Source organism: Sneathiella sp. P13V-1, assembly GCF_015143595.1.
In the GTDB taxonomy this organism is placed as follows: Bacteria; Pseudomonadota; Alphaproteobacteria; order Sneathiellales; family Sneathiellaceae; genus Sneathiella.
Map to the genome: position 1 here is coordinate 112830 of NZ_WYEU01000004.1, position 57061 is coordinate 169890.

Here is a 57061-nt window from a genome sequence, read left to right on the forward strand (position 1 = left end):
AAGTCAGGAAAGGTAATACCCATAAAATCGCATATTCCAGCAGGTAGCCGCTGAAGAAGGCGGCGATAGGGGCCACAATATGGAATATGACAATTGTCCAGCGATCTTGATCAGCGGCTTTCTTTAATGCCGGTGAGGTGTCGTCCAGCGGTTTGCCTTGTTCGTTGGTTTCTGAGTTTGTCGCGGGTCTTCCGAAAAAATACGAAATGTTTTTAAGGGCGGTTGCACCGAATAAATCTTTAAAGAGCTTTTTGAGAATATAAGCGCGCCCCCTAGGGTATCCAGCACACAGAGGAATATCCGGATCTTGCCAGCCGTAAAGATGGTTATGATGAAGACGGTGAACAATTCTGTAGCTGCAAACTGAAATTCCAACGGGCGTTGCAACCGCGCGCCCAACCAGATCATTTAGCCAACGTGTTTTATAAAGTCGGTAATGCGCTGCATCATGCGCCAACACAAAGCAAGCCTGTTGTTGTGTGGCGATAAGGATCATAACAGGAATAATGACCCATGGTGACCAGTAATATACAGCAAGACCAATGGCGATCGCGATCACACCTAGCGTTTGAAGAATAGACAAAGTGGATTTTATCGGATTTATCCGTGTAAGTTCCTTCACCAATGCCGCAGGCAGTTTGGCTGCTTTTCGCGTGTCTTCCCTAAATTCTTCACCAGTGGTCGCAATGCTCATAATGAGTATGGTCCTTGTTATATTTTTCTTTTTACATATTGTTTCATAACTTCATTCAGCCGCGAACTTATTTTTTATTTTTGGCCGCGCAAACGAACAAAAAATGTTTGATGTAAAATTTTTCCAGTTAAGGCTTGCATGTCGTTTAGGGAATGATTATGTTCCGGTTCGCTGATGCCCATTCCATTCGCAGATAGTTATTTGCAGGGTATCAAAATGCAGCCGGGATCAAGCTCTCGGAATTAGCCAAATATATAATTATTCAAATGACAGGCCTCCTGCGGGAGCAGGTGTTGCTGCCGTTTAGTGCAGCCCAGCCGGTTTGAATAAATAGATCACATATTATTATGTGATCCTGATGTGAAAGGAAGATAGACATTATGCAGCTGGAGAACACACTCACCGGAAAGAAAATTGCGATTCTTGTAGCCAACGGCTTTGAGCAGTCTCATATGACAGACTTGCACAAATCTTTGGTGGATACAGGTGCAGAGGTGAAAATTGTATCTCCTGAAAAAGGCGTTGTGAACAGCTGGCATAATGGTAACTGGGGACACTTCTTCCCTGCAAACAATCATCTTCCAACAACAATGTCCCATCACTTTGATGCGATCATCATTCCAGGTGGTGAACGTCATGCCTCTCGACTTGCTTCCGACCCACAGACAACACGTTTGATGCGCGGTTTTATGGAAGACAACAAACCGGTTGCTCTGTTCGAGGAAGCTGTGAAGATTGTTGCTGTCGAGGACTTCCTTGAGCACCGCGAAGTTGTGGCATCCGAAGCAGACGCCAAACTGGTTTCCGAAAAAGGTGCAGAAATTGTAGAAGACAATCTGCATGTAGATGACATGCTGGTAACAGGCCGTGAAGATCTTATGGCAGTTGTCGTTAAATTTGTCGAAGCTGTTCAAAGCTACGAAGAGGAAGCCTGGGAAGCTGCATGAAAGTGACCTGGACATTCGATCTCTTAGAAAGCCCCTTTTTTGAGGGGCTTTTTTATTGCTGAATTGCAAGTGCTAGCTGGGAAGATAGTTAAAATGCGATGCAATTGCGTAAGAATTTGTTAACTTTTTGTTTACTTTCCCGTAATACGGTAAGAGCAGGTAAATCTGTAATCAGGATTTAAGATCATGGGCCTAAAGGAAATTCCGCTGTTTTCGGCATTGACCGATCGCATGAAATGGCTGAGCGCGCGCCAGAAGGTGCTTTCTCAGAATATCGCGAACTCGGATACCCCTGGCTATGAGGCTAAAGATCTTAAAGACCAGAGCTTCAAACAGATGGTTGCTAAATCAACTGGACCAACCATGAACATGAGCGCCACAAGCGATAAGCATATTGTCACACGCGAAAGCGGAGAATTTCGTCCAAAGGCAAATGTGGAATCATATGAAGTGACACCGCAAGGAAATGCGATTGTTCTGGAAGAGCAGGTCATGAAGCTCACTGAAACGCAGATTGAATATCAAATGACCACATCGCTTTATAAAAAGCAGATTGGTATGCTTAAAACTGCATTAGGACGCGGTAGATAGGAGTCCTTGGTATGGACCTGCTGAAATCTATGAAGATCTCTGCCTCGGGTATGAAAGCCCAAGGTGAGCGTATGCGCATTATTTCCGAAAACCTTGCCAACAAGGACAGTGTTGGAAGTACAGCGGAACAGGATCCTTATCGCCGTAAAGTGGTCACATTCTCAAACGTGCTGGATAAAGAAATAGATGCACGGAAAGTAGTGGTGGACAAGGTGACCGAGGACAAATCAGAATTTGGATCGCGTTTTGATCCAAACCACCCGGCTGCAAACGAAGAGGGGTATGTAAAGATCCCGAACGTAAATGCGCTGGTGGAAGTTATGGACATGAAAGAAACTCAACGTTCTTATCAGGCGAACCTTGGGGCGATTGATGCTTCTAAAAAGATGATCATGCAGACCTTAGAGATTCTGCGTTAAGTAAGGCTTGGAGCTCATAAAACATGGTTGAAAACAGCCCACTTACCGCTGTACAGGCATACACCAAAGCACTAGATCAGGCTGCTTCTGCGAAAGCGGGTGGCGGTGCAACTGTTGGTGTGGATGAAGTTAGAAATGGCCCAAGTTTTTCGGAGCTTTTGGAAAATGCAGGCCGAGAAGCGGTTCAGGAAGGCATGACTTCTGAGAAAGTGAGTCTGCAATCTCTAACTGGCGAAAGCAGTCTTGTGGACATTGTGACGGCTGTCAGTAGTGCAGAAGTGACACTGGAAACTGTGGTTTCTGTCCGTGATCGCGTAATTCAGGCTTATCAAGACATCATTAAAATGCCAATCTAGTCCTTATGGTTAATTTGGACGAGAGGTAGATCATGACCCCAACAGATGTGGTGGACGTAGCAAGAGAAGCCATTTGGGTGCTATTGGCGGTTGCCTCTCCTGTCATGCTTGTCGCTCTTGGGGTCGGGCTTGTTGTTGCTCTGGTTCAGGCTCTCACACAAGTACAGGAAATGACATTGGCCTTTGTGCCTAAAATCCTGGCGATCTTTTTGTCCTTAATTATTTTTCTCCCGTTTATGATCACGTCCATGATTGAACTAATGGAACAGATCGCTCAGCGGATATCCGCCCTGTAGGCCCGGGCGATGTTAGAAGAATATCTCACCACAAACATCTTTGCGTTTTTGCTGGTTTTTACCCGCATCGGCAGCATTTTTATGGTGGCACCTGGGTTTGGCGAAGGTTTTGTTTCTCCACGCGTGCGATTGTCTTTGGCACTGGCGGTGAGTTTCTTGATTACCCAATTTGTTGTGGATCAGCTACCCCCGGAACCAGCAAATGTGATTGAATTGCTTGTGCTTTTAAGCGGAGAAATTGTTGTTGGGTTGATAATAGGCGGGGCGCTGCGTTTGGCCGTAAGTGCCTTACACGTCGCCGGAACCATTATTGCGCAGCAGTCCGGGCTTGCAGCGGCCCAATTTTTTGATCCGGGACAAATGACACAAGGGGCTGTGACCAGTAGTTTCCTCACTTTAATGGGGATGACGATGATATTTGTGACAGATCTTCATCACTTGATGCTTCAGGGAACCTATGCCAGTTACACCTTGTTTAAGGTGGGGGCAATGCCACCCTTGGGGGATGTCGCGGAACTTATTGGTGGTTTTGTTGCAGGAAGTTTTAAACTCGGTTTCCAGATCTCTGCACCGTTTTTGATCTATGGTCTCACTTTTTACATTGGTGTAGGCTTGATCAACCGTTTGATGCCCCAAGTACAGATTTTCTTCGTCGCAATGCCCCTGCAAATCGTCTTGGCATTTGCTATCCTGGCTATCACGTCTGGGGCGAGCATTATGTGGTTTATTACCTATTATGAAGAGACCCTCATCAGGTTCTTGGGAGAATAGGAATGGCTGAAGATCAAGATGATGCTCAAAAGACCGAAGAGCCGACCCAGAAGAAGCTGGAGGATGCTCATAAGAAAGGTCAGGTGGCAAAGTCGCAAGAGGTCTCGCACTGGTTTATGACCATGGGGATTACATTGGTCGTGCTGATTTTTATTGCGGGGCTGGGACGAAATCTCTCTTTTGATTTATTCAAGTTTATTGAGCAACCCCATAACATTATTGTCGGACCAGGTCACTTGCGGGACGTGTTTGAAGATCTAGGATATGAGGTGGTCTCCGTTTTGGCTCCGGTGTTAGGGGTGCTGATGCTGGCAGGACTTATCGGCACAATCATACAGCACAGGCCTGTTTTGTCAGCGGAGAGAATTAAACCCAAGCTCAATAAGATTTCTTTGCTCGGTGGTGTGAAGCGGCAGTTTTCTTTGAAAGCGCTGACTGAGTTTTTGAAGGGTATTCTGAAACTTGTCCTGGTCGGGTCGATCGCATTTTTGTTTGTCGCGCCGGAAATGGATGAACTGCAACTGGTCATGACCTATGACATGATTGCCATCCTTGAACTTCTTCAAAAGCAGGTGCTTAGTTTGCTTGCTGGTGTCGTTGCCGTCATGGCTGTGATTGCAGGCCTCGACTTTGCTTACCAGAAATACAATCACTATAAAGAACTACGGATGACGAAGCAGGAGATCAAAGACGAGAATAAACAGTCTGAGGGTGATCCCATGATCAAATCCAGACTTCGCTCTTTGCGTATGCAGCGTTCCCGTCAGCGTATGATGCAAGCTGTTCCTGAGGCAGATGTGGTTGTTACTAACCCGACCCACTTTGCGGTTGCTTTAAGGTATAAGCAGGACGAAGATCAGGCGCCGATTGTTTTGGCAATGGGGCAGGATAATATCGCGCTAAAAATTCGTGAAATCGCTAACGAAAATGAAATACCTATCGTGGAAAATCCTCCGCTTGCACGGGCTCTTTACGCCTCATGTGAACTGGATCAGGAAATTCCGTTTGAACATTACAGGGCGGTCGCCGAAATTATTGGGTACGTGATGCGACTGAGGAAAATAAATTAGTAGGGGAAAAGCGGGCTGATGACGTCCAAGGAAAATGTGGGAAGTGGTAAGGACCGGAGTTTTTACCTCGGGGTTGATGCCCGGCAACTGGCGGTCGTGTATTTCTTGGTCGCAACGCTGATTGTTATCGCAGCGATTTTGGGGCGGGAGTTGAGCCCATTAAGTCTGATCATTTTAAGCGGAATGGTACTGGTGGCTACAGGCTTGGGGCTCTGGTATTTCATTTTCCATGGGCTAAGAAAGGCCTCTTCGGGAAAGATCGACCTGGTGGCTGAATTTGTCTCTGCAAGCCCCGAAGGCCGTTTGGTGACAACGCGAGAGGGCAAGTTTGTTTTCGCCAATGACGCCTATTTTGATGTCCTCAAAATTGATAAAAAGCAGGGCAACAAAACTCTTCTTGAGGTCATGGGTGATAATATCTCAGCGCGGGAGCAGTTAAAGTCGCTGCGAAACGCAGCTGCCAAAGGCGATGTTATCGATATGCGAGTCGAGATGAAGACCACTGATGGACGTTGGCTTGCCATTTTGGCCCACCAATTGAAAGAAGTATCAGAGTACATCATCTGGTATGTGGCAGAGACAACTTCACAACATAAAATCGAAGAGGTTGAGCGCAGCGAGCGTGAAAAACTGTCTGAGTATTTTAATAATGCACCTGTCGGTTTTTATTCATTGGATGAAAGGGGGCGCATTCAATTTGTGAACCGGATCTTTGCTGAATGGCTGGGGTATCACCAAAGAGAACTTTCTGAAGGCAATATTACTTTTGGCGACCTTGTGGTGGCAGGGGATGATCGTCAATTGAACTTGATGGATAACATCTCTGACAAAATTGCACGTTTTGAAGGTGAGTTGCAACTGACACGAAGAGATGGAACCATCCTTCCGGTCCAGGTGACGCAGACCCTTGTTAAAGACGAAGAGGGTGGTGTTGTCGGATCACGAAGTGTGGTGCGAGAACTTTTGCAGGAGCAGCTTTGGAAAGAGCGAGTTGAAAGTGCAGAGCAGTATTTCCGCCGTTTCTTTGAGGCCGCCCCAATTGGTATTGTTCTTCTTGATGAAGATGGCAACGTAATTGAGGGGAACCCAGCCTTCCGCGTCCTCACTGAAACTGTAGTTGATAGTGCTATCGGCCATCACGTTACAGAACTGGTTGCAGAAAGTGACCGCGAAGAACTTCGCGAAAAGCTCTCCATGGCATCCGCAAGTGATCTCGCATTGAAACCAGTCGAGATGAAATTGAATGACGGAGAACGTGTCGCCAACTTCTATATCAGTGCTGTTGGCGGCGTGGAAGGTAACACTGGCGGGATGCTCGTTCACATCATTGACACATCTGCCCAACGTCAGCTTGAGGTTCAGTTTGCACAAAGTCAGAAAATGCAAGCGGTTGGCCAGTTGGCCGGCGGTATCGCCCATGATTTTAATAATCTACTAACTGCGATGATCGGTTTTTGTGATCTGTTGCTTCTGCGTCATCAGGTGGGGGATCAGTCCTACTCTGACATCAGTCAGATCAAACAGAATGCAAACCGTGCAGCAGGTTTGGTTCGTCAATTGCTGGCCTTTTCCAGACAGCAAACTTTGCGTCCAAAAGTAACGGATTTAACTGAAGTCTTGGCAGAACTTTCCAATCTGTTGCGCCGCCTTATCGGTGAGACCATTGACCTGGAGATCAAGCACGCCCGTGATTTATGGTTGGTGAAAGTTGACCACAGCCAGTTTGAACAGGTTGTGATTAATCTAGCGGTGAATGCGCGAGATGCGATGTCAGGTGAAGGTCGCCTTACCTTCAAGACGGAGAACTATACCGTCCGGCAACGTGGTCAAGATGCCCACGAATTAGTGCCAGAGGGGGATTACATCAAGATCAGCGTGACAGATACCGGTACCGGTATCCCTGAGGATGTGATTGCGAAGATTTTTGACCCATTCTTTACTACTAAGAAAGTTGGTGAAGGCACAGGCCTTGGTCTCAGTACCGTTTACGGTATCATCAAGCAGACCGGCGGATTTATTTTCGCCCTAAATAACGATGATAAAGGAACTACTTTTGAGATTTTTCTGCCACGCTTCTATGAAGAGGTGAAAGCAAGTGGTGAAGAGGAAGATGAAACGCGAGCATTCCACAGAGATCTCTCCGGCATGGGGACAATCCTTTTGGTGGAAGATGAAGATCCTGTCAGATTGTTTGCCTCTCGCGCCTTGCAGAATAAAGGATATGAGGTTCTTCAAGCGGATTGCGGTGAAACTGCACTTGAGCTTTTGGAGGATTACGAAGGCGAAATTGACCTTCTGATTTCCGACGTTGTGATGCCAAACATGGATGGGCCGACCCTTGTCAAGAACATAAAGGGTCAACTTCCTGATTTGAAAGTTATTTTCATCTCCGGCTATGCGGAGGATGCCTTCAGGAAAGATCTCGATTTTGACGTCAGTGAAATCGATTTTCTGCCAAAACCGTTTTCGTTGAAAGAGATCGCAGAGAAAGTAAAAGAGGTTCTGGGTTAGGAGTTTTCTCCTAATCCAACTCCATAAGTATTTTGTAAAGTAGAATATTTACATAAAATATTAACTCTCTATACTGTTTGTGTCCAAATAACCTCTGGACCAGTTGTGCGTACAAAAAATATTTCAGGGCAAATAACGCCTTAAAAAAAGCACTAGGGGAGGAAACTCATGAAGAAGTTAACGCTCGCGGCCATTCTCGGCGCGCTTGCCTCATTCATTGCAACACCTGCGTTGGCGGATGGTCATTGCAAACACTCCAAATGGGGTAAGGATGACGAAATCGGGTCAGCCAACCTCGTTACACCTGATCAGGTTATGATGGCGGCAAAGCTCGTTAAGAAAGGTCAGACACATCCACTTGGTATTGTCATCGATCCGACAACACCGGCATTTCCGCCACGTGGTATGATGCTGCAAGTGGTTCAGCCCAATCAGCAGGGTGGTCAGAAACTAAACGCTTTTGGTTATCCGGGAACCTATAACGATGATATCGCCCAACTCTGGTTTGGTATCGGCCCGCAAATTGATGGCCTTGGTCATCTGGGTGAAGACGGCCTCTATTATAATTGTAACGACGAAAAAGATTTCGCCAAACTGACAGGTCTCACAAAACTGGGTGTTCATAACATTCCACCTTTGGTCGGCCGTGGTGTATTGATAGATATGGCGAAGCATTTCAAAAAAGATGTATTGGATGGCGGTGAAGCATTTACGGCTGCCGACATTCAGGACGCCGCAAAAGCCCAAGGCGTTGAAATCCGTAAAGGCGATGTAGTTCTCTTCCATACGGGATGGACAGATAACAAATTGACACAGGATCCAAAAGCATGGGTTTCAATGGAGCCCGGCCTGTCCAATGATGCGGCTGTATATCTTGCGGGTCTTGATGTTATGGCTGTTGGTGCAGATACCTGGGGTATTGAAGCTGTTCCGCCAATGAAGGGAGACAAGCTGTTTTATGGTCATGTGACCCTCTTGAAAGAGCATGGCATTTATATTCTGGAAACGATGAATACAGGCCGTCTCGCCAAAGAGAGTGTGAACGAGTTTATGTTTGTTCTTGGTCAGGCGCGTGTGCGTGGCACGGTCCAAATGATCATTAATCCGGTTGCCATGTGGTGATTTTGAACTGATCAAAATGAAAGCCCCGCTTAAACGCGGGGCTTTTTATGTGAGGTTCTTTTTCATCGCTACCCGCCCATATTTCCAAAGCGGCGTTTCTGTCTCCGCTTCAGCACGCTTTTGAATGTCGGGGTAAGGGGTTAGGTCTTCTAAACTACCAAATCCAAACCGGCGGTAGTAAGGGGCGTTGAAGGGCACGTCTTTGAAAGTGAGAAGAAAGGTACGTGGATAATTTAGTTCAGTAGCCCTTGCGATCGTCTGTTTCAAAAGGGTACTGCCTATTCCTTGCTTCGAATGATCCTTGTGAACGGAAAGTTCTTTGATATAGAGCCCATCAGGAGAATGTTCTGTGGCGCAATAGCCAACTATTTCTTTGGTCGTTGCTTCAGCAACCAAAACCCAACCGCCATTCTTCACAATCACTGGATATTCATCGGCAGGAGTTGAAGGCATTGCCGCAATGTCATCATAGCCAATTTCGGCAAAGACATCCCCCGCCGCATCTTCCACGGCGGGCAGATGTTTAAAGTCTTCATCTGTTGCTAATCTGATGATGTAATCACTTAAGGTCAAAGAGGATGCTGTCCCAATATCATTGTGCAATGGGATGATAATATACCACCTTCATTATGTACCAAGGCAATATCGTGTTTTTTAACCTGTCTCGCACCTTCATTGCCGCGAAGCTGTCTGACGGCTTCAACAATGCCGTGCATACCGCCAGAGGCGCCAGCTTGAGCATATGAAAGTAAACCACCATGGGTGTTGATGGGAATTGACCCTTCAATCGCTGTTTCACCAGAGGCGTAGAGCGCGCCGCCTTCACCGCGTTTGGCGAGACCCAATTCTTCGGCTTCAATAATGGGTACGATGCTGAAACAGTCATAAAGTTCTGCAAAATCAATATCTGAAGGAGAAAGACCGCTCATTTCGTAAGCCGCTTTACCAGAAATTTCCGTTCCAAATTCTGTTAATGAGGGAGCCATTGTCATATGCTCATGGGTGTGACTTTCGCCAATTCCATGAAGGTAAGCGGGTTTACCTTTAAGATCCTTTGCCCGATCTGCACTGGTTACCACTAATGCACCAGCAGCATCTGAAATCAGGCAGCAATCTAATATATTAAGAGGGGTTGAAATGGGTTTTGAGGATAGGACATCATCTATAGTCAAATGCTTGCTCTGAGGACTTGAAGGATGTCTTATCGCATGGTCCCGCGCACGGACTGCGACAGCGGCCATCTGTTCCCTTGTGGTGCCATATTCATGCATATATCGATTGGCGATCATGGCATAAAAGGAGGGGATGAGAGGGCCGTAAGGGTTTTCGAAATAGGGATGACCTACTTGTGTAAGGGCTTTGACGGCATCATCTCTGCTTTGGCCCGTTGCCCGGTTTTCACCCGCAGTGATCAAAACGGTTTTTGCTTGTCCTGATGCAATGGCCATCGCGGCGTGATGTAATGCCGCCCCGGGTGTTCCGCCGCCCACCGTCAAAGAGGCACAAAAAGTTGGCTTTATCCCTAAATACTCAGCGAGGACAGATCCCATCATGAAATACGGTTCTGTCATGGAATAGGCGGTCAGAAGGCCGTCGATATCCTTCATTTCAAGGCCTGCATCCTCAACAGCGCGTTTGGCCGCTTGTGCATTTAGACCGAGACCGCTGAGCTCCGGTACTTTGCCAATGTCAGATTCGCCGACACCCGCAATAACAACGTTGTTTTTTATCATGTGTCGGCCTCCGTCTTGCTTAAACGGAATTGCGGGACTTTGGTGTCGTTTTGCCTGTTTTCAAAGCACACTTCTACAGGGGCGCCAATTTGGCATTGATCAAGATTGTTACCGATCAGGTTTGTCATGATACGGGGACCTTCATCCAGATCCACCAACACAATCATGTAGGGGGTGTGGGCTCTAAATTCCGGAGTTGGACCTCGATGGACTTCGGTGAAACTATGAATGACACCCTTGCCGGACGGCTCTTTCCATTCGGCTTTGTCTGATCCGCATGATGGGCAGAGATGTGATGGGAAAAACCGCCACGAGTTACAATCAGTGCATTGTTGAATAACAAATCTGTTTTCTTTTGCCGCGTCCCAATAAGGGCCAGCATCCGGCCCCACATCAGGGGAGGGGAGTAAATGTTCCATTTACGCCTCCTCTAGTTCAGCTTCCTTTGCGGCACCGGATTTAATGAGCCCATCAATCCGGGCATCAGTGAAACCAGCTTCTTTTAGGACTTCACGACTGTGCTCACCAAGGCGTGGCTGCAGCAAGCGAATGGTGGAAGGTGTTTTGGAGAATTTGATAGGCGGCTCCGCCATGCGGATTGTGCCTTCACTCGGATGCTCGAACGTCCGCCAGAAGCCTGTTGCCAGAAGCTGTTCGTTTTCTAGCAGATCATCGATCTTGTTAGAGGTCTGAACAGGGATATTGGCATCAGATAGTACATCCAACCACTCTGCCGTGGAGCGAGTGGCAACGATTTCCCCCAAAATACCATAAACCTCATCAGAGTGCTTGGTGCGGCTTGCCAGGCTCTCAAAACGTGGATCGGTCTTTAGCTCAGGTCTGCCCGCAACATCAAAGAAGTCCTGCCAGTTTTTATCTGTATAAGGCAGAACAGCGAGATAGCCATCCGTTGTGGCATAGGGACGACGTTGGGAATTCAGTAGCCGTTTATATCCAAGGGTGTCGATGGCCGGTTCAAACACAGCGCCATTTAGATGTTCCACCATCACATAATCCACGAGGCATTCAAACATAGGAACTTCGATGGCTTGGCCAGTACCATGACGTTCACGATGGAATAGGGCGGCCAATACAGCATAGAGCACGTTGAAGGAGGAGGTTTTGTCGGCCACAATGGTTGGTACAAAACGTGGCTGATCAGATGTTACGGTCTGAAGGTCCGTGATACCAGCAGCGGCCTGAATAATATCGTCATATGCTGGGTTGTTTTCCAGCGGCCCACCTGAGCGGAAACCGTAAGTGGCACAGAAGACGATGTCTGGGTTGACCTTGCTGATGGTTTCATATTCAAGGCCAAGTTTCTTGGCAATGCGCGGGCGCATGTTATGGATGATGACGTCCACAGTTTTCACAAGATCGTAAAATGCTTCACGCCCATCTTCTTTGGTTAGATCCAGAACAACGCTTCGTTTGTTCCGGTTACATCCCATAAAGAAGGAGGCCATACCCTCAGTTTTGTATGGCCCGATTTTGCGGGTGGTATCCCCCGATGGCGTTTCTACTTTGATAACATCTGCACCTAAATCTCCCAGCATTTGACTGGCCCACGGGCCAAGCACAACTGTGGACAGATCAATGATGCGAATACCTTCGAGGGTTCCCGGCATGGATTTTCTCCCATTATTTTTATTATTTTATTTTGTCTGCAAGCTCCAATAGGTTTCGGGCCTGCTTGAGGTGAGGCATATCATACATCTTTCCGTCAATTCCGATAGTCCCAAGGCCCGGATTTTCTTCAAAGACCTGAACAATTTTCCGTGCGTGTGCGATTTCCTCATCACTGGGTGTAAAGGCCTCGTTGATGACATCCGGTTGTGCTGGGTGAATGGAAACTTTCCCAACATAGCCAGAACGAAGGTCACGCAGACATTCGTCCCGAAGCCCTTCGCTGTCTTTGTAGTCTACATACACAACACCAATCGGCTGTACATCAATAGCGCGTGCTGTCGCAAGACACATGGTACGCGCATATAGGAACGGATCGTCATAATCGCCCGTCCGCGGGTGTCTGTTGTTGCTGGCACCAAGGGCAGCTGCTAAGTCTTCGCCGCCCCATGTCATGCCCACAAGCCGATCTGTAATGCCATCAAGGTAGGTGTTGAACGTCAGCAGGGATTGCGCGGTTTCAGTGGCAACGCTGACAATTTTGGTTTTACCTGGCTCTATGCCTTCGCGAACCTCAAGCACGTCCAGGTAATCAGCCAGTTTGTTTACATCAGCCGCTGAATATACCTTCGGCAAAACGATGCCGTCTGGCCCCCCTTTTAATATGGCCGTGAGGTCAGGGAGGGACAGGGGATTATCCAGAGGATTAATCCGCACCCATAATTGTTGACGGGATCTGTCAGTGTTTTCTTGCAGGAAGTTGCACACCATGTCGCGGGCAATTTCCTGACGGTCATCAGCCACAGAATCTTCAAGATCAAGGATCAGGGCGTCAGCACTGTTCTGAAGCCCTTTCTCCATTTTGCGCTCACTGTCGCCCGGAACAAATAGCCAGGATCTGATCATGCCGCTGCTTTCATTTTCATTAGACCTGTGCGCTCAACATAAGCAATTTCCTCGTCGCGCTGATTGTAACCGATATGGACAAATTCGACGATCCCTTCACCGGGACGAGACTTACTCTGTCTTTTACCTTTAATTTTGGTGACAACACGGATGGTATCCCCGTGGAAAACCGGTTTTTTGAAGCGGATATTTGTCATGCCAAGATTGCCAAGGGTTGTTCCCAAGGTCGTGTCCGCTACAGTCACGCCAATGACAAGTCCAAGTGTGAACAGGCTATTGACGATGCGTTGCCCATAGAAGGTTGTTTTGGAATATTCTTCATCCAAATGCAGTGGCTGTGGGTTATGGGTCATCGCGCTGAACATAATGTTGTCCATTTCAGTTACCGTTCTGGTAAGCGCGTGATGAAACTCTTGTCCTTCTTCGAACTCTTCAAAATACAGGCCGGACATTCGGGTACCTCTCCTTCATTATTGTTTTTTTATTCGGATATACGAACTATTTTCGTATATTAAATACTGACAAACTGATCTGGTCAAGAGGGACTATGTCACCGTTTTAAAAAAAATAACAAATGTTAGATAGAATTACGCGCGATGCCCTAGAATTTTCGAAATCTCTGCAGCCTGAGACACAACGATATCAATAAACTTATCCCGTTCCCTTTGTGCGCGGGAGATAGGGACGCCGATTGTCAGCGCAGCAATGATCTGGCCGTCAGAATTATAAATAGGGGCGGCGAACCCACCGGAATCGAGTGAATAGTCTCCCATAGTGACAGAATAACCGTTTTCGCGAACTTTCTTGAGGCGATCTAGAACTTCTTCTTTTGTTTTGGCGGCCTTCTCTGTCAGCGGCGTAATATCGGCTTTCTTGAAATACTCCTCCAGCTGTGTTGGCGGGAGGGTGCTTAGAAAAAGTCTCCCGCTGGCGTTGGAGTGAAGGGCGCGCCTTGTCCCAATGGATAATGTGAACCGCACCGGTTTTGGAGATTCCGTGACATCAATATAAGTGGCGTGAAGCCCATCAGAATCTGGAACGGCAAGAAGAACAGTTTCCTCACTTTGTTGCATCGCCCTTTCCAAGTAAGGCTGTGCTATCTGCCTGATAGATCTACCCGCCAGAATAATGGAGGCGAGGGAAAAGGCTTCCGGACCCAGAAAATAGAGAGACCCATTTCGCGTCAGCATTTCCTGATCCGTTAAGGCTTTAAGCGTGCTGGAAAGAGAGCTTTTTGGAACATCAAGGCTGATAGACAATTGGGACAAGGTCATCCCGCCTGGGTTCTCCGCTAAATTTCGCAAAAGGGAAAACGCACGGGGCAGGACCATTGGCCCTTCTTTTCTCACTGCTGTAGATGTCATGACGCCTCAAGTAATTCCAAAATCCGAACTTCAGAAAAGATGTTCGTATATATGAAATTACTTGAGTGCTGTAAATTGGTCAATAGTGGCAATCTATTGATTGCAAGGTCTCATTAATTATTTAGGGAATAAGAGACTGGTATGGTTATGGCAGAGCATCAGTTCATTATTTCGATCTTCGGAATTAATCTTACCAGTCATAAAGATTGCAAACTCTGTAAGACGAGGGAAGTTACTGCCGTCATCCATCATATAATAGCGGTTACCAGTGTTTCCACGCTTGGCAGCTCTCGTTAAAACCCGAGCTGTTTTTTTACGAATTTCCTCAATGGCTTCATCGCCACTTGCATTCAGGATTTGTTTTAGTAGCTCGGGCTGAATTTTTTTCCAGGAATCTTGTCTGTTTATATCGAAGTTTGAGGACACTGTTCTGTCTGCGGTAATCAGCGGTTTTAGACTTTCGTCATCTGCGTTAATGGATTTTAGCCAGTTCTCTACAAGTCTCTTGTCACACATCGCAAAATCTGCAATTTCTTCAATATCTTCATCTGTGATTTTGCCATTCGTTAGCTCTTTTGGAATTTCTCCCCCAATTTTTTTAGAAGCCATTTCTCCATACATGCTATACAGCACTTCATAAAAGACGTTTTCTGGTTCTGGAACTTCTTCACCCGGATCGTTTAATGGGACTGTAGATTGATCAACGGCATAAATCATGCTCATTTTTCGAAGGGCTCCTAGCGTCAGACGATCCTCTTGTTTTTCGGGGTGTCGTCCTTGATAGGCTCTAATCGGTTCTTCAAGGTTAACATATTTAAAAAATTCACCAACCCGAATTTCTCGGAAAACTCTATCGCATATTTTCTCTGCTTCTTCGCGATTTTCTAACTGGGTAATCAGGCTTCCCGTTGACAGGGCTGCCAACATTTTGTCCGTATGAATGACAAGATTTATTTCTTCAAACTTTCGTCCAAAATGTGCAGCGTAGTACTCAACAGCCAACGCAATAGTATAGGATGTGGTTTTGACGGGTTTGTGTGCTCCTTCCCAAACAACTTTGGTTTGATCTACGATAAATGTGTAGTTCAGGAACGCTGTGTTCAGATCTTCATAGAAACCCGTGTTGTAAAATCCGTATGGAAGCCCGGTTTGTGCGTCAATCCAAATAATGGAGAGCATGAGATTGTCCGAAGGGCGTTCGGGAGTATAAGTGTATCCATCAGTTAGACGTCTCAAAACACTTTTACCATATCGCCCCCGTTTTCCATATTCGCGCAGATCCGTTTGCTGAAATAGAATACTACACATGAGTAGATAGAAATTTGGAGATCCAGCTTCACCGCCATCGTTATTAAAGGTGCGGCAGGCATCGGGCCAAAGCAAAACTTCACGTTTGCGATCACCATGGCGATCCTTGGTTGCTGGGTCGTTAGCAGCTTCAAAACGTTGAGCAGGGAAGTTTTCAGCTAAGAGGCCTCGTTTTTGGAACGGTGGAGAACTTACTTGATATTGGTCAATATTAGTTTCATTGCCAATGGTTTCGTTTCCAAGAATTACTGTCATTAATGTAATGAACTCACGACCAGACTTAGGAAGAGGGACCTCCACCCGTAAGGCACCACCATCTTCCAGGAAAGGATGGATGGGATGAATGTCAGGGTAGTCTGAGGGAACTTTCGAGAGGCAGGTAATAAATCGGGCATATGAAATGAGATCAAGTTCGTACTGGGATTTTGTTTCTTTATTCAAAATTCGTTGAGGAATGAATTTATCTAAAGATGCATTGATATAAGGATTTTCCTTATTGAGTTCTTTGTCGCCAAACATGATGTGTCCTTCAATGAGTAAGAGAGCAATTGAAGAACGGAGAAAAATCATATTTGTGAAATATACAAACAAACAGTCTTGACTGTTTTTAATAATTCCATTACGACTTCCTAAATTAAGGGAAAGGGAGGTTCAAATGGGAAACTTCAAATCTAGATCAAGAGTAAGTGTCGCGTCAGTTGGTGGTGCTGCGGTGATGATTGTTTTCGGGACGATGTCGTCAGCTTCGGCAATGGAAAAATGGAATTTGGCAAATGCTTACGGCGCCAAAACGCTTCATGTTGAAGGGAACCAGGTCTTTGCGGACGAATTGAAAGATGCCAGCATGGGCGTTATTGAAGTGACCGTTCATGCCGGGGGATCACTCGGGTATAAGTCGGTTGATCATTTTGATGCTGTCTCTGACGGCGCGGTGGAGATCGCGGATACTCCCGGCGGGTTTCTCGGGGGGATTGATCCGCTTATGACCTTATCTTCCTTGCCGTTTCTGGTGAAGACGGTGGAAGAGGCCAAAATATTAAAGGATATTGCTTTCCCAGAATATGAAAAAGTGTTTGAGAAGGCGGGGCAAAAACTCCTTTATGCGTCTCCTTGGCCGGCATCCGGGATCTGGGCGAAAATGCCGGTCACGTCATCGGAGAAGCTTAAGGGTTTGAAAATCAGAACTTATGATCCGGGTGGAACGAAGACGTTTCAGAAAATCGGGGCGGCGCCTATTCAACTTGCTTGGGGGGATGTTGCGCCTCAATTGGCAACTGGCGGTATTTCGGCCGTTTTGACTTCTGCTGAAGGAGGTGTGGCCCAAAAATTTGTTGAGCATACAGCCTATTTTACCGAGATAAATTACGCGCTTCCGCTCAATTTCGTTCATATGAACAAAGATGTGTATGACGGCCTGTCTGAAGGACTAAGAAAAGCCGTTGATATGGCCGCGGAAAAAGCGTCTCAGCGCAATTGGGCAGAGGTTGTCGGACGGACGAAACGCAATTACGACCTGGTCAAGAAGGATGGTGGCACCGTTGTCACGACTGAAGCGGCTGCAGTACTTGGCGACCTTTCCGAAGCCGGTACGGACGTGATGAACGAATGGCTTTCAAAGGTTGGCGATCGGGGGCAACAGATCATCAAGAAATTCAGGGAAACCAAAGGGTAAATGAAGAATGAGGGGGGCGCCTTCTTTTAAGCGAGTTTAGAAGGCGTCATTTTTGAGGGAGGTCATTTTGTTGTCCATAGTCGATAAAATCTCAAAACTGGCGGCTGTAATATCTGGGGGAATATTGGTTTCTATGGTGGGATTTATCCTGTTAGAAATTGTGCTTAGAAGCTTTTTCTCAGCCTCTACGTTTGTCTTGGATGAGTTTGTTGGCTACGGAATTGCGATAATGACCTTCCTTTCTTTTTCCATGGCGTTAAAAGAAGGGGCTTTTATCCGCGTAAATTTGCTTATTGCACACTTAAATGTGTTTTATCGGCGTATTTTCGAAGTGATATTCTGCTTTGGTGGAATAACTCTCTTTTCATATGTGGCTTTTTATCTCAGCCGAACTGTCTGGAGAAATTTTGACCGGGGGGTCACAAGTAACTCGATTGCCGAAGTACCTCTTTGGATACCGCAGTCTTTGATGTTACTTGGTGTTGTTATACTCGTTTTGCAGTTTGCAGCGCTTTTCATTTCCTATCTTCGCGGGGCTCCCATCTCCAACACATCCGAAGAGCTCTAGGAGGGGGTATGGAACTCTTTGCTGGTCTTTTCGTGCTGCTATTGATTTTTCTGTATCTGGGGCTCGGGGTTTGGGTATTTATCGGGCTGATTGCTGTCTCTATCTCGGTTCAGTTTTTCCTGCTGGATATGAATTTCGCCAAAATTGGTGCAATTGCTACTAACATTATGTTGCGAAGTGCAAGTTCGTGGGAGTTAGCTGCCATCCCCATGTTTATTTGGATGGGAGATATCATTTTTAGAACTGATATTTCGAAGCGGTTGTTTGATGGACTTGTGCCTTTAGTCAACAGAATTCCCGGAAGATTACTTCACGCCAATATTGTCGGATGTACTTTATTTGCAGCGGTAAGCGGATCCAGTACTGCGACAGCTGTGACGGTCGGAAAAATTTCTCTGGAAGAGCTATCAAAGCGAGGATACGCGAAGGGTATTTCAGTGGGCTCTTTGGCAGGAGCGGGAAGTTTAGGCCTGTTGATACCCCCATCCATTGTTATGATTGTTTACGGCATTCTGGCAGAAGTTTCTATTATCAGCTTGTTTGCAGCCGGTGTAGTGCCGGGCCTAATGATCGCAGCTTTATATTCAACTTATATCGCATTTCGTGCAGATCGTACTGATGGGATCGTGCCTTTGTCCGACGATCAAGTGGAGAGGCGTTTTGGCTGGGCAGATTTTTGGAAATTATTTCCTGTCCTCTTGCTGGTAATGGTGGTTCTCGGTTCAATTTACTCAGGGTTGGCGACGCCGTCTGAAGCCGCCGCGATTGGAGTGACTACTGGATTGTTGATTGCACTATTTACGAAACAATTAACATGGGACTTGTTCTACAATTCAGTAATGAGTGCGGTGAAAATGTCGGCTATGGTGGTTTCTTTGGTTATCGCCGCTGCGTTGCTCTCGACAACGATGGGTTACCTTCACCTACCTCAGAATATTGCGGCTTCTATTTCTGCATTGGAGTTATCACCCTATGCTTTGATGGCAATTCTGGCGGTGTTTTACATATTATTGGGGTTGTTTCTGGAGGGGATCTCAATAACGGTGATGAGCCTGCCGATCACGTTGCCGCTTGTTGTTCAGGCGGGTTTCGATCCCATGTGGTTTGGAATATTTCTTATCCTGATGGTGGAACTGGCTACAATTACGCCACCTGTTGGATTTAACCTCTTCGTCCTTCAGGGCTTGACCAATATGACGATCTTTCAGATTGCCCGAGCGTCAGCGCCGTTTTTTGTGCTTCTTTGTATTGGTGTCGTGTTGTTGACCGCTTTTCCGCAAATCGCCCTTTGGCTTCCCAACTTGCTTGCTGGTGGATGAAAATGAAGCAGCAGCAACAGATACCAACGGCAATACTCCAGGGCAACAAGGTCGAGCTGTTGGCAAAAAGCATCTCAGAAGAAACCGAGGCACATGTCACTTGGGATCTTGCGAGAGATATTGTGGAAGAATTGATCGGTGCTCGTTTGTTTACGGTATTGATTAATAAAGAGGATAAGGGTTTGGTGTCTCGCGTGTATTCTTCTGATCCTGAAACCTACCCTGTTGGCGGTTCAAAAAAAATGGAAGAAACGCCCTGGGGGCAACTTCTTCTTCAAGATGGAATACCTTTCATCGCAAATTCCAGTGACGACATAAAATGGGCCTTTCCTGATCACGAACTTATTTTCTCCCTGGGGCTTGGATCTGCCCTTAACGTACCGATGCGCTTATTTGGGCGAACCGTTGGAACGCTTAATTTGCTGCATCGGTACGATTTTTACACTCAGGAGCATGTGAAGTTACTCGTTCCGATTGCAGCTATTTTGGCGCCCTTGTGCCTTAAAGATTTAGAATAGGAGATCTTCAAAAATGACGCTTAATCCGTCGATATGCCTGAAAGATGCAAATCTGCTTGATGTTCGAAAGGGAGAGCTTGTTGGCCTATGCAACATCTTCGTTGAAGCTGGTATGATCGTCGATGTCTCTGGCAGGGATCCCGAAACTGCGCAGCTAGTCATAGATGTGAAGGGTAAAACGGTTATGCCAGGCTTATGTGATGCTCATGTCCATGTCGTCGCAGCAACCGCAAGTTTTCCGGATTTGGAGAGGTGGGCGGGGAGCTATACCACTGCCAGAGCAGGGCAAATACTGTCAGGAATGTTGTCTCGTGGTTTTACAACTGTACGCGATTGTGGCGGCGCAGATTTCGGTATCGCTCAAGCAGTAGACGAAGGCTTTTTGATAGGCCCAAGAGTATTATTTTGTGGCCATGCCATTTCACAAACTGGTGGTCATGGGGATATGCGTGGCAAAGCAGATGATTGGGAGGCCTGTACCTGCTGTCATGGGCTTGGAACTATTGTTGACGGAGTGCCTGAGGTGCGGCGTGCCTGTCGCAATGAGCTACGCAAGGGTGCTCATTTTATCAAGATCATGGCGTCTGGTGGGGTGTCTTCACCAACAGACAGGATCAGCAATACCCAATTCGCCCTGGATGAAATTACAGCCGCTGTAGAGGAGGCAGAAGCTACAGAAACATATGTCGCTGCTCATGTTTATACCGCGCGTGCCGCTAAGCGGGTTTTGAAGTGCGGCGTGAGATCCATTGAACATGGCAACCTGATTGATGATGAGGTGATGGACCTGATGATCGAGAAAGGAGCTTTTCTCGTTCCAACGATGTCCACTCATGAAGTTTTGAAAAGTGAAGGTCTGGAAGGCGGCCTGACTGTTGAGATGCATGAGAAAGTGGATGAGGTGGTTGAGGCCGGATATCGTACTCATAAGCGCGCCCATGAAAAAGGTGTGAAACTGGTATTTGGAACGGATTTGCTGGGGGCGATGCACCGCCATCAACTGTTAGAATTTTCCATTCGAAGCAAGTTTCAAACACCGATTGAAATCATCCGCTCTGCAACATTGACAGCTGCAGAGCTGTTTAACATGGTAGGTAGAGTGGGCGAGATTGTGCCTGGTGCATATGCTGACTTGATTGTCATCGACGGTGATCCCGTTATAGATATCAAATACTTACAGGATCCTGACAGGTACCTGAAACTGATAATGAAAGATGGGAAAATATACAAAAACGCGATTTAAGATTTTGGTTGAAAAAATATGACAATTTAGGGCGATCCGATTACTCTGTTTGCGGATAAAGGCCATTTGCTTAAGTAGATTCGATGTAGATCAGAATTATGAATGCTTCATTGCCAGAAGGTAAAAATGCTCAACGCTCTGCCTTGACTAGAGAAAAGGTATTGAAGGCAACGTTGGATCAGATTTACGAATGCGGGATTCTTGCGGCTTCAACTCCGGAGATCGTGAAGCGTGCCGGGATTTCTCGCGGTGCCATGTTGCATCACTTTCCTTCGAAAGAGCAGCTTATTGCGGCTGCTGTTGAGAAGCTTCTAGAAGATGAAGTAGCCCTCATTGAAAAAGAAGCTGAAGCATATGCAGATCATGAAAAATCCATCGATGATTTCGTAGATTTCTTATGGGAACGTTTCTCAGGGCGCCTATTTATGATCACAATGGATTTTTTATCTAGCGCACGCACTGATGAAAAACTCCGTGAAGCGGTGATTCCGGTTAGTTTGAATTTCCATACTTCCCTAAATCAAATCTGGATTAAGTTTTTCCCTCATAAACAGAAATCAACTGATCAGATACAGCTTTTGCTTAATACAACAATGTGTTTGATGCGTGGAATGGGGGTTCAAACAGTTATTAAAGATGATCCCACATATTTCGATGGCATTCGTGAATACTGGAAAACGCTGATTCATAGCCAGTTGGATTAAGTGCTGGCGCTTCATCTACCAAAGGAAGGTAAGGCAAAATAAAACCCCTTGAAAACGATGTGTTTTCAGGGGGTTGAATGGTGAGCCCGACAGGATTCGAACCTGTGACCCACTGATTAAAAGTCAGTTGCTCTACCAACTGAGCTACGGGCCCACAATCTAATTTTATCACGTTGTGACAATGTTTTAAACCGTTACATCGTCGTGATGCGGCTGCAACATAGGGGGGACTTTCCAATTGGTCAAGCAGCTTTTTTATTTTTTTTTACACTTCAATTTTTCTTTGTCTCTTTGATCCGGTTATGTGACTATCTATGTAGGATGTAAGCAAGGAAAAGCCTTGCTTTTTAGTTATTTAAAATGAACTGAGGAAAGATGAAAAAAATCTCGCTTCTCTCCAAAAGTCTATTGGCTTTCGCGCTCGTATTGTCTTTGACGGGCCTTGTAAAGGCGGCTGAAAATCTAGATCCAGAGAATACCCTGTATCTGGATTTAAAATATGGGCGTGTCGTGATCGAACTTTATCCCCGCGTGGCGCCTAAACATGTTGCCAGAGTGAAAGAGCTTGCGCGACAAAAATTTTACGATGGCCTGAAATTCCACCGTGTTATCGAAGGCTTCATGGCCCAAACAGGTGACCCTGACGGCAATGGTCGTGGTGGGTCAGGTCAAAAAATCCGTGCTGAATTTTCCAACATTCCTCATGACCGCGGTATCGTGTCCATGGCGCGCGCAAGATCCCCACATAGCGCAGATAGCCAGTTCTTTATCGTGCTGGAGGATAGCCCTCATTTGAACCGCAAATATAGTGTGTTTGGCAAAGTTGTTTCAGGGATGGAGTTTGTAGACCAGATTGAAAAAGGGTACGGCCAAGGAGGTCAGGTCAGGAACCCTGATCTCATGCTCCGCCTTCGGGTTGCGGCAGACGTTCAATAAACAAATAAAAAGCGGGCCAAAAGCCCGCTTTTTTAATCTCTTCTTTAGGCAGCTTGCCTCAACCCCAATCGCTTCCAGACTTCCTTCAACGAAGATACCAGATGATCCATCATCTGATCATCATGGAATGGGCTTGGTGTAATCCTTAAGCGTTCCTCGCCACGTGGCACGGTCGGGAAGTTAATTGGCTGGATGTAGATGCCATAGTCTTCCAAAAGCATGTCACTTGCCTGCTTGCATAGCGCGGCATCATATACCATCACAGGGACAATATGAGTGGGGGTTTGCAATACAGGCAGTCCCGCATCCATAAGAAGTTTTTTAAGGGTCGCAGCGCGTTCCTGATGGGATGCGCGCTCCATCTGGCTTTGTTTCAGGTGTCGGACACTTGCAAGGGCACCAGCCGCCACAGCAGGGGGTAGGGTCGTTGTGAAGATAAATCCAGAAGCGTAGGAGCGAATGGCATCTACAATGGCCTCAGAGGCGGTAATAAAGCCGCCTACAACACCAAATGCCTTACCTAAAGTCCCTTCCATGATATCAATGCGATCCATCAAGCCTTCGCGTTCAGCAATACCGCCGCCCCGTGGTCCATAAAGGCCTACTGCGTGAACTTCGTCCAGATATGTCATGGCGTTGTATTTATCGGCCAGATCACAAAACTCTTTCATCGGCGAGATGTCGCCGTCCATGGAATAAACAGATTCGAACGCAATCACTTTCGGGCGATCAATATCAATCTGTTTGAGCTTTTCTTCCAAATCGGCAACATCGTTGTGCTTGAAGATAACTTTTTCACATTTCGAATGACGCACCCCATCAATCATGGACGCATGATTAAGTTCATCAGAAAGGATCACCGCATTTGGAAGCAGCTTTCCCAATGTGCTGATTGTCGCGTCATTGGAGACAAAGCCTGACGTAAAGACAAGGGCACGTTCCTTGCCATGAAGATCTGCAAGTTCTCGCTCCAATTCGCAAATCATATGGGCGTTACCGGAAATGTTACGCGTGCCGCCAGCACCTGCTCCAAATTCGTCAATGGCATCTTTCATGGCAGCCAGTACTTTTGGGTGCTGGCCCATACCAAGATAGTCGTTTGAGCACCAGATAGTGACTTCGGCAGTTCCATTTTCTGTATGGCGTGTTGCCCGTGGAAAATCTCCTGCGTGGCGCCCGAGCTCGGTAAAGACCCGATAGCGTTTCTCAGATTTGAGATCAGCGATGGCCTTCTCGAACACCTCGTTATAGTTCACTGCCATACCGACAATTTCCTTTTCTAGCCCGTCTTGATCTTTTATTAGTATAAGATCATAAAATATTTATATACGTTGAATAGCGAATTTGCCCCCCTGACATCAAGGGACAAAAAGTCGCATGCTACTTAAGCTATCCGCTAATATAGATAGCTTTTCTCCCGATTCCAACTTAATGCGCCATAAACACAGGCAAGGTGCACTTGGCTAATATTGCTCCGGTCACAGCACCAAATAACAAGCGCCTCAACCGCCCTCTGGTATAGGCGCCCATCACCATCAAATCTGCATCGCAGTCTTTCGCGGCATCCATTAAGGATTGAGCTGTAGAACTGCCAGATCCGCTATTAATATTGCGACTTTCGGCCTCAACACCATGAAGCTTCAAATAGCGAAGTGCCATTTCAGGGCTAATTTCTTCGCTCAAATCGTCAATGGCGCAAATAACGGTTACTTTTTCCGCCTGTTTAATCAAGGGAAGAGCCGCTGTCAGTGCCCTACTGGATTGAACGGAGCCATTCCATATCACGGCAATGCGTTTGCCGAAATTTGCATCCAGGCCGTGATCAACCACTAATACCGGGCGCCCGGTTTCCAGGATGGCGGCGTTAAGGGCTTGCTCATTATCGCTGCTATGTTCTTCAGATTTCTTGCAGGCCACAAGCAAATCTACCATCCGTCCATATTCCGGAATCAAATCTTCCTGAGATCCAACTTTCGTCATGAACCAAGCCGAGGCTTGTTGGCCGGGTTGAGTGCTTGGAAACTCGGCAACAGGGATGTTTTTCTTTTCGCAGATATCGTTGAATAGTTGTTCTGCTTTTTTGCTGCGCTGGGAAGCGTCTTTTTCTGCGAGTTCGATAACATTTTCGATCATCGCGGTGGTCATGCCTTCACCTACAAAGGCCGCTGCGTTTCTGGGATCTTGTTGGACATGCAGAGCGTCCACATGAGCCCCCATTTTGTTCGCAAAGGTTAGGGCACTACAAAGGGCGGTATCATCACAAGTTGTGTCTGCGCCGCCCATGGGTACGAGAACTGTGTTTAAAGACATATACACCCCTTTATCCTGTTAGCAGGCCTTCATTATATCTCTAATTTAGCGTTTCGAACAGTTTTTCCTATGCAACTCATGGATACTTGATCGCAAGTGAGTGAGATTTTGATCTGGCGTGCCATCTGCGGATATTCTGATCCAATCGGTTTTAAATCTACTTGCTCTTTGAATTTGCTGCTGTGTGATTTCCCACGTGGCGTCTGAAGCGTCATTTCGCCTAGCGGCAAGTCGTTCCTGCAAAACTGCTGGGCTGACATCAAGCCAGACGCCTTGAAAAGGGACACCTATTTCATTAGCGAGCTTTTCGATCTTTTGCTGATCAGTAATTCGGTCAAAAACGGCATCTAAAATAACACTATGGCCCGCTTCCAATATTGTGCGGGCGTTTTGCCCCATCAGGGAATAGACGCGTTCAGATACTTCTGGTGTGTAAGCGCTTTGTGGCATGGGGCTGTATTTGTCGCATCCCATTAGCTTCCTGCGGATTACATCTGTTCTTAAAATGATGGCGCCAGGACTTGGTGCCAAATCAGAGGCTATCGCTTTTGCAAGAGTAGACTTGCCGCTGCCTGAAAAGGCTCCCAAAGCCAGTAGTGATGGGGAACGAGGTCTTAAATAGTTGTTTGCTTTTTGGAAAAGCTGTTGCGCCTTTTTGGCGAGTTTTGACGTTTCATTCTCATCCTGACATTGAAGAGATCTGTTGGCCGCAACATGACACCTGATGCCAGCGCGCAGACTCAGAAAAAACGGCAATAATTTAAGGGCTTCAAACGCTTGGCTCTCTTCAAGCCATCCCATTTCCGCGACATATTCATTTAGAATTGTTGTCGCGGCTCTCGATTGCTTCTTGTCTTCAAGATCCATCAAAAGGAAGGAAAGGTCATATAGTATGTCGGAGATGGCGAAATCGTCTTGATACTCAATGGCGTCAAATATGCGGGCCTTGCCATTGAATACGCAAATATTCTGAAGGTGAAGGTCGCCGTGCCCCATTCGGAAAAAACCATTTCTCACACGCTCTTCCCAAAGAGGCCTTAGTTGTTCATTGATGGCATGAATATCCGTCAAAAACGCTTCGACTTCTTCTTTATCGAGAATGTCAGGGCAGAAGTTTCTGAATTGTAGGAAATTCTGGTTAATAACGGTCTTAAAGTCGGGAACAGCGTTGAGGTCCGAAATTATCTCGGCACTTTTGTGAAAGTGGCTTAAATCATCAGCAAGCTGGATGCACATCTCTTCATCCAGTTTTCCTTTTGCTGAAATTTGGTCAAGCTGGTACCCATCCGGAAATCTGTGCATTTTGATGAAATGGCACTGAATTTCGCCGTCACCATCTATATTGATTATCCCACGCTTGGATAGATAAACCGGATAAAGCCCAATATACATGTCTTCCGCAGTTCGTTTGTTCCGCGAAAGTTCAGCCTTACTATGCTCTAGGCGCATTTCCTTTGTGCTATAATCCATATGATCAAAGTGAACAGGTTTTTTCACTTTGATGGCAAACTGTTTGCCTAAAAGAACTGTCGCGCCGTGGGTTTCGATAAGTCGAATAGAACTATTCTGCGTCTCCCCCCACAAGGTAGGCGTGGCCTGCAGTGCATGAATGATTTTTTCATGCAACTTTTGTTGTTCGATCAATGTAGGCGACATTCTTAAGTCCCGGCAGAGGACGCCGTTGTGGCATGATCCGGCGAAAGAGGATCCTGGTGGATGATTGCTTCTGCGTTTGGAAAGGCCGCCACAATTTTTTGTTCAACAGATTCAGCGATTGCATGGGCGTCTGACAATTTCAGGTCAGGAGGTAAATCCAAATGAAGCTGCACAAAAACATGTTGTCCGGATTTTCGCGTTCTCAAGTCATGAAAACCCAAGGCGCCTTCTTCCTCCTCAACAATTTTCTTTATTTTGTCACGCTCTTCATCAGGGAGTTCTTCATCCATCAAATCTACAAACGATGCTTTCACAATTTCATAGGCGTTGTAGGAGATGTAAACGGCAATACCCAAAGCAAATAACGAGTCGGCAATATACCAACCCATTTGCACAGACAGTACTAGAGCAATAATAACGCTAATATTTACTAGAATATCACCAAGATAATGTAGTGAGTCAGCGGAAATGGCAACAGAGCGAGTTTGCGAAATGACGTAGCGTTGAAACATAACAAGCCCCAATGTCAAAACAATGGAAACCACCATCACGGCAATACCTATCGTACTTGCATGTATTGGGTCTGGATTGACTAGTTTTTCAAGTGCTTGCAGTGCCAGGAAGATGGCAGAACCCACGATAAACGCAGATTGGAAAAGGCCGGCTAGTGCTTCAGCCTTACCATGCCCGAAGCGATGTTCGTTATCTGCTGGGGTGAGGGCGTGGCGCACAGCAAATAAATTCACAAGAGATGCGCCAAAATCAAGCATGCTGTCTACTAGTGTCGACAAGATGGAGACCGAGTTTGTCGCCAAGTAAGCCCAGATTTTTATACTGATCAAAAAAAGTGCAACTGACACCGCAGCATAAGTTGCGCGTTTCATCAGTTTTTCGTTTCGGTGGTTACTTTGCTTTACGTCTGAAGTCATTTTTAGTCGAGGTCTAGCTTAAGGATACAGGATTGATTTAATCCATCCATTTTCTGTTTTGTTGTACTGTCTGCGTTCATGCAGTCTAAATGGCTTATCTTTCCAAAACTCTATCTTGTGTGGCACAACTCTGAAACCGGACCAGTAGGGTGGGCGTGGCACATTGCCTACAGGGTACTTCGCTGCATATTTTGCAACTGCAGCTTCAAGGGAAAAACGTCCTTCCATCGGTCGGGATTGTTGGCTTGCCCATGCACCAATACGGCTATCTCTTGCGCGGCTTTGGAAATAAGCGTCTGCCTCTTCATCTGAGACTTGTTCGGCGACACCCGTGACGCGGACAACGCGTCTCAATGACTTCCAATGAAAACCTAGTGCAACCTTTGGGTTTCCCAAAATCTCTGTACCCTTTTGGCTTTCAAAATTTGTGTAGAATACAAAACCCCGTTCGTCGACATCCTTAAGCAGAACCATACGCCAGGAAGGCTCACCTTCTGCATTCACAGTCGCAACTGACATTGCATTGGCATCGTTGACTTCAGACTGCTCAGCTTCTGCCAACCAGTCTTTAAACTCTGCAATCAAGTCGGAGAGTTGAGAGGTTTCCATTTTGAAATCCGTTATGAATAGACATGCGAATATACCGTATTTAAAGCCCAATGTAGTGAGGCGTCTGCCTTCTGTCGATAGATTGTCTTAATCGCGCCTCATTCTTTTGGGAAAATTTTCAAATGAGGCTATAATCAGGGGCCTCTTGCTGTTGTTGAAACTTCATTTGTTGCAAAAAGGATAAGGATTATGGCTATCAGCAAAAAACTCGTCGCGGGAAGTGTTGCGCTTGTGTTAGCCGTTAGTGGTTGTTCGTCTTATCAAGAGAACCCCAAGCAAACTGGCGGAGCCGTTATTGGCGGTGTTGGTGGCGCCCTGCTTGGCTCCCTGTTTGGATCAGGAAGTGGCCGATTGGCTGCGGTAGCGGCAGGAACGCTGATTGGTGCGATGATTGGTTCTGAAATCGGGGAATCACTAGACAAAGCAGATCGTGCTGCAATTGATCGCGCAGAAAGGCGCGCAACTACAGCGCCGATGGGCGAAACCATTACCTGGAGTAATCCAGATAGCGGTAATTCGGGAACGATTACCCCTGTTCGCGAAGGGAAAGATACCGGTGGGCGCTATTGTCGGGAGTTCCGCCAGACAATTGAGATTAATGGTCGCCTGGAAGAAGGTTATGGAACCGCTTGCCGTCAGGAAGATGGTAGCTGGCAGATCATGTCTTGATGTCAGATGTTGATTACGTCTGTATTTTCTAGCCGAATTGCCATAAAAGAGACCTTTGGGGTAAATAGAAAAACTGACGATTTCAGCTGGAATGATGCGGACATATCAAAAGATACTTGCGGGAACGGCGCTTGCTGTTGTTCTCGCGATGACAACGGCCCAACCGGTTACCGCCGGATTTGAGGATGCAGTTAAGGCGTATGAAGCTGGTGACTACAAAACAGCTTTTGACGAATGGAAACCACTTGCGGAAGAGAATGATCCTGCGGCAATGCGGAATTTGGGTCACCTCTATCGTAAAGGTTTAGGTATTCCTCAAGACCATAATAAAGCGTTTAGCTGGTATAAACGTGCAGCTGAAATGGGGTTTCGGCGGGCGCAGGCCAATGTTGCGTCCATGTATCTTAAAGGCCAAGGGGTTGAGCAGGATTACGTGCAAGCGGCTGAATGGTTTACCCGCGCGGCCCAAAACGGACATGTGATTTCTCAATACAATCTCGGCCTGATGTATGAGTTTGGCAAGGGAGTAGAGAAGAGCAAGGCGAAAGCGCTGGCCTGGTATAATTTGGCGGCAAAAGCTGGTCATGCTCAGGCGCTGAATAAGTTGTCTTCACTTGTTGCTACAAAACCTGAAATTAAAGAAGATGTGGTCGCAGCCCCTAAACAGGAGGTTGCCCCTTCAAGTCCTACTGTGACGGCGGTGGCTCCCAAGCAAGAGGTGGCTCCTGTAAAGGTCGAAACAGCACCTAAGGTCGTAAGCAAGCCAACTGCGGTGGCCAAAAAGGCTGAACCTAAACCAGTAGCCGCGGTAGAAACTACCAAAGTTATCAAGCAAGAGCCGGTTGCTACGTCTGCCAAGAAGAAATTTGATCCATTTGCAGGGAGTGCGAATAACAATGCGTTGTCTTCTGATGGATCTGACGCTGCAAAGCTGGAAAGTACAGGGGCTCCAACAGCCTTCAATCAAAAGAATGCGAAGACACCTGCCGTATCTCAGAAGCGTGTTGTTGTTGAACCGCCAAAACCAGCCTCTGAGATTGTGGTGAAGAAGGTGGAACCTTCTTCTGCTCCGGCAGTTAAAAGTGAACCGGAAGAAGTCATTGTCGCGAAGACACCAGCTGAGCCAAAAGCTACGTCTCCCAAGCTGACAAAGGTAGAACCGGTACAAACGGTCAATACGGAAAAGCCGAGTGAGCCCGTCGCCGTGGAAACCCGGAGTGCGGATGAGAATGCAAAAGAGTCAGCTGCGGAAACTGCTGCAGCACCCGTGGCTCATAACGCCCCGGCGCAAAAAGAGGAAAGCAAAGGTTTCTTTTCGTCACTTAAGTCTCTGATCGTTGGTGATGATGAAGAAGAAAAACCAGCACCTAAAACAGATAATGCCAATGTTGCGCTCGCCCCTACACCGGCGGTACCTGCACCCGTTCCGACGACAGCCCCAGTTCAAGTGACAACGGGCGCTGGATTGTCTGTCTTAGAACGCTTGGAAATGGCAACGCTATCTTATGAACTGCAAGAATATCATCAGGCGTTGAATGTCTGGGCTTCTTTGGCAAGTGAAGGAAATGCGACTGCGCAATATAATTTGGGTAACATGTTTAGTGATGGATTAGCTGTGCCTGTGGATCGTATCCGTGCCTATTACTGGTGGCAAAAAGCGAGTGCGGGCGGTCATAAAGAAGCCGGTGCAGCCTTGGCAAAACTGGAGCAAAGCCTGACCTTTCTGGAGAAAAAGCAAATACAGAACATAAATTAACCGGTTAATTTATTTTTATGGGTAAAATAGCTTGTGTTTTCGATGCGAGATTTTATCTAATCAATCAGAGTATTTGTATTTAGAGCAAGAGTTACTATTGCAGTAAGGAAGTCAATGAGAGATCCATACGCTGTCTTAGGGGTTTCAAAAACTGCGACCCAAAAAGAAATTAAGACTGAATATCGGAAATTGGCGAAGAAATATCACCCTGACACTAATCCGGGTGATGAAAAAGTCGCCGAAAAATTCAAAGAAATCTCTGCCGCTTATAACATCGTAGGAGATGAAAAACAGCGTGCTCGCTTTGATCGTGGTGAAATTGATGCGAACGGTCAGGAACAAGCACCCTTTGGATTTGGTGGCGGCGGGGCACGTCAAGGCAGTGCGAATGCCGGAGGAGGGTTTGGCGGTTTCCATCACGGCGGTGGTGGCGCTGAGGATATATTCTCTGAGATTTTTGGAAATTTCCGTCGCGGAGGCGCTGGTGGACGGCCTCGGGCAACAAAAGGACGGGATAAAACCTTTGCAATCACTGTCTCCTTCAAAGAAGCCGCCGTGGGGGCAAAACGCCGATTGACCCTTGGGGAAGGTGGGAAAACGCTGGATGTTAAAATTCCGGCTGGAATTGAGGATGGAAAACAAATTCGCCTGAAAGGACAGGGGGAAGCCGGAAGTGGTGGCGGTGCATCTGGTGATATTCTGATCAATGTTACTGTAAAGTCTGATCCGCTTTTCGTAAGGGATGGAAAAAATATAATTGTGGAATTGCCGATCAGTTTACCAGAAGCTGTGCTTGGCGGAACCGTTCAGGTTCCTACCGTTGACGGTGCGGTAAATATGAAAATTCCCGCCGGGTCCAACACAGGAACAACTCTTCGTATGAAGGGAAAAGGCATTGCAGGGAAGTCGGCTGATGATCGGGGCGATCAGATGGTAAAACTAAAAGTGGTGCTGCCGGAAAATCAAGATGAGGAGTTGCATGATTGGGTGAGCAATTGGTCCAAAGATCATCAATATGACGCGCGGGCAAAGTTTGCCAAAGGAAAATAAGTGCGTTTGTTACAATATTTTTTGACTGTTATTAGTGTGCAAGCTAAGAAAGAAGCACAGAGATAACCACATATTGATGGGGCAAGTAAGGATGACTGAACAAGTTGGTCTGATGGCTGGAAAACGCGGTTTGATCATGGGGTTGGCGAATAGAAACTCATTGGCATGGGGAATTGCCCAGGCTTTGCACGCACAAGGTGCTGAGATCGCTTACACCTATCAAGGCGAGAAAATGGAAAAGCGGGTACGCCCACTTGCCGAAAGCCTGGATTCAGATATTGTTCTTGATTGTGATGTTACCGATGACGCTTCTATGGATGCCGTCTTCGAGACCCTGAAAGAAAAATGGGGGAAAATAGATTTTCTGGTCCATGCTATTGGTTTCTCCGACAAAGAAGAATTGCGTGGAAATTATTCCGATACATCACGTGATAACTTCCTGATGACAATGGATATTTCCTGCTTTTCCTTCACCGCAGTTGCTAAGCGTGCGGCCCCGTTGATGACGGATGGCGGTAGCATGGTCACGCTGACCTATTATGGCGCAGAGCGTGTTATGCCTCATTATAATGTAATGGGTGTGGCTAAAGCGGCGCTTGAAGCCTCAGTGCGTTATTTGGCAGCGGAAATGGGTGGCCAAGGGATTCGTGTGAATGCGGTCTCAGCGGGCCCTATTAAAACACTGGCGGCATCCGGTATTGGCGATTTTAAATATATTCTGAAATGGAATGAATATAATGCGCCACTGAAACGAAATGTTTCTATCGACGAAGTTGGTGGATCTACTCTGTATCTTCTGAGTGATCTTTCCAGTGCTGTTTCTGGTGAAACTCATCATGTGGATTGCGGGTATCATGTTGTCGGTATGAAGCGCGAAGACGCGCCAGAACTGCCAGCACCAAAAGCTTAAAAATTAGATCAGGCGGACGCCCTTATGTCTCATAACAGTTTCGGTCATTTATTTCGGGTCACGACCTGGGGGGAAAGCCACGGGCCTGCCCTTGGGTGTGTTGTGGATGGCTGTCCGTCCCTGATTGATATTACAGAAGAAGAAATCCAGCATTGGATGGATCGGCGCAAACCCGGTCAGAATAAATACACCACTCAGCGTAAAGAGCCTGATGCTGTCAAAATCCTGTCGGGTGTATTTGAAGGTAAAACAACAGGCACACCCATCAGTCTGATGATCGAAAATGTGGATCAGCGGTCAAAAGACTATGGTGATATTAAGGACAAATATCGTCCAGGCCACGCTGATTTTGCCTATGATACCAAATACGGTATTCGTGATTATCGCGGTGGTGGACGTTCAAGCGCGCGTGAGACCGCGGCACGTGTTGCGGCGGGGAGCATCGCCCGAAAAGTGCTTGGCGATAATGTTAAAATCCAGGGATATTTGACACAAATCGGCGATCGAGTAATTGACCGTTCCCGCTTTGACGCGAACGAGATTGAAAATAATCCTTTCTGGTGCCCTGATCCTGTTATGGCGGAAGAATGGGCTGAATACCTGGACGGGATCCGCAAAGCTGGCTCTTCCGTGGGGGCGGTAATTGAAGTGGTCGCTTCAGGTGTACCGGCGGGACTTGGCGCACCAATCTACGGAAAACTCGATTCCGATCTTGCTGGGGCCATGATGACCATCAATGCGGTTAAAGGTGTTGAAATCGGGGAAGGCTTTTCTGCAGCAGCACTAACCGGTGAGGATAATGCCGATGAAATGCGCGCGGGGAATGGCTCAGATCCGGTATTCTTGAGTAATCATGCGGGCGGCATCCTTGGCGGTATTTCTACAGGTCAGGACATCGTTGTTCGCTTTGCAGTAAAACCGACTTCTTCAATCTTGAAGACACGGGCTACTGTTGACCGTGACGGGAACGAGACGGAAATCATTACGAAAGGCCGTCATGACCCTTGTGTTGGCATCCGGGCTGTGCCTGTTGGGGAAGCCATGATGGCTTGCGTGCTCGCTGATCATCTCCTTCGCGATCGTGGGCAGCAGCCTCGTTAATCTTTTATTAGAGATTAACCAGACGTTAAACATATCAGACTACCTTCTAGGGTCTTGAACGGGCTTTAGAATGAAGCCTTCGTCTCTTGAAAAGAGAAAGGTAGAAAGATGTTAGATCTGGTAACGGGGTTTTCCGCCTCGAGTAGCTATGCGTCTTTGACGCAGGCAAGCCGTTATAGCAGCCCTTATTCAGGGGTATCTGCTACGTCCAGTCAATCTATCCAATCCGGCTCTTTCAGTTTTGATGCGTTTGTTGCAGAAGATCATTCTGCACCTGCTGTTTCCTTGCCTTTTGGGGAGGGAGACAAATCATCAGACCATATGATGGAAATGCTGGAAGAGAAACTGACTGGTTTCCTGTCCCCTTTTGGAGAAAGTGCTGATGATCTTGCCGAGATCGTCACAAATGCTTTGTCATCTTTAAGTGATCTTGTCGAAGATACTTCTATTGACGCGGCATCTTTGTCCATTGATATCCGATTTGCCCGTGTTGAAGAAAGCTATTCTTCTTCTGCAGGTGGATATGCACAGGCAGGTGTCTTTAACGGTTTTGCATTGGAAGTAAGCGTATCCACAGCCACAGTTGATTACGATCCCGGTCGGGCAACAGTTATTAATATGGCAGGCTCCAAACTTGAATTTACCCAAACGCAGATGATTGAAGGTCATAAGCTGGGTGTGTTCAGACGGGAAAGCCCTGGCATTGATAACTTCCCAGGCTTTAATCGGGAAAAAGCTGAAGAGGCAAGCCGCGTTGTTGAATTCTTGAAAGATATGCGTAAGCAGATCAAGGAGTTTAACCATGATGAAGAGAAAAGTTATCGCCATCAAATGCGCGATGCCTTGAAATCACTGCATCATATGCGTGTTTTTGCCTAGTAGATTTGGGAGGCACATTCTGTTAGATGTGCCTCCTGAAACAGTTTTGATAAAAGCTGGACACCTGGCCCTGAAAGCTCCCCATTTGGCATCACAATATAAAGTGCCACCAGACGATCCAGATTTTGCTCACCTACCAACGGTTTTAAATCCGCGTCTTCTGCCATCATTTCAGGGGGCGCCCAGCAAAACCCATTGCCTGATTTCATAATGTCCCTCGCTTGCGAGAGGCTATCAACGGTCCATCGTTGTTCAGATTTGAGCCACCCTCCAATCTGTCTATTCTGATTTTGCGAATTATCCCGTATCACAATTTGCAGAAATTCTTCCATTTGTCTGGATGTAAATTCACCTGAAAGATCATGTAGCGGATGGGATACATGTGCATAGGGTTTCAACAATTGGGTCATAAGTGGAACACCGATAATCCCGCGTGGGACAAGCGGCGAGATCACAAGATCCGCTTTTTTTTCTGCAATTGTGTCCGCGGCTCCCTGAAGAACAACCTCCTTGATTTGCAAGCGGGAGATGGGATTTTCTTCGGTAAACTTGCCAAGGACCTTCGATAAGAATTGCTTTGGGTAAATGGTATCGATTGCGAGCGTAATCTCCGGCTCCCACCCTTGCTTTAGAAGAGGCGCCAGCTTCTCCAACGTCTCTGCTTCTTCCACCAGTAATTTCGCTCTGCGGTGCATAACTTCGCCGAGATCGGTCAGGCTCACTTGCTTTCCGGTAACCTCTATAAGTTGGATACCAAGCTGGTCTTGCAGTTTTTGAACAGCGTGATGAAGAGACGAGTGACTCTTGTTTAACACCTTCGCGGCCCTTGCATATCCACCCAGATCTATAACCGCGCAGAAGATCTGCCATTGTGTAAGTGAAATTTTCAGCATCTTAATTGTCTAAAAAATCGAAAGTTATAGTCAGAATATACCAATTTTATTTTGTCTGGTGAACTTTATATAGGGTCTATCAGTTAATTTTATTCGATATTCAGTTTTGGGTGGATGAAGCATGGAAAAACTAAACGACTTTATTGAACTTGGCGGTCGCGTACTTCTCGCAGCGCTGTTTATCCCAGCAGGATTTTCTAAAATCTCCGGATATGAGGGTATTCAAGGATACATGGAAGCAATGGGCGTGCCCGGCGCTTTATTACCGCTTGTGATCATTCTGGAAATTGGTGGTGGCATCGCCTTGCTGGTAGGCCTTAAGACCAAATGGATCGCGTTCGCCTTGGCAGGCTTCACGCTCATTGCTGCTGTGATTTTTCATTATCAACCAGCCGATCAGATCCAGATGATCCTGTTTATGAAAAACATCGCCATTGCAGGTGGATTGGCACTGTTGATCGCTATTGGTGGCGGCAAATTCAGCGCAGATGGCTTTTTGAATAAAGCGAAAGCCTAACGAACTTTAGAGGCTGCTTCGGTAAGTAATTCCGGAGTGGCCCCTGGCAGATGCGCATTTTCAGAAATGTGACGACGCCAAGCTTTTGCTCCGGGGCGACTTTGAAATAGCCCCAGCATATGGCGGGTGATGGACTTCAACGGCACCCCTTTGTCCATCTCCCGCCGAATATACGGGAGCATCTCCTCAACCACTTCTTTTCGCTCAGGCCGATCATCTTCTACGCCGTAATACCGTTTGTCGATTTCTGCCAGAAAATATGGGTTCTGATAGGCTTCACGTCCAATCATCACGCCATCGACATGCTTGAGATGCTCGTCAATTTCATCGGTTGTCGTAATGCCACCATTGATAATGATCTCCAAATCAGGGAAATCTTTTTTCAACTGATAGACCCGCGGATAATCAAGCGGCGGGATCGTTCTATTTTCTTTTGGCGACAGTCCGGTAAGCCAGGCTTTGCGAGCATGAATGATAAAGGTCTCACACCCACGCTCGGCTATTGTTCCGATAAAGTCCGTTAGGTGCTGATAACTGTCCAGGTCATCAATCCCGATACGGTTTTTCACGGTAACCGGAAGGTCAGTTGCGGATTTCATAGCGGCAACGCATTCTCCAACCAGAGCAGGCTCCGCCATCAGGCACGCGCCGAAGCGGCCATTTTGCACCCGATCAGACGGGCAGCCCACATTCAGGTTAATCTCCTGATAGCCATAGCCTTCACCGATTTTGGCGCATTTCGCCAAATCTTCAGGATTGCTACCACCCAACTGCAGTGCAACAGGTTGTTCAGCTGGATCAAATTTCAGATGCCGTTCTTCATCCCCAAAAAGGATCGCACCAGTTGTTACCATTTCTGTGTAGAGAAGCGCCTTGGACGTAATCAAACGCAAGAAATACCGATCATGCCGATCCGTCCAATCTAGCATGGGAGCTACACTTACAGTTCTATCCAATTTCGTCACAGTACTTACCTCTAACCAGTTAATGGTAGATATAGGCAGAAGAGGTGCCTTTGAAAACAAAAAGAGGGATACATGGTTTGTATCCCTCTTTGATTTATCTGCTATTTGCCTCAAATGACAGTTTTAGTAAAGGTTTTTACGCCCAGATGGCATTTGAGGTGCCACCCCCGGTTTTGGTGGGGGAGAGGGTTTTCTTGATCACGCGTTCGATCAATTGTTGTCTGATCTTGGGATCATTGGGCTTTATCCAGTCGCGTCCCATTTTAAGGTAGTCTGGATCATCCACGGGAATACCTACCACGTCCATGTAGTGATCACCCACGATCATAAACTGTTTCTTATAACCAATCAGATGACCATTTTTGGTTTCATTGATCGAACGTGCTTCGTCATAGGTTGAGAGCCAGATGTTTGTAAAACCATGGCATCGTCCTGGATGCAGGAAGGTGCCAAAACTTTCGTGATCCCTACCTTCCAGCAGGCATTTTGCATGTAACCAGTTATCGAAACCAATTTCCCTTGCCTGTATATCTAGACAATGCCGCCGCTGAATATTTTCAGGCAGCATAGGGATTTTTTTCAGTTTAAAACTTGGGTGTTTTTCAATGCGCGCCAGGGCTTCCTTTTGACCACATTTCGCATTTCGGTGCAAAAGCCGGGCGAGCGTTTTTAATTGCTGAATAAATTCAGTCATCAAATTCTCCATATCCGGATTGTCCCGCTTTCAAGATCCGAAGAAAATGATTTTCAACAATCTATATGTCTTGCAAGGGTGCGATGGCTTTCAGCGGGGCAGGCCTCCCTTCGACCTGCGCTGGGAAGTATCACAGTTGCAAAATATAGGCAAGCCTACTTTTTACGTGGTGGCTTTTCCGCTAGGGAATGAAACTGTTACCTTCGTTCCTTCGCCGGATTTGCTTTCAAAGGACAGCTCTCCGTCATGGGCTTCCACCAAAGACTTCACGATAGCAAGTCCAAGCCCGGTTCCTTCTTGTGCGCGATGGGCATTGCTATCCCCGCGGGAGAAGGGCGTTAGTAACTCTTTGACCTCTTTGTTTGGAAGACCCTGCCCATTGTCAGCGACTGTAAAGTAGTGTCGCCCCTCCTTTTCTGAAACAAAGAGCTCTACTTTCCCGCCGGTTTGAGTGAACTTAATGGCGTTGGAAAGCAGATTGATCAGAATCTGGTTCACGGCTGTGCGATCCGCGACCATTTGGCCCAGACCATCAGGGATGTGGGTTTCAAAGGAGATATCCTTTTTCTCTGCCTGCACCATCATGAGGGTGGTGCAGTCCGTGATCGCCTCAGGGAAATTCAGCGGTTCTTTTTGATAAGTTTTTTCCTGCGCTTCGATTGAGGACAAATTGAGAATTTCATTCACAAGTTTGAGAAGATGCTGTCCGCCTGTCTTGATGCTGTTGGCGTAATCCAGATATTTGTCCGACCCTAGCGGGCCAAAATACTGACCCGTCAAGAAATCAGAAAATCCAATAATGGCGTTAAGAGGAGTTCTAAGCTCATGGCTCATGATCGCGAGAAACTCCGATTTTGCCCTGCTTGCCATTTCCGCTTCTTGAAGGGCTTTTACGCGTTCTTTTTCAACCTGTTTCTGACGGCTGATATCGCGCAAAAATGTGGTATACACTTTTTCATCAGTCAGCTCGACAACGACGATTGTAATCTCAACCGAAATGACTTTGTTGTCTGATGTGTGGATTTGCCTCTCGCTTCGAATACCATGACCGAGAATGTCAATTAGTGCGTTGATCCAACTCTTGTCCTGCAAGTCGGTAGTTTCATTTACGACGGGTGCAAGGAACTGCTTCACATTTTGGTTGGTCATTACATCAGAACTTACCCCCAGAATTTCTTCTGCGGCTTTGTTGCATTCCAGAATGATGCCGTTGGAATCAAAAGTGAGCATTCCATCCAAGGCGGCTTCAAATACCTGACGAGTTCTCTTCTGGCTGGCAACTAGTGCGCGGTCTTTTTTCATCATGCCCAAACGGGAAGATGTTAGCGCAGCAACTGACTGAAGAAATTCGAGATCCTCATTGGAGTAAAATCCCGCTCTGTTATCTTCACTGTCGATAACCCCCAAAAGCTCGCCTTCAAATATCAAAGGGACACAAAGTTCAGATAAACTCTCTTCTGTAAGGTCGGGGATATAATTCTCGTATTCTCTTAAATCTTCCACAAGCAGCGGTTGGCCGGTTTTGGCGACAGTGCCGGTAATTCCTTGACCGATGGGAATACGCAAAGCGTTCAGAATTTCATTGCCGACTGGATTTTTCTCACCAATGGCGGCAACCTGGAAAAGGCAGTTGTCCTGTTTATCAAAGAAATAGACGACGCAATCCAAAAATCCCAGTTTCTCAACGACTTCACGGGCCACATACCAGGCAAGTTCGCCTTCTTCTTTCAAATAAATAAGGTCAATTGCAAAATTCTTGATAATCGATAATTGTGCACTGATTTTTTCCTCTTTGTCGCCAAAAGAGGTCGGTGGTGCGTCGTTTTTTGTTAGTTTATTCAAGAATACCTCGCCCAATCTACATGTGTAGATTACAAAAAAAACAATCCTTCGCCATTATAAATAGTGAAAATTTTTTATATTTTTATGCGAAATCAGCTTGTTTGCTTGAGGTATCTAGTATTCGACTGCATTCTATAAAATCATTACTTGCGTCAATGACCTTAAAGGTATTGTTGGAAAGATGCCCGGGTACTTCTGGGATGGTAGAAAATAAAAGCATGTCTACCTTCAAGTTATCGCTGCTGAGAGGGAGTATAAGGCGATACATTTGGATTGGGTCTTTGAAGTCATAGGTAAATTCGGATATCGAATATACAGGAACCTTTTCATCGCGAGCTGTCCTGTATAATTCAGAAAGTATTCTTCCATATTTCCCTGTTTTTGATTTTGAAACCAAAGTGTTAGTGTAATCCACTCCAAAAAATCCAACCATAGAGGTGCCAATTAACCTGTAACGGAAATCATTACCATCCAAAACATCCAGCAACCCTATGTGAGAAAGTAGGCGAGGGATATCTGCTGGATTCAGGTTGCTTCTGCATGGTAGTCCACCATTTACTTTTTTGCTGATCCAATAGTCATAGAGATATTGTTGTTCTATCGGAGTTATAAGGTCGCGAAAATCGGGAATAGGAACGTCCTCACATTCTGTCCAATTAGTCAGCATTCAATGAACTTTGTACTACCTATACTTTAGTATATCACAAAAATGTTATTTAATTAATATGAATTAATTTTCTTGTCGAAATGGCCCAAATAAATATCATGAAGTAATAAACAAGATCGCCTAAGCGACCAGGGGAAAGTAATGAATAAAAATGAATATGCCGTAAAGGCAGGGAAATCTTCACCAATAGAGTATAGGGATGTTATTATTGTAGGGGCTGGTATATCCGGCATTGATGCTGCCTATCATCTGCAGAAAGATTGCCCTGAAAAAAGCTATATCATACTGGATAATCAAGAAAAAATCGGCGGAACTTGGAGCACCCATACCTATCCAGGTATTCGCTCTGACAGTGACCTTTATACTTTTGGTTACAGCTGGAAACCTTGGGGGGGATTGCCCATCGCCAAGGCGGATGAAATCCTAAAATACCTGAATGAAGCCGTGGATGAAAATAACATCCGCCCTCAAATCCGTTTTAACAGCAAAGTGCTGGATGCAAGCTGGGATAGTGACGCGGCTTTATGGACGCTAAGTGTTGAGAATAGTGAAACTGGCGATGTAAAAACATTTCAGTGCAACTTCCTTTGGATGTGTCAGGGTTATTATCGTCACTCAGCAGGATATATGCCGGATTATCCTGGGCGGGACGATTTTAAAGGACCCGTTATCCACCCTCAGACGTGGCCAGAAGATCTGGATTATGAAGGGAAAAAGGTAGTTGTCATCGGATCAGGAGCGACAGCCGCAACTTTGATCCCGGCGATGGCGGATAAGACCGGCCACATCACCATGCTACAGCGTTCTCCAACGTATTTCTCTGCCGCTCCCAATCGAAACAACGTAACAGAAATGCTTCGCGAACTGGATGTCCCTGAAGAATGGGTGCATGAAATTACCCGCAGAAAAATCCTTCAGGAACAAAAGCTAGTGGTGGAGCGGTCTTTTAACGAGCCTGAGAAGCTAAAAGAAGAACTTCTTAAAGGTGCCCGTCATTATTTGGGCGAAGACTTTGAAATGGAGCCGCATTTCACCCCAACCTACCGCCCTTGGCGGCAACGCCTTGCATTTGTTCCTGATGGGGATTTGTTCGCCGCGTTGAGAGAGGGAAAAGCCTCAGTCGTCACCGATCATATTGAAAGGTTTACTGAAAACGGGATTTTGCTGAAATCAGGTCAGGAGCTTGAGGCAGATATCATTATTTCTGCTACAGGATTTAACATGAGCGTCCTTGGAGATGTGGAATTTACTGTTGATGGAAAGGCCTTGGATTTTGCTAATTGCTGGGCCCATCGTGGGATCATGTTCTCAGGTATTCCAAATATGGCGTGGGTGTTCGGGTATCTTCGGACAAGTTGGACAATGCGCGCGGATCTGGTGTCTGATTTTGTGTGTCGCTTGCTAAAGCATATGGAGGAAAAAGGAGTTCGGGCCGTTACTCCGGAGCTTCGGGATGAAGATAAAAATATGCCGGAAAAACCCTTTATCGATGATGAGAATTTCAATTCGGGATATTTGAAGCGCACGATGCATTTGATGCCAAAGCAAGGGGATAAGAACCCTTGGATTTTTACTCAGGACTATAATTTCGAAAAGAAAGATATTCCGGAAGCTGATCTGGAAGACGGCACATTGAAATATGCATAAAATAAAAGGCGCCGGTTGCGGCGCCTTTTTTATTACTTACCGTGTGTGCGGCTATACGCGTTAGGAGGAGGGCTTTGCCATCCTTTCAAGGAACCTTCTTCAGGTTTTAAAATCTCGACCTTCAAGGGACCGCATTTCGCGTCATCACTGGAATGGCTGCTTCCGCAATCTCCGCCCGGGCAGGCAGAAAGCCCTCCCAGGATGTTGATTTCTGCAAAAAGCTCCAGGTAGTCGCCGGGGCGTACAGGACTTGTTTTCATGAAATACTGATGAGTATCAGCGGTAAATCCAGTGCACATAAAGACATTTAGAACGTCATGGACTAACGGTTCAGCCTCTTCCAATGAAATCCCCTTTTCATCTGCAAGCGCGCGGGTTAGGTTGGAATGGCAGCAGTAATGGTAGTCATCCCCTTTTAAGAGCCGATTGGTGTAGGGGTCGCACCGGGTTCCGATAATATCATGGACACTACCCCCGTATTCATCCCAACCATACCAGTCAAGAGTGTCATGCGTCACTGTTGCAATGGGGCGCATGTTTGGAAAGCTGCCCCAAAGTTGATCACCGGTGCTGATATGGGTGCCGTGTAGAGCGCGAGTTTTACCGCTGTAAAACCGCTCGTTCAAGTCGTCAGCATTCCACAAGTTCAAGTCACCAACCTGTGGGCTATCAGGGCTGGAAATTCGGATGAAATGGCCAGCTGGTGCGGTAAAGCACTTTGCATCGCGTGGGGGGACAAGTACTTCGCCCACAAGGGTCAGGTTTCGGCGTGCATTTTTATAAATATCCATGCTTGGACGCGGGAGTGTCTCGACCGGATAACAGATAACAGGCTTGATGGCTTTTCGGGCTTCTGCATCTACCGGGGCGGCGTTTTCCACTATTGATTTCATCTACTTGCTCCATTCCATGATCCAACAGGATGTAATCCTCAAATAGACCGTTATGCAAGGGTCTTAAAGAGCGATCGCGATAATTTGTACAATCATTCCAAATACTGTTCACAAAGCTGGAAAAGTTTTTTCGAATTGGGTATGTTCGCGGGCAAAATTGTTTGTGGCAAAATGTTTTGCCGGGGTTTGTTAGTGAAAGAAAAAGATGTCTGAAATACGGATCTGGTTAAGAGCCGAAGTGAAACCAAATGAACAACGTGTGGCGGTTGTTCCGGCGGATGCAAAACGGCTGTTGGATGCTGGTTACAAGATCACCGTAGAGAAATCTGGTCAGCGTTCTATCAATATCGAAGATTATGCCGCCGTTGGGTGTGATATTGCGGAAGAGGGAAGTTGGGTCGATGCGCCAAAGGATGCCTTTATCCTTGGTGTGAAGGAGCTTCCTGAAGGTGATAGTGATCTGGTGCATCGCCATATTTACTTCGGTCACGTGTTTAAGGATCAACCGGGTTGGCAACACACGCTTGGCCGCTTTGTATCCGGTGAAGGCACTCTGTTTGATTTGGAAAATCTAGTGGATGAAACGGGACGCCGTGTCGCCGCGTTTGGTTACTGGGCAGGTTATGCAGGTGCTGCAACAGCTGTCATGACGTGGCTCGGGCAACAGGCCGGTGCCGTGCCAGCGATCAGCCGCGTTGGAAGCTATCCAAATGTGGATGCGCTTTTGGCTGAATTAAAAGAAGGTCTTTCAAAATATGATAGCAAACCAAACCTTGTTGTCATTGGTGCCCTTGGCCGTTCCGGAAGTGGCGCTGTGGATCTTGGTGAACAATTAGGGCTCGATGTTAGTAAATGGGATATGGCGGAAACTGCTTCCGGTGGGCCGTTTCCTGAAATTCAGCAGCACAGCATCTTTGTGAACTGTATTCTCGCCTCCCCAAGCTGCCCGCGTTTTGTGACTGCGGAAGATATCGCGGTTGCAGATCGTAAACTGACCGTCATTTCGGATGTAAGCTGTGATCCGGAAAGCGTTTACAACCCAATTCCGATCTATAATAAATCGACAAAATTTGATGATCCGACAATCCGTGTTGTAGAGGGAGATAACCCTCTTGATGTGATCGCTATTGATCATCTGCCTTCCATGCTTCCAAAAGAGTCCAGTGAAGATTACTCTTCACAGCTTACCGAAGCATTACTTGAATTGAACGAGCCTGAAAAAGGCATTTGGGGCCGGGCGCTTGCAGATTTCAAGCACCACATTGGCCGACTGTAAAAGATAAAAAAAGGAGATACGTCATGGCTCAAGTGCATTGGTTGGGTGCAGGTCTGTCCGCCGTTCCTGGTATCCGCCGTTTGATTGAAAATGGCAGCAAACTAACCCTTTGGAACCGTACTGTAGAAAAAGCGGAAGCTGCCGTTAAAGGCCTCTCTGGAGATTACGATGTGAAAGCGTTTGATTTGGAAGCTTTCGAAGGTGCACTCGCAGCTGGCGATGTGGCAGTATCCATGTTGCCGGCAGATTTTCACCCGAAGATTGCAAAGATCTGTCTGGATAAAGGAGCACATTTTGTCTCTAGCTCTTATATTTCACCGGAAATGAAGGATCTGGATAAGGCGGCTAAGGAAAAAGGTCTGAGCTTGGTCAACGAAGTTGGCCTTGATCCCGGAATTGACCACCTTATGGCGCATGTCTTGATGGATGATTACAAAAACTCAGCCGCTTTTTCTGACAAAAATGCAGTACATTTCCGCTCCTATTGTGGCGGTCTTTCCGAAGTACCAAATGACTTCAAGTATAAGTTCAGCTGGTCTCCTCTTGGAGTGTTGAAAGCTCTGCGCTCTCCTTCTCGTAGTGTCCGTGATGGTGGGGAGTATAAAGTTAGTCGTCCGTGGGATGCTGTGGAAGAATTCAACGCACCTCTGCCAAAAGGCAGTGAGGTGTTTGAAGTTTATCCAAACCGCGATTCCTATCCATATCTCGAAGAATATGGGTTTGAAGATCATTGGGATGTACAACAGTTCGTGCGTGGTACTCTCCGATATGGCGGTTGGTCAGAGGCGTGGGATCATATCTTCAAGGAAGTGGAAACACTGGAAGGCGCAGATGGTGATAAACGCCTTCAGGAAATCAGCGAGGAGCTTTGGAGTAAGCACGCGGTGGAAGAAGGTGAAGCTGACCGTGTCGTTCTTTGCGTTGACCTGCGTGCAGAGAACGAAGGTGACGTAGTTTACGACAAAACTTATGTAATGGACGCATATGGAGACGCTAACTCAACGGCGATGGCACGACTGGTTTCTGTACCAGTAAGCTATGCAGTTGAAGAGGTTCTGGCTGGCAATATGGAAGCCGGTGTTTCTGCAGCACCAAGTGAACGGTCGAAAGCTGAAAGTTGGCTCAAGAAACTGGAAGACGCAGGCGAGAGCATGCATTTGGTTGATAACCTCGCAAAATAATGAAAAGGCCCTTCGGGGCCTTTTTTATTTCTTCAGGATGTTCTCAGCGAAATCCGCGAGTGACTTTAGGGCCGTCACATGGGCGTCCATCCCGTCGCCTGCAAAGTTACCGCGCGGGCCAATTGCATTGAAGATGTATTTGATTTTCGTATCCTGACTTTTAAGAGGGACAGCGATACTGGCCAGCCCCTCAGGCAAGCTGTTTTCTTCGTAGGCAAAGCCTTGTTTGATATCCCGGTGCACTTGGTCAATCCAGGTATCGACATCAGGTTTTCCCCGAACCCATTTCATATCCTCATAAGATGCCGCGAGATGATCTTTATCCAGGTTTTGCCACCCAGCATGTAGGCGACCAGCACCCCCCACGCATGTTGGGAAACGGGTGCCAACTCGGGTGAAGATCGCTACGGGCTGGTCCGGGGTTGCCCGGGAGACAACGAGCATCGACCCCGTTCTGATATGCTGGCTCAAGTAGAGGCATGTCCCAAGTTCATTTGCCTTGATCCGCATTTCTGGTTCAACGCGTAGCAGCAGGTCATCTGGCTGTTGTTGCCCAACAATTTCCAGAAGGCCTGCGTAACTGAGGCTGTAAGTTTTATTAGAGGGATTGAAATTGACAATCCCTTCATCTTGCAGGGTCTTTAGTACGGAATATACAGTGCCCGGGTATCTGTTGATATGCCTGGCGAGTAAGGTGACACCCATTGCGCCTTTGCGCTTGGCCAGCTCGCGCAAAATTTCGATGGTTAGAATGGCTGCCCCAACTTTTTTTTGGGGGCCCTTTTTATCACTGTTAGTCATAATTTTTTTCAATAGAAAATTAGAATATGCTTTTCAATATTATTTAATTGCTGATTTGCTGGCATTGGGTCAAGGTTAGAATGGTAGTGCTTCTTTGTTTATAAGAATAATAATTTTGTATAGAAAATACGAGGTGGATCATGAAGTTCACTCCCGAGCATCAGCAACTTGCCGATACGACAAAGAAAATCATTGAAACCCATATCAATCCGTATATCGAGGAATGGGAAAAAGAAGAGATTTATCCAGCCCATAAGGTGATGAAGAAACTAGGAGATGCAGGTTTACTGGGTATTGGGAAACCTGCGGAATATGGTGGTCTGGATCTCGATTTTTCCTATGAGATGGTTTTTTCAGAAGCGTTGGGGGATATAAGAGGGAACGGGGTTTCCACATCCATCGGGGTGCAAACCACAATGTGTACACCAGCACTGGCTAAATATGGCAGTGATGAACTTAAGCAAAACTTTCTGGCCCCGACTATTGCCGGTGATATGGTCGGATGTATTGGGGTAAGCGAAAACTCCGCCGGATCGGATGTCGCGCAAATCAAAACCACAGCTCGTCGCGATGGTGATGATTACGTCATCAATGGTTCCAAAATGTGGATCACCAATGGCGTTCAAGGAGACTGGATCTGTCTTCTATGCAACACAGGTGAGGGCCGCGGACATTTCAATAAATCTCTGATTGTCGTGCCCCTTGACACTGCGGGTGTCTCGGTTTCCCGAAAGCTAGATAAGATGAATTTGCGATGCTCCGACACGGCAGAACTTTTCTTCGATGATGTGAGAGTTCCTGTGCGCCACCGAATTGGTGAAGAAGGAAAAGGCTTCATTTATCAAATGGAGCAATTTCAGGAAGAGCGGATGTTCGCGGTGGCGCGAGGGGTTAGGGCGCTGGATGTGATCATTGAAGATACCATTGAATATACATCGCAAAGAAGTGTGTTTGGGAAGGCGATTTTAGATAATCAGGTGGTCTACCACAAGTTAGCGGAAATGAGTTCAGAGGTAGAGGCTGTAAGGTCGTTATTATATGCCGCAGCAGAGCGATACATGGAAGGCGAGGATGTTACGAAACAGGCATCCATGGGCAAATATCTGATCGGTAAGCTCACCATGAGAATACCAACAGAATGTTTGCAGTTCTAGGGTGGCCAAGGTTTGATGAACGAAAATTATATTTCCCGCGCTTACAGGGATATGCGCCTCGCCTCCATTGGCGGGGGCGCCAACGAGATTATGTTGGAAGTGGTTGCCAAATATATGAACATTCATCCGGGTAAAAAATAGTTTCACCCTTTACGTGAGGCGCAGTTCTTTTTATCGTCCGTGCATCTAGTTTAAGGAAAATAAAAATGACAACAAACACCATTCAAACCGAGCTGGATGGCAACATCCTTATTATTCGTCTGAACCGCCCGGACAATATGAACGCTTTCACCATCGAAATGGGGGAAGAGTTAATCCGAGTGCTGGATGAAGCTGACGAAAATGATGATGTCCGCGCCATCATCTTTACCGGAAATGGCCGCGCTTTCTGCGCAGGTATGGATCTTTCAAGTGATGGCAATGTGTTTGGTCTTGATGAGACTGTTGATGCCAATTCACCTGATATGGAAAAAAACCGTGATCTAGGCGGTGTTCTGACCCTTCGTATGTTCCGAATGAAAAAACCGATGATTGGTGCCATTAACGGCGCGTCTGTTGGTGTCGGATCGACAATGCAATTGCCAATGGATATCCGTCTAGCAAGTGAAAAAGCCAAGTTCGGATTTGTGTTCTCTCAACGGGGTGTAACACTTGAAAGCTGTGCGAGTTGGTTCCTACCACGCTTGGTCGGGATGTCAAAAGCACTGGAATGGTCAATGTCGGGCCGTGTTTTTGGCGCCGAAGAGGCCTTGGCAGGTGGGCTGGTGAGTGAAGTTGTAGCGCCAGATGACCTTTTGGATCGTGCAAAGGAAATGGCTAAGAGCTTTATCAATGGTACCAGTGCAATGTCGGTGGCAGTAAATCGGCAACTACTTTGGCGGATGATGGGAGCAGATCACCCGATGGAGGCTCACAAGCTGGAAAGCCGGACTATGTATCATTCCAGTGTTCGGGACGGTAAGGAAGGTGTTCTCTCTTTCCTTGAAAAACGAGAGCCGGAATTTAAGGATGCTGTCTCAGGCGGTGCGCCTTCCGGTTTTGACTGGGATGAAGAACCTGAATGGAAGTAAAGTAAAAGCCGGGCGATTAGCCCGGCTTTTTAATTTTGTCTCTTAGAACTCGATGGTGTAGGCAGCTAAAATACCCAAGCCCTGGCTATCGATATTGTCTTCTTCGGCACGGCGGTAAGCTGCAGACATTTCCAAGCCAAAATCGAATGCATAGCCAACTGTAAAGTCAGCAACATAATCTGTGACCGTATTCGTACCGTCATCTGCACGGCGGTTTTGGTATGCAGTAGAGACTGTCCAGTTTCCATAACCGAGTGCGACACCAGCTGTGATGTAACGTGTATCAGCGTCGTCAATTCCGCCTGCATTATCGAGGAATGCATATTCTGCAATCGGAGTAAGAGTAACTTCTTCGGTCAAACCAATTTCATATTCAACGGCAGCTACATAACCATACTGGTTTTCATCACCATCATCACCCTCAGCGAGAGATGTAAAGCCAAGGTGGTAACGGAAGCCTTCAGCAGCTTCAAATTCACCGTCGAGTGCCAATGCAAAGGAAGAGAGGCTTTCTGTGTTTGCGGGGCCGCCATCATCTTCATCTAGAGGGCCGCGGCTTTTACCCAGGCTGTCGCTGAGGAAAGTTGTGTCAGCAAAGAAGGTGCTTGCGGAAACCGTATGCATACCGCCAACGTTGAAATTGATATGACCACCAAGGCCGATCATTTCTGCCAGCTCCAGATCCTCATTTAGGTCAGCGCCAAAAATTCCAGGCGCCGCATCCCATGCTAAACCAAAGTTGGGGGTGAATTTACCAGCATAGACGCCAAAAGTATCAGTGTCGTAATTGATCGTAATGATGTTGAGATAAGCGCCCAGATCTTCGAAAGCGCGATCATCTGTTGCATCTTCAACTGGGTCAAGAGTGGCTTCCATGTTGAGAGAGAGTTCTGGAGTGAACTCAACCGTGGTGCCTAACGTAAGAGTGGGGTAGAGATCGTTAAGTTCAGCGGCATTGTCATCTGATCTGAATGTCCAGTCGTTTTCCAATTCCAGGGAAAGTTCACCTGAGATCTTTGGATAACTGTCTTCTGCCGCTACTACAGGTAGCGCAAGAGCAAGGAGAGGGAGTGCTATTAAGGATGCTTTTTTCATGATGGTTTGTTCTGATGCTCAAATTGTTTTACTGACGGAGCGGGGAAGTCTCCTGTGAAGATGTTTTTTGATAATAGGAATGATTATTAAAAGCAAGTTGAAAATTAAAGTTGAGATGGAGTTGTGTGCGTGTCGCCAAAAATGTCACTGGTGTGGTTTCGAAGAGATTTGCGTTTAAATTCCAATAAGGCCGTTCTTGCGGCTTTGGAGAATGCCGAAAATATCTGTTTTCTCTACATACTGGATGAAAAGCGGTTGGATTTTGCGGGCAAAGCACAGGCCTGGTGGTTGCATCATAGCCTTCAGGAGCTCTCAAAAAATCTTGCTGAATTTGGGCATGAACTCATCTTAATGAAGGGGAATAGCCTTCAAATCATATCCGACATTGCTTCTAAAAATAGTGGGCTAACGATTTATGCAAATCGTACCTATCATCCGTTAATGGATAAAGTTGATCAGGAATTGTCGGATTTGGATAACCGGTTTAGGTTTTCTTGTGATCGGTTAGTGACGCCACAGCAATATGTTACGGGCAGCGGTGCTCCTTACAAGGTGTTTACCCCATATTACAAAGCTGCATCATTGGATGTCAGATTGAACATTGCACCAAAACTACCCGACAGGCTTCCTGAAGCAGGAATGATTAGTTGTGGAGATAAACTTGAGGACTGGAAGCTGTTGCCCAAGCACCCTGATTGGGCTGCGAATTTTAGGGATCGGTGGGAGCCTGGTGAAAGCGGTGCTAAAAAGAAGGCAATAGAATTTATCAAAAACAAATGTGCCAATTATAAAACAGGGCGCGATTACCCTGCGGAAGATGTGGTGTCAGGGTTATCTGCTCATCTACATTTCGGTGAAATAAGTTCGAAAATGCTTGTAAATGCCCTTTTGTTTCAAGAGGAACTGGATGCCGAAAATTATATTCGGCAGTTATTGTGGCGCGAATTTTCGCTTGAGCTTTTATTGCAATTTCCGGATTTGGAATCCCGTGCTTTTAAAGAGAAGTATGACAATATTCGCTGGAGAGATGATGCGATTGCATTGAATGCCTGGAAACAAGGTAAAACTGGCTTCCCAATAGTAGATGCGGGAATGAGGGAGCTTCGAAGAAGTGGCTACATGCATAATCGCGTGCGTATGATTACGGCTTCTTTTCTCATTAAAAACCTGCTTATAGACTGGCGAGAAGGCTTGAAATGGTTTGAAGAGAATTTGCTGGATGCTGATCCAGCAAATAACGCTGCCGGGTGGCAATGGGTGACTGGTTCGGGGGCTGATGCGGCTCCGTATTTCCGGGTATTCAACCCAGTAACTCAATCTGAAAGGTTTGATAAAGAGGGTCATTACATCAGAAAATGGGTGCCTGAACTTTCTGATCTACCGCATACGCACATACATGCACCTTGGACGGCCTCCCAAAAGATTCTTGAAGGGGCAGGTGTTATCTTGGGGGAAGACTATCCAACCCCAATCGTTGATACTATAAACAGCAGAAAAAGAGCCCTGAAAGAATATAAAAGGGCTCTTTCAGATTAGATTCAAGATGCAGTTGAGAATTGTGGATCTACATGATGTCTTCTGTCTGCGTTAGGGAAGGTGAGGGTGATGGTTGTTCCCCTGCCTTCACCTAATTCAACACTGAACTGGCCACCATTTTTCTCTGTAAGCTTTTTCGACAGAGGAAGCCCTACACCCATTCCTGATTTTGATTTGGTGATTACTGTTTCGCCAATGGTAAAGGGACTGAGGCTGCTATTTTTGATTTCTTCGGGTAGTCCGGGACCTGTATCTTCGATTTTGATGACAACATCACCACTTTGATTATTGCCCAAAGAAACTGCGATCTTGTCCTCTGAATTTGTAAATTTGAGGGCATTGTCGGTCAACTTTCTTGTGATCGTCAAAACATCTAGCGGATCCGCTTGAATGACAAACTCACCTTCTGGAAGGTCGATTTCAAACTGCCTGTTTTCAGCTAGCATATTCGATTGGAAATTGGCAACAAAACGTGTTCTCAGCATGTAACCAAGATCAAATACCTCTCTATGGCCTTGATTGGGTTCTCCTTGGTCAACGAGTTGCAGGACATTATTGACCTTTTCAAGAAGTTCATTACCTGCGGCCAGAATATGTTTGGCGTTTTCCTTTATGCCTTCCTCTTTTGAGAAATTCATAATGAGTTCTGAAAAGCCCATGATGTGATTGAGCGGTGTTCTGAACTCATGAGACATATTGGAGATAAACTTCGATTTGGCCTCGCTGCCTGCCATGGCTTCTTCGAACAGTTTATCCAGCTTTGACTGCATTTTTTTCTGATGGGTAATTTCTGTGCGAACAGAAACATACTGCTCTGGTTTGCCGGTTTTCTTGTTCAAAAAAGGAACAATAGTGGAATATACCCAATAAAGCTCGCCTTGCTTGTTTCTGTTGCAGATCTCGCCCTGCCAGACCTCTCCTGAGCTAATGGTTTTCCACATCTCTTTAAAGAAGGCATCGTCCTGAGTTTCAGATTTGAGAAGGCGATGGTTGGAGCCTAGCAATTCCTCATAGGAGTATCCGCTGATCTCACAGAATTTGCGATTGGCAAAAATAATGCGTCCACCAACATCAGCAATGGAAACAAGCGCATGAGTGTTCAGGGTTTGCCTCAAGTGTTCCGAGACATGATTGAGGTTGGTGAGGCTCTCCTGAGCAATAAGGTACTTTTCTTCTGCGACGGCTTCTTGAGTGCGGTCTCTCAGGGTGCCGGAGATGGCAACGATGTTTCCGTCGCTGTCATATTCAGGGATACCTTGCGTTTCAAGGTAGACAGTCTCCTGACCTTCTTTATCAACAGTCATCCTTGTTATGAAGGATTCTCCGTTATCAAGGCATTTTTGAAAGCGGTCCTGCAATTCAGCTTTCTGGTCATCGCCGTAGCCTGATAGAACTTTATCCAGAGTAGGCACAAAGTCTGATTTGTCCACATTGCGAATGTGGTACATCTCATCTGACCAATAAATTTCACGGTTATGAATGTCAAAACGCCAATACCCAACTTTTGCGAAAGCACTAGTTCTGGCAATTTGTTTCGATAGATTTTCTATCTCGCTGACGTCAGTTCCCAGACAAACTATTTTTGGCCCGTCTTCTTGTGAGATGGGTGTTAGCCTCCAGTCGATATAATGGTTCTCGCCATTAACCGCTATGGCTTTTGTCCGTTGGACATGGTGTTTGTTTTCACAATAAAGACTAGCAATTTTTTCAGCCGTTTTCCGGTTTTCCTTATCGGAATACACGCCGGAAAGCAGTGAATTGTACTCTTCGATTTGCCCATCAGGCGAAATCACCATGAAGGGAAAATCATCTTTTAGGTTATCGGCAAGGAGTTGCAGACTATCGCAGGTTAGTTGCATTTCGGGACTTTTACTTAAAACTATGGGGGCTGAGAACTAGCTGGTTAGGATGGATTTGACAAATTCTTGAGATTTGTTTTTCAAGATGTTGATTTCATTTTGAATGTGATTTGCGGCAGTTAGAACTTCGTTCGCTCCGATTGCGGTATCTTCAGCGCTCTTCCGTACACTTTCCATATTCTTGAAAACAAGATTTGTACTGTTGGAGGCTTCGTTAATGTTGCGGCTGATTTCATCTGTTGCTGAGGATTGTTCCTCAACTGCAGCGGAGATCGCTTGAGCAATTTCCTTTAAAGTATCCAGAGATCCGGTGATTTCATTGACCGCGGTTACAGAGGATAAAGTTTTTTCCTGAATGTCAGTGACCTGTTCTTCGATATCCTGCGTCGCATTGGTGGTTTGTTGCGCCAGTGTTTTTACTTCAGAGGCGACAACAGAGAAGCCACGACCAGCTTCACCCGCTCTTGCCGCTTCAATGGTGGCGTTCAGGGCCAATAAATTGGTTTGCCCAGCAATGTCGCTGATTAGCTTAACAACCTGATCAATGGTTGCCGCAGACTGATTAAGTTCATTGATGCGGTTCGTGGTATGTGTGGTGTTGTTTGCCACTTCTTTTGTTTTTTCAAAAGAACTAGTCACCTGACGAGTTATCTCCTGAATGGACGCAGATAGTTGCTCTGAGGCAGAGGCAACGGTTTGAACATTAACGTGAGTTTGCTCGGATGCACTGAACACTTCTTTCGCCTGTACTTTATTGACTTCAGCGTGCTTGATCAGTTCTTGGGCTTGAGCATTTGTTTGAGACGTTGCACTCGACAGGTTTTCGATGACTTTCAAAACGTGATCTTCAAACTCTTCAGAAAGCGACTGCAGTTGCTCTTTGCGTTCAATCTCTTTTTCTTTAATGCCAACGGAAGCCGAATTGATAATTTCTGCTGCGTTGCCAAAGTCTCCCAAGATGCCTTGGGTCATGAAAGTGCGATGATACTCTTTGCGCATGGCTGATTGCAAAGAGGCGCTGGATTCCCGCACGAACGCGTCAGCCAGATCAAGGGTTTGATTAAGCTTTGAAAGAGTGGGGGTCAGTTCACCGAAGTTGTCCCAATGAACAATTCTTTCAGAGAGATTGCCGTTCGCAGTATTTTCAACCAGGTCCGTAATCGCCTCAAATGCACGTTCATAGAGTGACAGCTTCTCCTGCAACTGAGCAGTTGACTGATCATCATTGGACGCGTTGAAGTTTTTCGCGTTACTTTTTTTCTTTAAGCTGAACATGTTACTTCCCCAGTGACCAGACAAATTGGCTATACGTCATGCCGGCATCTTCCAGCATTTTTTGCAGCATGCCTTCACTTGCTTCCAGGCCATCTTTGCGGTTGCTGTGCTTGTTTTCTTCAATAAGCAGTTGTTTGTAGATATCGCTAATTTTATCAATCGCGGATCTGGTTGGAGATCTGCGGTTTGAGTGATAGCCGTTTATCTGCCCTTGTGCATCGTAACTTGGGGTAACGTGAGCGATAACCCAATAGTACTTACCCGACTTAGATCGATTTTTCACATAGGCGAATATCTCTTCTCCTTTGGATATGGTGTCCCAAAGAAGTTTGAAAATGACCCGTGGCATATCAGGGTGCCGGATTAAATTGTGAGGTTTGCCGATAACTTCATCAGTAGACATTTCCGCGACGCGGCAAAAAACGTCGTTTGCATAAAGGAGTTTTCCGGATTTATCTGTTTTAGAAACAATGATTTCATCAGGGCTGAAGGTGATTTCTTCATCCACTGTAACTATATCAAAATTGTTCATAGTGATTTAATAACCGCTGGATACTAAGTGATGGATACTAAGTGATGGGTACTAAGTGATGGGTACTTGCTTTCGCGTTATGTCCATTTTGGTATTGTTTAATATCAATCATTATTACAGCTTAAAGGTTATGAAAAAATTAATGTTCTAATGCTGTCGAGAGAAAAATGCAAATGAAAATAAGTTGTCTAACTATTTGAATTATAACGATATATTATTTTTAGTTACATATGTGACTAATATCACTAAATTTAAAAATAATATCTAAAAGTTAGTCTATAAGTACTAGTGATATTAATTGTATGATTGCTCTATAATAATAGAAGAGAATTGTTCTTACTACAGCTCAAAGAAGAGGCGAGACGCAAATAAAAATTGCTCACATAGACTGGAAATGTGGGTTTTTTGACCACAGGTGATGTTGGGGCCTTGATCAAAGTCAACGATTTTGTTTACGCCTTATGGGAGAATTGGACATAGATGACTGGACGAGTGGTGGTCGCTTAAAAGAGAAGGTGATGTAATGCTGGCACTAGATGAAATTAAAGTAGAGCTCGAAAAACGTAAGCTGATTTTGAACAAGCGTGTGAGTGAGATGGAAGCCGCACTTCGTTCTGAGCATAGTACAAATTTTTCCGAACAGGCGCACGAGCGTGAAGATGAAGAGGTGATGGAGCGTCTTGAACAAGAAGCCCTTCAAGAGATTGAGGCGATCAATCATGCGCTCACACGTATCGAAAACGATACTTATGGGGTTTGTTCCGTTTGTGGCGGTGATATTGGTGAGAAGCGCTTGAAGGTTCTGCCATATGCAGGTCTTTGCATTAGTTGTGCTGAATAAGAAGTAATTGAACTTCAATAAGAGCCGCGCCTTTTATGCGCGGCTTTTTTTATGCCTGCTTGGCGAAAGGTATCTTTTGTATCCAGCATCTTAGTGCTAGGTTTGCCTGCGAGTAAAATATGTAAGTCAGAAGGACTTGGAGTGGAATGAAAACAGGTGGTCAACTGATTGTAGAATGCCTTGAAGCGCAGGGTGTTGATCGGGTTTTTTGTGTGCCGGGTGAGAGTTATCTCGCTGTTTTGGATGCGTTGCATGACAGTGACATAGAAACGGTTGTTGCCAAGCAAGAAGGCGGGGCCGCCATGATGGCAGAAGCTGACGGCAAGCTGACGGGACGTCCCGGCATTTGCATGGTGACACGGGGGCCAGGTGCGACAAACGCAGCGTCAGGTATTCATGTGGCGAAGCAGGATAGCGTCCCGATGATCATGTTCGTGGGACAAATTGGCCGCCGCATGAAAGGACGTGAAGCCTTTCAGGAGGTGGATTATCGGCAGACATTTGGTGATCTTGCCAAATGGGTCGAAGAAATTGACCATGCAGACCGTATCCCCGAAGTAATTTCTCACGCTTATCATGTAGCCATGAGTGGTCGCCCAGGTCCTGTGGTGATTGCATTGCCGGAAGATATGCTCCGCGATGTGGCAGATGTAGAACCCGCACCTTATATTGAAGTGGCAGATCCTGCTCCAACTGAAGAGGCTATTGCCGGTGTTGTTGATCTTTTGAAAGAGGCTAAAAACCCTTTCCTTCTTTTAGGGGGAACGCGTTGGACAGAAGAAGATGTCGCAACAGTGCACAAGTTTGCAGAAGATTGGGGTCTGCCGGTCGGTTGTTCGTTCCGCCGTCAGCAGTTGTTTGACCATACGCATCCCAATTATGCGGGCGACGTAGGTCTGGGCATCAATCCCGCGTTGAAGAGCCGGTTGGAAAATAGTGATCTGGTTATCCTTCTCGGTGCCCGTTTCTCTGAAAACCCAAGTCAGGGTTTCTCTTCCTTTGATATTCCGGTGCCCAAGCAAAATATCGTGCAAATCCACAGTGGTGCAGAAGAGCTTGGTCGTATCTACCGGGCCAATGTTTCTATCAATGCCACACCAGGTACTTTCCTGAATGCAATGATGAAAGAGGCAACGCCTGAGGGGCGTGCTGTTGACCCAACCGTTCATGAAGAATATCTGGCTTGGACATCTAATCCACCTAAGATTCCTGGCGATGTCCAGATGGGTGAAGTTATGAAGCACTTGATAAAGGTGCTGCCTGAAGATGCGATTATGGCAAATGGGGCAGGGAACTATGCCATTTGGTTGCATCGTTTTTGGCCATTCCGGAGTTTTGGCAGTCAACTGGCACCAACCTCTGGCTCTATGGGCTACGGTTTGCCAGCCGCCGTTGCAGGTGGTTTGCGTTGCCCGGATAAAGAAGTTTTCTGTTTTGCGGGTGATGGGTGTTTCCAGATGACCATGCAGGAATTTGGAACCGCCATGCAATATAGATCCAAAGTCATTGTGCTGCTGATCGATAATGGCATCTATGGTACCATTCGAATGCATCAGGAAAGGGAGTATCCTTCCCGAATTTCCGGTACGGATATTCTAAACCCGGATTTTGCGGCGTTGGCAAAGGCCTATGGGGCTCACGCAGAAACTGTTGTCAAAACCGAAGAGTTTCCCGCTGCGTTGGAGCGGGCGCGGAATTCGAAATTTGCTGCACTTATCCATATCAAGATTGATCCAGAAGCGATTTCCCCAACGGCAACTATCTCAGGCTTGAGAGGGAA

55 protein-coding genes, 1 tRNA gene and 1 pseudogene (2 of these 57 only partly in view) are annotated in these 57061 nt (G+C 46.5%); 31 read left to right on the plus strand and 26 right to left on the minus strand.

What is annotated here, in order from left to right:
- Window positions 1–694, minus strand: partial view of a fatty acid desaturase family protein gene (locus tag GUA87_RS16040; RefSeq protein ID WP_193717633.1) — the 5' portion only. 284 nt of this gene lie to the left of the window's left edge; only the first 694 of its 978 coding nucleotides appear in the window; the start codon lies at window positions 692–694; its stop codon lies beyond the left edge, outside the window.
- A gap of 380 nt (window positions 695–1074) precedes the next feature.
- Between GUA87_RS16040 and GUA87_RS16045 the strand changes: the two genes are divergently transcribed.
- The 9 genes from GUA87_RS16045 (at window position 1075) to GUA87_RS16085 (ending at window position 8777) form a co-directional block, all read left to right on the plus strand.
- Window positions 1075–1641, plus strand: coding sequence for a DJ-1/PfpI family protein (locus tag GUA87_RS16045; protein WP_193717634.1), 567 nt, complete (start codon window positions 1075–1077; stop codon window positions 1639–1641).
- Window positions 1642–1827: 186 nt separating this feature from the next.
- Complete coding sequence (gene flgB / locus GUA87_RS16050; RefSeq protein WP_193717635.1) at window positions 1828–2232, plus strand: flagellar basal body rod protein FlgB; 405 nt, start codon at window positions 1828–1830, stop codon at window positions 2230–2232.
- A gap of 11 nt (window positions 2233–2243) precedes the next feature.
- Complete coding sequence (flgC, locus tag GUA87_RS16055) at window positions 2244–2651, plus strand: flagellar basal body rod protein FlgC (RefSeq protein WP_193717636.1); 408 nt, start codon at window positions 2244–2246, stop codon at window positions 2649–2651.
- A 23-nt stretch (window positions 2652–2674) separates the two neighbouring features.
- Window positions 2675–3007 carry a flagellar hook-basal body complex protein FliE gene (locus tag GUA87_RS16060; RefSeq protein WP_193717637.1) on the plus strand — a complete coding sequence of 111 codons (333 nt, stop codon included), beginning with the start codon at window positions 2675–2677 and terminating at the stop codon, window positions 3005–3007.
- Window positions 3008–3039: 32 nt separating this feature from the next.
- On the plus strand, window positions 3040–3303 hold the full coding sequence (fliQ, locus tag GUA87_RS16065) for a flagellar biosynthesis protein FliQ (RefSeq protein ID WP_193717638.1): 264 nt from the start codon (window positions 3040–3042) through the stop codon (window positions 3301–3303).
- A 9-nt stretch (window positions 3304–3312) separates the two neighbouring features.
- Window positions 3313–4074, plus strand: coding sequence for a flagellar biosynthetic protein FliR (fliR, locus tag GUA87_RS16070; protein WP_193717639.1), 762 nt, complete (start codon window positions 3313–3315; stop codon window positions 4072–4074).
- Window positions 4075–4076: 2 nt separating this feature from the next.
- Window positions 4077–5144 (plus strand): flagellar biosynthesis protein FlhB, encoded by a 1068-nt coding sequence (gene flhB / locus GUA87_RS16075; protein ID WP_193717640.1) that lies wholly within the window; start codon window positions 4077–4079, stop codon window positions 5142–5144.
- 18 nt (window positions 5145–5162) lie between these two features.
- Window positions 5163–7655, plus strand: a complete 2493-nt coding sequence (locus GUA87_RS16080; RefSeq protein WP_193717641.1) for a PAS domain-containing sensor histidine kinase — start codon at window positions 5163–5165, stop codon at window positions 7653–7655.
- Between the two features lie 168 nt (window positions 7656–7823).
- Window positions 7824–8777: a cyclase family protein gene (locus GUA87_RS16085; RefSeq protein ID WP_193717642.1), complete on the plus strand. Its 954-nt coding sequence runs from the start codon at window positions 7824–7826 to the stop codon at window positions 8775–8777.
- 45 nt (window positions 8778–8822) lie between these two features.
- On the opposite strand, the gene GUA87_RS16090 is transcribed toward GUA87_RS16085, so the two are convergent.
- The 8 genes from GUA87_RS16090 to GUA87_RS16125 form a co-directional block, all read right to left on the minus strand.
- On the minus strand, window positions 8823–9350 hold the full coding sequence (locus GUA87_RS16090) for a GNAT family N-acetyltransferase (protein WP_193717643.1): 528 nt from the start codon (window positions 9348–9350) through the stop codon (window positions 8823–8825).
- Window positions 9347–10510 (minus strand): thiolase family protein, encoded by a 1164-nt coding sequence (locus GUA87_RS16095; protein ID WP_193717644.1) that lies wholly within the window; start codon window positions 10508–10510, stop codon window positions 9347–9349. The genes GUA87_RS16090 and GUA87_RS16095 overlap by 4 nt, the downstream gene beginning before the upstream one ends.
- Window positions 10507–10929, minus strand: a complete 423-nt coding sequence (locus tag GUA87_RS16100; protein WP_193717645.1) for a Zn-ribbon domain-containing OB-fold protein — start codon at window positions 10927–10929, stop codon at window positions 10507–10509. Before GUA87_RS16100 ends, GUA87_RS16095 begins: the two co-directional genes overlap by 4 nt.
- The gene (locus tag GUA87_RS16105; protein WP_193717646.1) at window positions 10930–12138 is read right to left on the minus strand and encodes a CaiB/BaiF CoA transferase family protein; all 1209 of its coding nucleotides are present in this window, start codon (window positions 12136–12138) and stop codon (window positions 10930–10932) included.
- A gap of 22 nt (window positions 12139–12160) precedes the next feature.
- Complete coding sequence (locus GUA87_RS16110) at window positions 12161–13042, minus strand: HpcH/HpaI aldolase/citrate lyase family protein (protein ID WP_193717647.1); 882 nt, start codon at window positions 13040–13042, stop codon at window positions 12161–12163.
- Entirely contained in the window at window positions 13039–13494 is a 456-nt protein-coding gene (locus GUA87_RS16115; protein WP_193717648.1) for a MaoC family dehydratase, read from the minus strand. The genes GUA87_RS16110 and GUA87_RS16115 overlap by 4 nt, the downstream gene beginning before the upstream one ends.
- Before the next feature lie 135 nt (window positions 13495–13629).
- Window positions 13630–14406 (minus strand): IclR family transcriptional regulator, encoded by a 777-nt coding sequence (locus tag GUA87_RS16120; protein ID WP_193717649.1) that lies wholly within the window; start codon window positions 14404–14406, stop codon window positions 13630–13632.
- A 117-nt stretch (window positions 14407–14523) separates the two neighbouring features.
- Complete coding sequence (locus GUA87_RS16125) at window positions 14524–16233, minus strand: hypothetical protein (protein WP_193717650.1); 1710 nt, start codon at window positions 16231–16233, stop codon at window positions 14524–14526.
- 136 nt (window positions 16234–16369) lie between these two features.
- Here GUA87_RS16125 and GUA87_RS16130 point away from each other — a divergent pair, with 136 nt between their 5' ends.
- The 6 genes from GUA87_RS16130 to GUA87_RS16155 all read left to right on the plus strand — a co-directional run bounded on the left by GUA87_RS16130 (window position 16370) and on the right by GUA87_RS16155 (window position 21738).
- The gene (locus GUA87_RS16130; RefSeq protein ID WP_193717651.1) at window positions 16370–17386 is read left to right on the plus strand and encodes a TRAP transporter substrate-binding protein; all 1017 of its coding nucleotides are present in this window, start codon (window positions 16370–16372) and stop codon (window positions 17384–17386) included.
- 67 nt (window positions 17387–17453) lie between these two features.
- Window positions 17454–17954 (plus strand): TRAP transporter small permease, encoded by a 501-nt coding sequence (locus GUA87_RS16135; RefSeq protein WP_193717652.1) that lies wholly within the window; start codon window positions 17454–17456, stop codon window positions 17952–17954.
- An 8-nt stretch (window positions 17955–17962) separates the two neighbouring features.
- Window positions 17963–19273 carry a TRAP transporter large permease gene (locus GUA87_RS16140; protein WP_193717653.1) on the plus strand — a complete coding sequence of 437 codons (1311 nt, stop codon included), beginning with the start codon at window positions 17963–17965 and terminating at the stop codon, window positions 19271–19273.
- A 2-nt stretch (window positions 19274–19275) separates the two neighbouring features.
- Complete coding sequence (locus GUA87_RS16145; RefSeq protein ID WP_193717654.1) at window positions 19276–19791, plus strand: GAF domain-containing protein; 516 nt, start codon at window positions 19276–19278, stop codon at window positions 19789–19791.
- A gap of 13 nt (window positions 19792–19804) precedes the next feature.
- The gene (locus GUA87_RS16150; protein WP_193717655.1) at window positions 19805–21034 is read left to right on the plus strand and encodes a metal-dependent hydrolase family protein; all 1230 of its coding nucleotides are present in this window, start codon (window positions 19805–19807) and stop codon (window positions 21032–21034) included.
- 98 nt (window positions 21035–21132) lie between these two features.
- The gene (locus GUA87_RS16155) at window positions 21133–21738 is read left to right on the plus strand and encodes a TetR/AcrR family transcriptional regulator (RefSeq protein WP_193717656.1); all 606 of its coding nucleotides are present in this window, start codon (window positions 21133–21135) and stop codon (window positions 21736–21738) included.
- Between the two features lie 78 nt (window positions 21739–21816).
- Here the strand turns inward: GUA87_RS16155 and GUA87_RS16160 are convergent.
- Window positions 21817–21892, minus strand: a tRNA-Lys gene (locus tag GUA87_RS16160).
- Between the two features lie 221 nt (window positions 21893–22113).
- On the opposite strand from GUA87_RS16160, the gene GUA87_RS16165 reads away from it, so the two are divergent.
- A complete protein-coding gene (locus GUA87_RS16165; protein WP_193717657.1) occupies window positions 22114–22674 on the plus strand; it encodes a peptidylprolyl isomerase in 561 nt (186 codons plus the stop codon).
- Window positions 22675–22718: 44 nt separating this feature from the next.
- Here the strand turns inward: GUA87_RS16165 and hemA are convergent, their stop codons facing one another.
- From hemA to pdxH, 5 genes are all read right to left on the minus strand, one after another.
- Complete coding sequence (hemA, locus tag GUA87_RS16170; protein WP_415774804.1) at window positions 22719–23930, minus strand: 5-aminolevulinate synthase; 1212 nt, start codon at window positions 23928–23930, stop codon at window positions 22719–22721.
- A gap of 172 nt (window positions 23931–24102) precedes the next feature.
- A complete protein-coding gene (locus tag GUA87_RS16175; RefSeq protein ID WP_193717659.1) occupies window positions 24103–24984 on the minus strand; it encodes a universal stress protein in 882 nt (293 codons plus the stop codon).
- Between the two features lie 45 nt (window positions 24985–25029).
- Window positions 25030–26640, minus strand: a complete 1611-nt coding sequence (locus tag GUA87_RS16180; RefSeq protein ID WP_193717660.1) for an AAA family ATPase — start codon at window positions 26638–26640, stop codon at window positions 25030–25032.
- A 2-nt stretch (window positions 26641–26642) separates the two neighbouring features.
- Entirely contained in the window at window positions 26643–27524 is an 882-nt protein-coding gene (locus GUA87_RS16185; RefSeq protein ID WP_227712098.1) for a cation diffusion facilitator family transporter, read from the minus strand.
- Between the two features lie 63 nt (window positions 27525–27587).
- Entirely contained in the window at window positions 27588–28178 is a 591-nt protein-coding gene (pdxH, locus tag GUA87_RS16190; RefSeq protein WP_193717662.1) for a pyridoxamine 5'-phosphate oxidase, read from the minus strand.
- Between the two features lie 189 nt (window positions 28179–28367).
- Between pdxH and GUA87_RS16195 the strand changes: the two genes are divergently transcribed.
- The 6 genes from GUA87_RS16195 (at window position 28368) to GUA87_RS16220 (ending at window position 34543) form a co-directional block, all read left to right on the plus strand.
- Window positions 28368–28847, plus strand: coding sequence for an RT0821/Lpp0805 family surface protein (locus tag GUA87_RS16195; protein WP_193717663.1), 480 nt, complete (start codon window positions 28368–28370; stop codon window positions 28845–28847).
- A 91-nt stretch (window positions 28848–28938) separates the two neighbouring features.
- On the plus strand, window positions 28939–30603 hold the full coding sequence (locus GUA87_RS16200) for a tetratricopeptide repeat protein (RefSeq protein ID WP_193717664.1): 1665 nt from the start codon (window positions 28939–28941) through the stop codon (window positions 30601–30603).
- A gap of 114 nt (window positions 30604–30717) precedes the next feature.
- A complete protein-coding gene (locus GUA87_RS16205) occupies window positions 30718–31653 on the plus strand; it encodes a DnaJ C-terminal domain-containing protein (RefSeq protein WP_193717665.1) in 936 nt (311 codons plus the stop codon).
- 91 nt (window positions 31654–31744) lie between these two features.
- A complete protein-coding gene (gene fabI / locus GUA87_RS16210; RefSeq protein ID WP_193717666.1) occupies window positions 31745–32563 on the plus strand; it encodes an enoyl-ACP reductase FabI in 819 nt (272 codons plus the stop codon).
- 24 nt (window positions 32564–32587) lie between these two features.
- Window positions 32588–33664: a chorismate synthase gene (gene aroC / locus GUA87_RS16215; RefSeq protein ID WP_193717667.1), complete on the plus strand. Its 1077-nt coding sequence runs from the start codon at window positions 32588–32590 to the stop codon at window positions 33662–33664.
- A 108-nt stretch (window positions 33665–33772) separates the two neighbouring features.
- Window positions 33773–34543, plus strand: coding sequence for a hypothetical protein (locus GUA87_RS16220; protein ID WP_193717668.1), 771 nt, complete (start codon window positions 33773–33775; stop codon window positions 34541–34543).
- Here the strand turns inward: GUA87_RS16220 and GUA87_RS16225 are convergent.
- Entirely contained in the window at window positions 34540–35436 is an 897-nt protein-coding gene (locus GUA87_RS16225; protein WP_193717669.1) for a LysR family transcriptional regulator, read from the minus strand. The genes GUA87_RS16220 and GUA87_RS16225 overlap by 4 nt on opposite strands.
- Before the next feature lie 121 nt (window positions 35437–35557).
- Between GUA87_RS16225 and GUA87_RS16230 the strand changes: the two genes are divergently transcribed.
- Window positions 35558–35953: a DoxX family protein gene (locus tag GUA87_RS16230; RefSeq protein WP_193717670.1), complete on the plus strand. Its 396-nt coding sequence runs from the start codon at window positions 35558–35560 to the stop codon at window positions 35951–35953.
- On the opposite strand, the gene dusA is transcribed toward GUA87_RS16230, so the two are convergent.
- The 4 genes from dusA to GUA87_RS16250 all read right to left on the minus strand — a co-directional run bounded on the left by dusA (window position 35950) and on the right by GUA87_RS16250 (window position 40121).
- Complete coding sequence (gene dusA, locus GUA87_RS16235; RefSeq protein ID WP_193717671.1) at window positions 35950–36918, minus strand: tRNA dihydrouridine(20/20a) synthase DusA; 969 nt, start codon at window positions 36916–36918, stop codon at window positions 35950–35952. The two genes, GUA87_RS16230 and dusA, sit on opposite strands and share 4 nt — an antisense overlap.
- A 136-nt stretch (window positions 36919–37054) precedes the next feature.
- Window positions 37055–37612: a hypothetical protein gene (locus tag GUA87_RS16240; RefSeq protein ID WP_193717672.1), complete on the minus strand. Its 558-nt coding sequence runs from the start codon at window positions 37610–37612 to the stop codon at window positions 37055–37057.
- Window positions 37613–37774: 162 nt separating this feature from the next.
- Complete coding sequence (locus GUA87_RS16245) at window positions 37775–39454, minus strand: ATP-binding protein (RefSeq protein WP_193717673.1); 1680 nt, start codon at window positions 39452–39454, stop codon at window positions 37775–37777.
- An 82-nt stretch (window positions 39455–39536) separates the two neighbouring features.
- On the minus strand, window positions 39537–40121 hold the full coding sequence (locus tag GUA87_RS16250; RefSeq protein WP_193717674.1) for a PAS domain-containing protein: 585 nt from the start codon (window positions 40119–40121) through the stop codon (window positions 39537–39539).
- 141 nt (window positions 40122–40262) lie between these two features.
- Between GUA87_RS16250 and GUA87_RS16255 the strand changes: the two genes are divergently transcribed.
- Entirely contained in the window at window positions 40263–41768 is a 1506-nt protein-coding gene (locus GUA87_RS16255; protein ID WP_193717675.1) for a flavin-containing monooxygenase, read from the plus strand.
- 32 nt (window positions 41769–41800) lie between these two features.
- On the opposite strand, the gene GUA87_RS16260 is transcribed toward GUA87_RS16255, so the two are convergent.
- Entirely contained in the window at window positions 41801–42661 is an 861-nt protein-coding gene (locus GUA87_RS16260) for an urea carboxylase-associated family protein (RefSeq protein ID WP_193717676.1), read from the minus strand.
- 205 nt (window positions 42662–42866) lie between these two features.
- On the opposite strand from GUA87_RS16260, the gene GUA87_RS16265 reads away from it, so the two are divergent.
- On the plus strand, window positions 42867–43937 hold the full coding sequence (locus GUA87_RS16265; protein WP_193717677.1) for a saccharopine dehydrogenase: 1071 nt from the start codon (window positions 42867–42869) through the stop codon (window positions 43935–43937).
- 23 nt (window positions 43938–43960) lie between these two features.
- Window positions 43961–45118 carry a saccharopine dehydrogenase family protein gene (locus tag GUA87_RS16270; protein WP_193717678.1) on the plus strand — a complete coding sequence of 386 codons (1158 nt, stop codon included), beginning with the start codon at window positions 43961–43963 and terminating at the stop codon, window positions 45116–45118.
- Between the two features lie 24 nt (window positions 45119–45142).
- Here GUA87_RS16270 and GUA87_RS16275 read toward each other — a convergent pair whose 3' ends face one another.
- Window positions 45143–45919, minus strand: coding sequence for an IclR family transcriptional regulator (locus tag GUA87_RS16275; RefSeq protein ID WP_193717679.1), 777 nt, complete (start codon window positions 45917–45919; stop codon window positions 45143–45145).
- 140 nt (window positions 45920–46059) lie between these two features.
- On the opposite strand from GUA87_RS16275, the pseudogene GUA87_RS16280 reads away from it, so the two are divergent.
- Window positions 46060–47214, plus strand: a pseudogene (locus tag GUA87_RS16280) (acyl-CoA dehydrogenase family protein).
- Window positions 47215–47279: 65 nt separating this feature from the next.
- On the plus strand, window positions 47280–48143 hold the full coding sequence (locus tag GUA87_RS16285) for a crotonase/enoyl-CoA hydratase family protein (protein ID WP_193717680.1): 864 nt from the start codon (window positions 47280–47282) through the stop codon (window positions 48141–48143).
- A gap of 42 nt (window positions 48144–48185) precedes the next feature.
- Here the strand turns inward: GUA87_RS16285 and GUA87_RS16290 are convergent, their stop codons facing one another.
- Entirely contained in the window at window positions 48186–49238 is a 1053-nt protein-coding gene (locus tag GUA87_RS16290; RefSeq protein ID WP_193717681.1) for a porin, read from the minus strand.
- 141 nt (window positions 49239–49379) lie between these two features.
- Here GUA87_RS16290 and GUA87_RS16295 point away from each other — a divergent pair, with 141 nt between their 5' ends.
- The gene (locus GUA87_RS16295) at window positions 49380–50774 is read left to right on the plus strand and encodes a cryptochrome/photolyase family protein (protein ID WP_227712110.1); all 1395 of its coding nucleotides are present in this window, start codon (window positions 49380–49382) and stop codon (window positions 50772–50774) included.
- Window positions 50775–50776: 2 nt separating this feature from the next.
- Here GUA87_RS16295 and GUA87_RS16300 read toward each other — a convergent pair whose 3' ends face one another.
- The 3 genes from GUA87_RS16300 to GUA87_RS16310 are packed head-to-tail and all read right to left on the minus strand — an operon-like array spanning window position 50777 to window position 54440.
- The gene (locus GUA87_RS16300; protein ID WP_193717683.1) at window positions 50777–52633 is read right to left on the minus strand and encodes a PAS domain-containing protein; all 1857 of its coding nucleotides are present in this window, start codon (window positions 52631–52633) and stop codon (window positions 50777–50779) included.
- 36 nt (window positions 52634–52669) lie between these two features.
- Entirely contained in the window at window positions 52670–53908 is a 1239-nt protein-coding gene (locus GUA87_RS16305; RefSeq protein WP_193717684.1) for a methyl-accepting chemotaxis protein, read from the minus strand.
- Window position 53909: 1 nt separating this feature from the next.
- Window positions 53910–54440, minus strand: a complete 531-nt coding sequence (locus GUA87_RS16310; protein ID WP_193717685.1) for a PAS domain-containing protein — start codon at window positions 54438–54440, stop codon at window positions 53910–53912.
- A gap of 523 nt (window positions 54441–54963) precedes the next feature.
- On the opposite strand from GUA87_RS16310, the gene GUA87_RS16315 reads away from it, so the two are divergent.
- Window positions 54964–55281: a TraR/DksA family transcriptional regulator gene (locus tag GUA87_RS16315; RefSeq protein ID WP_193717686.1), complete on the plus strand. Its 318-nt coding sequence runs from the start codon at window positions 54964–54966 to the stop codon at window positions 55279–55281.
- A 146-nt stretch (window positions 55282–55427) separates the two neighbouring features.
- Window positions 55428–57061, plus strand: partial view of a thiamine pyrophosphate-binding protein gene (locus GUA87_RS16320; protein WP_193717687.1) — the 5' portion only. It continues 4 nt past the right edge of the window; only the first 1634 of its 1638 coding nucleotides appear in the window; it begins with the start codon at window positions 55428–55430; its stop codon lies off the right edge, out of view.

What these genes read in the sequence shown, in the direction of transcription:
- GUA87_RS16240 (WP_193717672.1), bottom strand. Translation starts at nt 37,612, where the DNA reads ATGACTGAATTTATTCAGCAATTAAAAACGCTCGCCCGGCTTTTGCAC.
- GUA87_RS16315 (WP_193717686.1), top strand. Translation starts at nt 54,964, where the DNA reads ATGCTGGCACTAGATGAAATTAAAGTAGAGCTCGAAAAACGTAAGCTG.
- GUA87_RS16260 (WP_193717676.1), bottom strand. Translation starts at nt 42,661, where the DNA reads ATGAAATCAATAGTGGAAAACGCCGCCCCGGTAGATGCAGAAGCCCGA.
- GUA87_RS16295 (WP_227712110.1), top strand. Translation starts at nt 49,380, where the DNA reads ATGTCACTGGTGTGGTTTCGAAGAGATTTGCGTTTAAATTCCAATAAG.
- GUA87_RS16105 (WP_193717646.1), bottom strand. Translation starts at nt 12,138, where the DNA reads ATGCCGGGAACCCTCGAAGGTATTCGCATCATTGATCTGTCCACAGTT.
- GUA87_RS16085 (WP_193717642.1), top strand. Translation starts at nt 7,824, where the DNA reads ATGAAGAAGTTAACGCTCGCGGCCATTCTCGGCGCGCTTGCCTCATTC.
- GUA87_RS16225 (WP_193717669.1), bottom strand. Translation starts at nt 35,436, where the DNA reads ATGCTGAAAATTTCACTTACACAATGGCAGATCTTCTGCGCGGTTATA.
- GUA87_RS16120 (WP_193717649.1), bottom strand. Translation starts at nt 14,406, where the DNA reads ATGACATCTACAGCAGTGAGAAAAGAAGGGCCAATGGTCCTGCCCCGT.
- GUA87_RS16060 (WP_193717637.1), top strand. Translation starts at nt 2,675, where the DNA reads ATGGTTGAAAACAGCCCACTTACCGCTGTACAGGCATACACCAAAGCA.
- GUA87_RS16285 (WP_193717680.1), top strand. Translation starts at nt 47,280, where the DNA reads ATGACAACAAACACCATTCAAACCGAGCTGGATGGCAACATCCTTATT.
- GUA87_RS16110 (WP_193717647.1), bottom strand. Translation starts at nt 13,042, where the DNA reads ATGATCAGATCCTGGCTATTTGTTCCGGGCGACAGTGAGCGCAAAATG.
- GUA87_RS16080 (WP_193717641.1), top strand. Translation starts at nt 5,163, where the DNA reads ATGACGTCCAAGGAAAATGTGGGAAGTGGTAAGGACCGGAGTTTTTAC.
- GUA87_RS16200 (WP_193717664.1), top strand. Translation starts at nt 28,939, where the DNA reads ATGATGCGGACATATCAAAAGATACTTGCGGGAACGGCGCTTGCTGTT.
- GUA87_RS16175 (WP_193717659.1), bottom strand. Translation starts at nt 24,984, where the DNA reads ATGTCTTTAAACACAGTTCTCGTACCCATGGGCGGCGCAGACACAACT.
- GUA87_RS16100 (WP_193717645.1), bottom strand. Translation starts at nt 10,929, where the DNA reads ATGGAACATTTACTCCCCTCCCCTGATGTGGGGCCGGATGCTGGCCCT.
- GUA87_RS16305 (WP_193717684.1), bottom strand. Translation starts at nt 53,908, where the DNA reads ATGTTCAGCTTAAAGAAAAAAAGTAACGCGAAAAACTTCAACGCGTCC.
- fliQ (WP_193717638.1), top strand. Translation starts at nt 3,040, where the DNA reads ATGACCCCAACAGATGTGGTGGACGTAGCAAGAGAAGCCATTTGGGTG.
- GUA87_RS16310 (WP_193717685.1), bottom strand. Translation starts at nt 54,440, where the DNA reads ATGAACAATTTTGATATAGTTACAGTGGATGAAGAAATCACCTTCAGC.
- GUA87_RS16270 (WP_193717678.1), top strand. Translation starts at nt 43,961, where the DNA reads ATGGCTCAAGTGCATTGGTTGGGTGCAGGTCTGTCCGCCGTTCCTGGT.
- GUA87_RS16265 (WP_193717677.1), top strand. Translation starts at nt 42,867, where the DNA reads ATGTCTGAAATACGGATCTGGTTAAGAGCCGAAGTGAAACCAAATGAA.
- GUA87_RS16250 (WP_193717674.1), bottom strand. Translation starts at nt 40,121, where the DNA reads ATGCTGACTAATTGGACAGAATGTGAGGACGTTCCTATTCCCGATTTT.
- GUA87_RS16140 (WP_193717653.1), top strand. Translation starts at nt 17,963, where the DNA reads ATGGAACTCTTTGCTGGTCTTTTCGTGCTGCTATTGATTTTTCTGTAT.
- aroC (WP_193717667.1), top strand. Translation starts at nt 32,588, where the DNA reads ATGTCTCATAACAGTTTCGGTCATTTATTTCGGGTCACGACCTGGGGG.
- GUA87_RS16180 (WP_193717660.1), bottom strand. Translation starts at nt 26,640, where the DNA reads ATGTCGCCTACATTGATCGAACAACAAAAGTTGCATGAAAAAATCATT.
- GUA87_RS16130 (WP_193717651.1), top strand. Translation starts at nt 16,370, where the DNA reads ATGGGAAACTTCAAATCTAGATCAAGAGTAAGTGTCGCGTCAGTTGGT.
- GUA87_RS16115 (WP_193717648.1), bottom strand. Translation starts at nt 13,494, where the DNA reads ATGTCCGGCCTGTATTTTGAAGAGTTCGAAGAAGGACAAGAGTTTCAT.
- GUA87_RS16165 (WP_193717657.1), top strand. Translation starts at nt 22,114, where the DNA reads ATGAAAAAAATCTCGCTTCTCTCCAAAAGTCTATTGGCTTTCGCGCTC.
- flgC (WP_193717636.1), top strand. Translation starts at nt 2,244, where the DNA reads ATGGACCTGCTGAAATCTATGAAGATCTCTGCCTCGGGTATGAAAGCC.
- GUA87_RS16150 (WP_193717655.1), top strand. Translation starts at nt 19,805, where the DNA reads ATGACGCTTAATCCGTCGATATGCCTGAAAGATGCAAATCTGCTTGAT.
- fliR (WP_193717639.1), top strand. Translation starts at nt 3,313, where the DNA reads ATGTTAGAAGAATATCTCACCACAAACATCTTTGCGTTTTTGCTGGTT.
- GUA87_RS16230 (WP_193717670.1), top strand. Translation starts at nt 35,558, where the DNA reads ATGGAAAAACTAAACGACTTTATTGAACTTGGCGGTCGCGTACTTCTC.
- GUA87_RS16195 (WP_193717663.1), top strand. Translation starts at nt 28,368, where the DNA reads ATGGCTATCAGCAAAAAACTCGTCGCGGGAAGTGTTGCGCTTGTGTTA.
- GUA87_RS16205 (WP_193717665.1), top strand. Translation starts at nt 30,718, where the DNA reads ATGAGAGATCCATACGCTGTCTTAGGGGTTTCAAAAACTGCGACCCAA.
- GUA87_RS16255 (WP_193717675.1), top strand. Translation starts at nt 40,263, where the DNA reads ATGAATAAAAATGAATATGCCGTAAAGGCAGGGAAATCTTCACCAATA.
- GUA87_RS16300 (WP_193717683.1), bottom strand. Translation starts at nt 52,633, where the DNA reads ATGCAACTAACCTGCGATAGTCTGCAACTCCTTGCCGATAACCTAAAA.
- flgB (WP_193717635.1), top strand. Translation starts at nt 1,828, where the DNA reads ATGGGCCTAAAGGAAATTCCGCTGTTTTCGGCATTGACCGATCGCATG.
- GUA87_RS16275 (WP_193717679.1), bottom strand. Translation starts at nt 45,919, where the DNA reads ATGACTAACAGTGATAAAAAGGGCCCCCAAAAAAAAGTTGGGGCAGCC.
- fabI (WP_193717666.1), top strand. Translation starts at nt 31,745, where the DNA reads ATGACTGAACAAGTTGGTCTGATGGCTGGAAAACGCGGTTTGATCATG.
- GUA87_RS16155 (WP_193717656.1), top strand. Translation starts at nt 21,133, where the DNA reads ATGAATGCTTCATTGCCAGAAGGTAAAAATGCTCAACGCTCTGCCTTG.
- GUA87_RS16095 (WP_193717644.1), bottom strand. Translation starts at nt 10,510, where the DNA reads ATGATAAAAAACAACGTTGTTATTGCGGGTGTCGGCGAATCTGACATT.
- GUA87_RS16145 (WP_193717654.1), top strand. Translation starts at nt 19,276, where the DNA reads ATGAAGCAGCAGCAACAGATACCAACGGCAATACTCCAGGGCAACAAG.
- GUA87_RS16045 (WP_193717634.1), top strand. Translation starts at nt 1,075, where the DNA reads ATGCAGCTGGAGAACACACTCACCGGAAAGAAAATTGCGATTCTTGTA.
- GUA87_RS16125 (WP_193717650.1), bottom strand. Translation starts at nt 16,233, where the DNA reads ATGTTTGGCGACAAAGAACTCAATAAGGAAAATCCTTATATCAATGCA.
- flhB (WP_193717640.1), top strand. Translation starts at nt 4,077, where the DNA reads ATGGCTGAAGATCAAGATGATGCTCAAAAGACCGAAGAGCCGACCCAG.
- pdxH (WP_193717662.1), bottom strand. Translation starts at nt 28,178, where the DNA reads ATGGAAACCTCTCAACTCTCCGACTTGATTGCAGAGTTTAAAGACTGG.
- GUA87_RS16185 (WP_227712098.1), bottom strand. Translation starts at nt 27,524, where the DNA reads ATGAAACGCGCAACTTATGCTGCGGTGTCAGTTGCACTTTTTTTGATC.
- GUA87_RS16220 (WP_193717668.1), top strand. Translation starts at nt 33,773, where the DNA reads ATGTTAGATCTGGTAACGGGGTTTTCCGCCTCGAGTAGCTATGCGTCT.
- GUA87_RS16290 (WP_193717681.1), bottom strand. Translation starts at nt 49,238, where the DNA reads ATGAAAAAAGCATCCTTAATAGCACTCCCTCTCCTTGCTCTTGCGCTA.